At 71.8% G+C, this 50941-nt stretch carries 52 protein-coding genes (1 of these 52 cut by a window edge); 32 read left to right on the forward strand and 20 right to left on the reverse strand.

Annotated features, from left to right (window positions below; translation table 11 throughout):
* Together G3I77_RS34355 and G3I77_RS34360 are read right to left on the reverse strand one after the other, a co-directional pair.
* Positions 1–207 carry the 5' portion of a PH domain-containing protein gene (locus tag G3I77_RS34355; protein WP_248510145.1) on the reverse strand. It extends 1128 nt beyond the left edge of the window, so the window shows 207 of its 1335 coding nt (coding positions 1–207); its start codon is at positions 205–207; the stop codon falls past the left edge of the window.
* On the reverse strand, positions 204–734 hold the full coding sequence (locus tag G3I77_RS34360; protein ID WP_374387914.1) for a PH domain-containing protein: 531 nt from the start codon (positions 732–734) through the stop codon (positions 204–206). The genes G3I77_RS34355 and G3I77_RS34360 overlap by 4 nt, the downstream gene beginning before the upstream one ends.
* 31 nt (positions 735–765) lie before the next feature.
* On the opposite strand from G3I77_RS34360, the gene G3I77_RS34365 reads away from it, so the two are divergent.
* Positions 766–1917, forward strand: coding sequence for an NADH-quinone oxidoreductase subunit D (locus G3I77_RS34365; protein WP_248510146.1), 1152 nt, complete (start codon positions 766–768; stop codon positions 1915–1917).
* Between the two features lie 3 nt (positions 1918–1920).
* Here the strand turns inward: G3I77_RS34365 and G3I77_RS34370 are convergent, their stop codons facing one another.
* The gene (locus G3I77_RS34370) at positions 1921–2928 is read right to left on the reverse strand and encodes an SAM-dependent methyltransferase (protein ID WP_248510152.1); all 1008 of its coding nucleotides are present in this window, start codon (positions 2926–2928) and stop codon (positions 1921–1923) included.
* Positions 2929–3046: 118 nt separating this feature from the next.
* Between G3I77_RS34370 and G3I77_RS34375 the strand changes: the two genes are divergently transcribed.
* Both G3I77_RS34375 and G3I77_RS34380 read left to right on the forward strand, forming a co-directional pair.
* Positions 3047–4240, forward strand: a complete 1194-nt coding sequence (locus tag G3I77_RS34375) for a sensor histidine kinase (RefSeq protein ID WP_248510153.1) — start codon at positions 3047–3049, stop codon at positions 4238–4240.
* A 56-nt stretch (positions 4241–4296) separates the two neighbouring features.
* A complete protein-coding gene (locus G3I77_RS34380; RefSeq protein ID WP_248510155.1) occupies positions 4297–4965 on the forward strand; it encodes a response regulator transcription factor in 669 nt (222 codons plus the stop codon).
* An 18-nt stretch (positions 4966–4983) separates the two neighbouring features.
* Here G3I77_RS34380 and G3I77_RS34385 read toward each other — a convergent pair whose 3' ends face one another.
* The gene (locus G3I77_RS34385) at positions 4984–6090 is read right to left on the reverse strand and encodes a DUF5937 family protein (RefSeq protein ID WP_248510157.1); all 1107 of its coding nucleotides are present in this window, start codon (positions 6088–6090) and stop codon (positions 4984–4986) included.
* Positions 6091–6249: 159 nt separating this feature from the next.
* Here G3I77_RS34385 and G3I77_RS34390 point away from each other — a divergent pair, with 159 nt between their 5' ends.
* Positions 6250–6453, forward strand: a complete 204-nt coding sequence (locus tag G3I77_RS34390; protein ID WP_248510160.1) for a hypothetical protein — start codon at positions 6250–6252, stop codon at positions 6451–6453.
* Here G3I77_RS34390 and G3I77_RS34395 read toward each other — a convergent pair.
* Positions 6446–7627 carry a low specificity L-threonine aldolase gene (locus G3I77_RS34395; protein ID WP_248510162.1) on the reverse strand — a complete coding sequence of 394 codons (1182 nt, stop codon included), beginning with the start codon at positions 7625–7627 and terminating at the stop codon, positions 6446–6448. The genes G3I77_RS34390 and G3I77_RS34395 overlap by 8 nt on opposite strands.
* 181 nt (positions 7628–7808) lie before the next feature.
* Between G3I77_RS34395 and G3I77_RS34400 the strand changes: the two genes are divergently transcribed.
* From G3I77_RS34400 to G3I77_RS34445, 10 genes are all read left to right on the forward strand, one after another.
* On the forward strand, positions 7809–8738 hold the full coding sequence (locus tag G3I77_RS34400; RefSeq protein ID WP_248510164.1) for a Rossmann-like and DUF2520 domain-containing protein: 930 nt from the start codon (positions 7809–7811) through the stop codon (positions 8736–8738).
* Positions 8735–9736 (forward strand): pantoate--beta-alanine ligase, encoded by a 1002-nt coding sequence (gene panC, locus G3I77_RS34405; RefSeq protein ID WP_248510166.1) that lies wholly within the window; start codon positions 8735–8737, stop codon positions 9734–9736. The genes G3I77_RS34400 and panC overlap by 4 nt, the downstream gene beginning before the upstream one ends.
* Entirely contained in the window at positions 9733–11439 is a 1707-nt protein-coding gene (locus G3I77_RS34410) for an L-aspartate oxidase (protein ID WP_248510173.1), read from the forward strand. The genes panC and G3I77_RS34410 overlap by 4 nt, the downstream gene beginning before the upstream one ends.
* A gap of 5 nt (positions 11440–11444) precedes the next feature.
* Complete coding sequence (gene nadC / locus G3I77_RS34415; RefSeq protein WP_248510176.1) at positions 11445–12419, forward strand: carboxylating nicotinate-nucleotide diphosphorylase; 975 nt, start codon at positions 11445–11447, stop codon at positions 12417–12419.
* A gap of 15 nt (positions 12420–12434) precedes the next feature.
* A complete protein-coding gene (locus G3I77_RS34420) occupies positions 12435–13232 on the forward strand; it encodes a type III pantothenate kinase (protein ID WP_248510178.1) in 798 nt (265 codons plus the stop codon).
* A 145-nt stretch (positions 13233–13377) separates the two neighbouring features.
* On the forward strand, positions 13378–14028 hold the full coding sequence (locus tag G3I77_RS34425; RefSeq protein ID WP_248510181.1) for a hypothetical protein: 651 nt from the start codon (positions 13378–13380) through the stop codon (positions 14026–14028).
* An 18-nt stretch (positions 14029–14046) separates the two neighbouring features.
* Positions 14047–14235 (forward strand): hypothetical protein, encoded by a 189-nt coding sequence (locus tag G3I77_RS34430; protein WP_248510188.1) that lies wholly within the window; start codon positions 14047–14049, stop codon positions 14233–14235.
* Positions 14236–14420: 185 nt separating this feature from the next.
* On the forward strand, positions 14421–14858 hold the full coding sequence (locus tag G3I77_RS34435; protein ID WP_248510258.1) for a BlaI/MecI/CopY family transcriptional regulator: 438 nt from the start codon (positions 14421–14423) through the stop codon (positions 14856–14858).
* Positions 14859–14867: 9 nt separating this feature from the next.
* Positions 14868–15401 (forward strand): amino-acid N-acetyltransferase, encoded by a 534-nt coding sequence (locus G3I77_RS34440; protein ID WP_248510190.1) that lies wholly within the window; start codon positions 14868–14870, stop codon positions 15399–15401.
* A gap of 264 nt (positions 15402–15665) precedes the next feature.
* Positions 15666–16001, forward strand: a complete 336-nt coding sequence (locus G3I77_RS34445; protein WP_094057033.1) for an Lsr2 family protein — start codon at positions 15666–15668, stop codon at positions 15999–16001.
* Positions 16002–16010: 9 nt separating this feature from the next.
* Here the strand turns inward: G3I77_RS34445 and G3I77_RS34450 are convergent, their stop codons facing one another.
* The gene (locus G3I77_RS34450; protein WP_248510195.1) at positions 16011–16706 is read right to left on the reverse strand and encodes an SCO3374 family protein; all 696 of its coding nucleotides are present in this window, start codon (positions 16704–16706) and stop codon (positions 16011–16013) included.
* A 430-nt stretch (positions 16707–17136) separates the two neighbouring features.
* Between G3I77_RS34450 and G3I77_RS34455 the strand changes: the two genes are divergently transcribed.
* Complete coding sequence (locus tag G3I77_RS34455) at positions 17137–19662, forward strand: ATP-dependent Clp protease ATP-binding subunit (RefSeq protein WP_031140250.1); 2526 nt, start codon at positions 17137–17139, stop codon at positions 19660–19662.
* Between the two features lie 68 nt (positions 19663–19730).
* On the opposite strand, the gene G3I77_RS34460 is transcribed toward G3I77_RS34455, so the two are convergent.
* The gene (locus tag G3I77_RS34460; RefSeq protein ID WP_248510196.1) at positions 19731–20357 is read right to left on the reverse strand and encodes an HAD family acid phosphatase; all 627 of its coding nucleotides are present in this window, start codon (positions 20355–20357) and stop codon (positions 19731–19733) included.
* A 440-nt stretch (positions 20358–20797) separates the two neighbouring features.
* Here G3I77_RS34460 and G3I77_RS34465 point away from each other — a divergent pair, with 440 nt between their 5' ends.
* A complete protein-coding gene (locus G3I77_RS34465; RefSeq protein WP_248510197.1) occupies positions 20798–21511 on the forward strand; it encodes a M23 family metallopeptidase in 714 nt (237 codons plus the stop codon).
* Positions 21512–21531: 20 nt separating this feature from the next.
* Here the strand turns inward: G3I77_RS34465 and G3I77_RS34470 are convergent, their stop codons facing one another.
* A complete protein-coding gene (locus tag G3I77_RS34470) occupies positions 21532–22131 on the reverse strand; it encodes a TetR/AcrR family transcriptional regulator (RefSeq protein ID WP_248510198.1) in 600 nt (199 codons plus the stop codon).
* Between the two features lie 124 nt (positions 22132–22255).
* On the opposite strand from G3I77_RS34470, the gene G3I77_RS34475 reads away from it, so the two are divergent.
* The 3 genes from G3I77_RS34475 to G3I77_RS34485 all read left to right on the forward strand — a co-directional run bounded on the left by G3I77_RS34475 (position 22256) and on the right by G3I77_RS34485 (position 24945).
* A complete protein-coding gene (locus tag G3I77_RS34475) occupies positions 22256–23845 on the forward strand; it encodes an MDR family MFS transporter (protein WP_248510199.1) in 1590 nt (529 codons plus the stop codon).
* A 153-nt stretch (positions 23846–23998) separates the two neighbouring features.
* Positions 23999–24433 carry a helix-turn-helix transcriptional regulator gene (locus tag G3I77_RS34480; protein ID WP_248510200.1) on the forward strand — a complete coding sequence of 145 codons (435 nt, stop codon included), beginning with the start codon at positions 23999–24001 and terminating at the stop codon, positions 24431–24433.
* A 65-nt stretch (positions 24434–24498) separates the two neighbouring features.
* Positions 24499–24945 (forward strand): VOC family protein, encoded by a 447-nt coding sequence (locus G3I77_RS34485; protein ID WP_248510201.1) that lies wholly within the window; start codon positions 24499–24501, stop codon positions 24943–24945.
* Here G3I77_RS34485 and cseC read toward each other — a convergent pair.
* The 5 genes from cseC to G3I77_RS34510 form a co-directional block, all read right to left on the reverse strand.
* Positions 24893–26317, reverse strand: coding sequence for a two-component system sensor histidine kinase CseC (cseC, locus tag G3I77_RS34490; RefSeq protein WP_248510202.1), 1425 nt, complete (start codon positions 26315–26317; stop codon positions 24893–24895). The two genes, G3I77_RS34485 and cseC, sit on opposite strands and share 53 nt — an antisense overlap.
* A 14-nt stretch (positions 26318–26331) precedes the next feature.
* Positions 26332–27033, reverse strand: coding sequence for a two-component system response regulator CseB (cseB, locus tag G3I77_RS34495; RefSeq protein WP_248510204.1), 702 nt, complete (start codon positions 27031–27033; stop codon positions 26332–26334).
* 164 nt (positions 27034–27197) lie between these two features.
* Positions 27198–27851, reverse strand: coding sequence for a hypothetical protein (locus G3I77_RS34500; protein WP_248510206.1), 654 nt, complete (start codon positions 27849–27851; stop codon positions 27198–27200).
* The gene (locus G3I77_RS34505; RefSeq protein WP_030251439.1) at positions 27839–28378 is read right to left on the reverse strand and encodes a SigE family RNA polymerase sigma factor; all 540 of its coding nucleotides are present in this window, start codon (positions 28376–28378) and stop codon (positions 27839–27841) included. Before G3I77_RS34505 ends, G3I77_RS34500 begins: the two co-directional genes overlap by 13 nt.
* Before the next feature lie 284 nt (positions 28379–28662).
* The gene (locus G3I77_RS34510; RefSeq protein WP_248510208.1) at positions 28663–29604 is read right to left on the reverse strand and encodes an A/G-specific adenine glycosylase; all 942 of its coding nucleotides are present in this window, start codon (positions 29602–29604) and stop codon (positions 28663–28665) included.
* A 518-nt stretch (positions 29605–30122) separates the two neighbouring features.
* On the opposite strand from G3I77_RS34510, the gene G3I77_RS34515 reads away from it, so the two are divergent.
* Positions 30123–30980, forward strand: a complete 858-nt coding sequence (locus tag G3I77_RS34515) for a hypothetical protein (RefSeq protein WP_248510210.1) — start codon at positions 30123–30125, stop codon at positions 30978–30980.
* Between the two features lie 111 nt (positions 30981–31091).
* On the opposite strand, the gene disA is transcribed toward G3I77_RS34515, so the two are convergent.
* Positions 31092–32216, reverse strand: coding sequence for a DNA integrity scanning diadenylate cyclase DisA (gene disA, locus G3I77_RS34520; RefSeq protein WP_248510212.1), 1125 nt, complete (start codon positions 32214–32216; stop codon positions 31092–31094).
* An 80-nt stretch (positions 32217–32296) separates the two neighbouring features.
* The gene (gene radA, locus G3I77_RS34525; RefSeq protein WP_248510217.1) at positions 32297–33706 is read right to left on the reverse strand and encodes a DNA repair protein RadA; all 1410 of its coding nucleotides are present in this window, start codon (positions 33704–33706) and stop codon (positions 32297–32299) included.
* 197 nt (positions 33707–33903) lie between these two features.
* Here radA and G3I77_RS34530 point away from each other — a divergent pair, with 197 nt between their 5' ends.
* Positions 33904–35628 carry a hypothetical protein gene (locus G3I77_RS34530; RefSeq protein ID WP_248510219.1) on the forward strand — a complete coding sequence of 575 codons (1725 nt, stop codon included), beginning with the start codon at positions 33904–33906 and terminating at the stop codon, positions 35626–35628.
* Between the two features lie 7 nt (positions 35629–35635).
* On the opposite strand, the gene G3I77_RS34535 is transcribed toward G3I77_RS34530, so the two are convergent.
* Positions 35636–36436: a hypothetical protein gene (locus G3I77_RS34535; protein WP_248510220.1), complete on the reverse strand. Its 801-nt coding sequence runs from the start codon at positions 36434–36436 to the stop codon at positions 35636–35638.
* A 71-nt stretch (positions 36437–36507) separates the two neighbouring features.
* On the opposite strand from G3I77_RS34535, the gene G3I77_RS34540 reads away from it, so the two are divergent.
* From G3I77_RS34540 to ilvD, 4 genes are all read left to right on the forward strand, one after another.
* Positions 36508–37440, forward strand: coding sequence for a Ppx/GppA phosphatase family protein (locus G3I77_RS34540; protein WP_248510221.1), 933 nt, complete (start codon positions 36508–36510; stop codon positions 37438–37440).
* A 95-nt stretch (positions 37441–37535) separates the two neighbouring features.
* Positions 37536–38360, forward strand: coding sequence for a sugar phosphate isomerase/epimerase (locus G3I77_RS34545; RefSeq protein WP_248510222.1), 825 nt, complete (start codon positions 37536–37538; stop codon positions 38358–38360).
* Positions 38357–38989: a TetR/AcrR family transcriptional regulator gene (locus G3I77_RS34550; protein ID WP_248510223.1), complete on the forward strand. Its 633-nt coding sequence runs from the start codon at positions 38357–38359 to the stop codon at positions 38987–38989. The genes G3I77_RS34545 and G3I77_RS34550 overlap by 4 nt, the downstream gene beginning before the upstream one ends.
* Positions 38990–39128: 139 nt before the next feature.
* Positions 39129–40982 (forward strand): dihydroxy-acid dehydratase, encoded by a 1854-nt coding sequence (ilvD, locus tag G3I77_RS34555; RefSeq protein ID WP_248510224.1) that lies wholly within the window; start codon positions 39129–39131, stop codon positions 40980–40982.
* Between the two features lie 58 nt (positions 40983–41040).
* On the opposite strand, the gene G3I77_RS34560 is transcribed toward ilvD, so the two are convergent.
* Entirely contained in the window at positions 41041–43167 is a 2127-nt protein-coding gene (locus tag G3I77_RS34560; protein WP_248510225.1) for a PQQ-binding-like beta-propeller repeat protein, read from the reverse strand.
* A gap of 180 nt (positions 43168–43347) precedes the next feature.
* Here G3I77_RS34560 and G3I77_RS34565 point away from each other — a divergent pair, with 180 nt between their 5' ends.
* Together G3I77_RS34565 and G3I77_RS34570 are read left to right on the forward strand one after the other, a co-directional pair.
* Positions 43348–43668, forward strand: a complete 321-nt coding sequence (locus G3I77_RS34565; protein ID WP_248510227.1) for an SH3 domain-containing protein — start codon at positions 43348–43350, stop codon at positions 43666–43668.
* Between the two features lie 179 nt (positions 43669–43847).
* The gene (locus G3I77_RS34570; RefSeq protein WP_248510229.1) at positions 43848–44360 is read left to right on the forward strand and encodes an EamA/RhaT family transporter; all 513 of its coding nucleotides are present in this window, start codon (positions 43848–43850) and stop codon (positions 44358–44360) included.
* A gap of 37 nt (positions 44361–44397) precedes the next feature.
* On the opposite strand, the gene G3I77_RS34575 is transcribed toward G3I77_RS34570, so the two are convergent.
* Positions 44398–44976, reverse strand: coding sequence for a TetR/AcrR family transcriptional regulator (locus G3I77_RS34575; RefSeq protein WP_248510231.1), 579 nt, complete (start codon positions 44974–44976; stop codon positions 44398–44400).
* A 72-nt stretch (positions 44977–45048) separates the two neighbouring features.
* Between G3I77_RS34575 and G3I77_RS34580 the strand changes: the two genes are divergently transcribed.
* The 5 genes from G3I77_RS34580 to proC all read left to right on the forward strand — a co-directional run bounded on the left by G3I77_RS34580 (position 45049) and on the right by proC (position 49225).
* Positions 45049–45645 carry a dihydrofolate reductase family protein gene (locus G3I77_RS34580; RefSeq protein WP_248510233.1) on the forward strand — a complete coding sequence of 199 codons (597 nt, stop codon included), beginning with the start codon at positions 45049–45051 and terminating at the stop codon, positions 45643–45645.
* Between the two features lie 148 nt (positions 45646–45793).
* Positions 45794–46618 carry a class I SAM-dependent methyltransferase gene (locus G3I77_RS34585; protein WP_248510241.1) on the forward strand — a complete coding sequence of 275 codons (825 nt, stop codon included), beginning with the start codon at positions 45794–45796 and terminating at the stop codon, positions 46616–46618.
* Between the two features lie 60 nt (positions 46619–46678).
* Entirely contained in the window at positions 46679–47524 is an 846-nt protein-coding gene (locus G3I77_RS34590) for an ABC transporter ATP-binding protein (RefSeq protein ID WP_248510243.1), read from the forward strand.
* The gene (locus tag G3I77_RS34595; protein ID WP_248510245.1) at positions 47521–48300 is read left to right on the forward strand and encodes an ABC transporter permease; all 780 of its coding nucleotides are present in this window, start codon (positions 47521–47523) and stop codon (positions 48298–48300) included. Before G3I77_RS34590 ends, G3I77_RS34595 begins: the two co-directional genes overlap by 4 nt.
* Positions 48301–48412: 112 nt before the next feature.
* Positions 48413–49225, forward strand: a complete 813-nt coding sequence (gene proC / locus G3I77_RS34600) for a pyrroline-5-carboxylate reductase (protein ID WP_248510247.1) — start codon at positions 48413–48415, stop codon at positions 49223–49225.
* 45 nt (positions 49226–49270) lie between these two features.
* On the opposite strand, the gene trpS is transcribed toward proC, so the two are convergent.
* Both trpS and G3I77_RS34610 read right to left on the reverse strand, forming a co-directional pair.
* The gene (gene trpS / locus G3I77_RS34605; protein WP_248510249.1) at positions 49271–50308 is read right to left on the reverse strand and encodes a tryptophan--tRNA ligase; all 1038 of its coding nucleotides are present in this window, start codon (positions 50306–50308) and stop codon (positions 49271–49273) included.
* 430 nt (positions 50309–50738) lie between these two features.
* A partial coding sequence (locus G3I77_RS34610) for a hypothetical protein (protein WP_248510251.1) occupies positions 50739–50941 on the reverse strand: 203 nt, incomplete at its 5' end.

Genomic DNA, 50941 nt, shown 5'->3' on the forward strand with positions numbered 1-50941 from the left:
CGGGACGAGCACGGCGAGGCCGATCAGCAGCGTGGTCGTCGTCAGCCGGGTCAGATGGCGCTGCGCCCCGTCGGGGTCGTGCACGGCCCAGCCGATGAGCACGGCGACCGGTGCCCAGGCGCGGCGCAGCGGTGTGACGGGGTGCAGCCGCCGCTCGGTGACCTCGGCGGCGGCCTTGGAGGCCTCGGCGGCCTCGGGCGCCGTCACAGCCCCGCCGACCGGGCTTCGCCCAGCTCGGTGAGCCGGTCGCGCAGCCGTTCCGCCTCGGCCGGGTCCAGGCCGGGGATGGTCGCGTCGGTGGCCGCGGCGGCCGTGTGCAGCTGCACGCTGGCCAGCCCGAAGTGCCGCTCGACGGGCCCGGAGGTGACCTCGACCAGCTGCATCCGCCCGTACGGCACGACCGTCTCCTCGCGCCACAGCACGCCACGGCTGATCAGCAGGTCGTCGGCGCGCTCGGCGTACCGCCAGGAACGCCAGTTGCGGTCGATCATCACCCAGCCCCAGGCCATCAGCGCCAGCGGCGGCAGCGCGAAGGCGGCCCAGGCGGGCCCGGCCAGCAGCCCCGGCAGCAGCCCGGCGGCCAGGGCGATCAGCCCGAGCCACACGACCAGCAGCAGCCGGCGCATCTTCAGCAGGCCGGGCGGCAGCGCGATCCACACCGGCTCGTTCTCGACGGCCTCGATCATGCCCTGCGGCCCGTCCGGCCCCGCCTCGTGCCCACTCCCCGTATCCATGGGGCCAGCGTACGTAGGAGAGACTGTGTTCATGACTCCTACGACGGAGACCATGGTCGGAATCGGCGGCGCCGCGGAGAGCACCGACATGGTGCTCAACATCGGGCCGCAGCACCCGTCGACCCATGGTGTGCTGCGGCTGAAGCTCGTCCTGGACGGCGAGCGCATCAAGCACGCGGAGCCGGTGATCGGCTATATGCACCGCGGCGCGGAGAAGCTGTTCGAGGCGCGTGACTACCGCCAGATCATCATGCTCGCCAACCGCCACGACTGGCTGTCGGCGTTCTCCAACGAGCTGGGCGTGGTCCTGGCCGTGGAGCGGATGCTCGGCATGGAGGTCCCCGAGCGCGCGGTGTGGCTGCGCACGCTGCTCGCCGAGCTGAACCGGGTGCTCAACCACCTGATGTTCCTCGGCTCGTACCCGCTGGAGCTCGGCGGGATCACCCCGATCTTCTACGCCTTCCGGGAGCGCGAGGAGCTCCAGCACGTCATGGAGGAGGTCTCCGGCGGGCGGATGCACTACATGTTCAACCGCGTGGGCGGCCTCAAGGAGGACCTGCCGGCCGGGTGGGCCACCCGCGCGCGCAGCGCCGTCGCCGACGTGCGCTCCCGGATGGACCGCTTCGACGACCTGGTGCTCGGCAACGAGATCTTCCGCGGCCGCACGAGGAGCGTCGGTGTCCTCACCCCGGAGGCCGTCCACGCGTACGGCGTCAGCGGTCCGGTCGGCCGCGCCTCGGGCGTCGACCTCGACCTGCGCCGGGACGAGCCGTACCTCGCCTACGGCGAGCTGGGCGACGTCCTGAAGGTGGTCACCCGGCAGGAGGGCGACTGCCTCGCCCGCTTCGAGTGCCTCCTGGAGCAGACGCACAACGCGCTGGACCTGGCCGACGCCTGCCTCGACCGGCTCGCCGAGCTGCCGCCCGGGCCGGTCAACCAGCGGCTCCCGAAGGTCCTGAAGGCCCCCGAGGGCCACACCTACGCGTGGACCGAGAACCCCCTCGGCATCAACGGCTACTACCTCGTCAGCAAGGGCGAGAAGACCCCCTACCGGCTGAAGCTGCGCTCGGCGTCGTACAACAACATCCAGGCGCTGACGGAGCTGCTGCCGGGGACGCTGGTCGCCGACATGGTGGCGATCCTGGGGTCGATGTTCTTCGTGGTCGGGGACATCGACAAGTAGGGCCTATGCGGACGGTGCGGCCAGCACGTCCGGAATCCCGACCGGCTGCACCAGCCAGCCGAAATCGCCCAGTCCGCCCGTCGCGGTGAGCTCGGCGGCCTCTCCGGCGCTCGCGAGGGCGCGTACGTAGGCGGCGGGGTCGGTGGAGGCCAGCGTGAGCGGGGGGCGTGCGCCCGTCACGCCCAGGGCGCCCAGCGCCTCGCGCTGGGGGAGCACACGCCCGCCGGGCAGCGCGCACGCGTCCAGGGCGACATGAGCCGTGATGTCGCAGGAGCCGTCCGGGACGGGTGTGGTCTCGCGGCCTTCCCGGAACCCGGCGAGCGTCCCGAACGGCGGCCGGGTCTGCGCGGTGTGCGCGTAGTCCACGGCGACGGCGCACCCTCGCTGAAGCGTCGCGACCGCCGCGGCCCAGGCCTCGTCCCGGGGCAGGCCGATCTCGGCCCGCAGACCCTCCTCGCCGGGCAGCGGCCACCACCGCTCCAGCCACCGCGCCTGCGCTCCCTCCACCGGCTCCCCGAGCCGCTCGGTCCCGTCCTCCCGGACCAGCACCAGCCGGGCGACGCCCGCGGCGTCCACCTCCGCGACCTCCACGGGCACGTTGTCCAGCCATTCGTTGGCGAACAGCAGCCCGGTCGTCCCCTGAGGGGGCGCGGCCAGCCACTCGATCCGGTGATCGAGCCCCGCGGGCCGCTCGGCGATCTCGACGGCGTACGCGCGCGTGCGGGCCGCCACGTCGGCGGGGAGGGCGGCCAGTACCCCGCCGGCCAGCTCGCCCCGCCCGGCCGCCATGTCGACGAAGTCGAGGGCCGCGGGCCGCCCCAGCGCCTCGTCGACCCGGCACAGCAGCCGCGCCACGGCCTCGGCGAACAGCGGCGACGCGTGCACGGACGTCCGGAAGTGCCCGGCCGGCCCCTCGGCCTCGGCCCGCCGGTAGAAGCCACCCGGCGCGTACAGCGCGCCCTGCGCCGCCGCGCGCCACCCGTGCCACTGGTCCCTTGTTCCCGCCGTCACCGGCCCAGGCTAAGGGCACGCAACGTACGCAACTCCACCTTGCGGAGTACGCGCGCCCGGTACGGATCGGCCCTCCGGTTGACCCCTGCACCTATCCCGCTTCCCTACGCTGGGTTACGTGCAGCGCCTCTATGACTTCCTCCGCAGGCACCCGATGTGGGTCGACGGCACCTGGGCCGTCGTCCTCCTCGGGATTTCGGTACTGGGCGGAGCGGCGGGCGAGCAGATCGGCCCGTGGGCCGCCGTCATTCCGGTCACGCTGCTGCTGAGCCTCGTGGTCGCGCTGCGCCGCCGGGTGCCGGAGAAGATGCTGCTGCTCGCGGCCGCGGTCGGCGTGGCGCAGCTGGTCACCGATGTCGCGATCCTGCCCGCCGACTTCGCCATGCTGGTGATCGTCTACACGGTCGCGGCGGAAGGCGCCCGCTGGGCCTCCCGCTTCGCGCTGATCGCCGGCCTGTGCGCGGCCCCGCTGGCGCAGCTGCGCTGGTCGAACGAGCAGACGGGGGTGGCCGGCGACATCGCCCTGGCGGTCCTGCAGACCGTCCCCTTCGCCCTCGCCTGGGTGCTCGGCGACTCCATCCGCACCCGCCGCGCCTACTTCGCGCAGCTGGAGGAGCGGGCCGCCCGCCTGGAGAAGGAGCGCGAGGCACAGTCCAAGGTCGCCGTCGCCGCGGAACGCGCCCGGATCGCCCGCGAGTTGCACGACGTCGTCGCGCACAACGTCTCGGTGATGGTGGTCCAGGCCGACGGCGCCGCCTACGTCCTCGACGCCGCGCCCGACCAGGCGAAGAAGGCCCTGGAGACGATCTCCTCCACCGGCCGCCAGGCCCTCGCCGAGATGCGCCGCCTGCTCGGCGTGCTGCGCACCGGCGAGCACCAGGAGGCCGGCGAGTACGTCCCGCAGCCCGACGTGCGGCAGATCGAGGACCTCGTCGAGCAGTGCCGCGGTTCCGGACTGCCCGTCGACTTCAAGGTCGAGGGCACGCCCCGCCCGCTGCCCAGCGGAGTCGAGCTCACCGCCTACCGCATCGTGCAGGAGGCGCTCACCAACACCCGCAAGCACGGCGGACCCAACGCGGGCGCGAGCGTGCGCCTGGTCTACTTCGACGACGGCCTCGGCCTGCTCGTCGAGGACGACGGCAAGGGCGCCCCGCACGAGCTGTACGAGGAGGGCGGGTTCGACGGCCAGGGCCACGGTCTGATCGGCATGCGCGAGCGAGTCGGTATGGTCGGCGGCACCCTGGACGCGGGCCCGCGCCCGGGCGGAGGATTCCGCATCAGTGCCCTGCTGCCGCTCAAACCCGCGCACTGACGCCGGCGCACGCCCCCTGCTGACACCTGTAACAACCCCGATAGGGAAGAGGCCCGATGACGATCCGCGTGATGCTCGTCGACGACCAGGTGCTGCTGCGCACCGGGTTCCGGATGGTGCTCGCCGCCCAGCCGGACATGGAGGTCGTGGCGGAGGCGGGCGACGGCGTCGAGGCCCTCCAGGAACTGCGGACGACCGAGGTCGACGTGGTGCTGATGGACGTCCGCATGCCGAAGCTCGACGGGGTGGAGACGACCCGCAGGATCTGCGCGGACACCGACCCGCCGAAGGTGCTCATCCTGACCACCTTCGACCTTGACGAGTACGCCTTCTCCGCGCTGAAGGCGGGCGCCTCCGGCTTCATGCTCAAGGACGTGCCGCCGGCTGAGCTCCTGGCCGCGATCAGGGCCGTGCACAGCGGTGACGCGGTCGTCGCGCCGTCCACCACCCGGCGGCTCCTGGACCGCTTCGCGCCGATGCTGCCGGGCACCAAGCAGCCCCAGCACAAGGAGCTGGAACGGCTCACCGACCGCGAGCGCGAGGTCATGGTGCTGGTCGCGCAGGGCCTGTCCAACGGCGAGATCGCGGCCCGGCTGGTGCTGTCGGAGGCGACCGTGAAGACCCACGTGGGCCGCATCCTGACCAAGCTGGGGCTCAGGGACCGGGTGCAGGTCGTGGTGCTGGCCTACGAGACGGGGCTGGTGCGGGCCGGCGGGCACGGCTGACCCGCACCCGCGGGCCGGCTACCTGAGGATCCCCTCCAGGAACTCGCTGCCGAGCCGGGCCACCACCGTCACGTCCAGCTGGTGCAGGACGTAGCGGCCGCGGCGGCGGGTGGTGATCAGGCCGGCCTTCTTCAGCACGGCCAGATGCCGGGATATCTCCGGGGCCGTCATGCCGTGCACCTGCGCCAGCTCGCTGGTGGTGTGCGCGCTGCGGGCCAGATGGCGGCACATGCGCATCCGGACCGGGTGGGACAGCGCGGTCATCCGCATGGCCAGCTGTTCGAGCGTCTGCGGTGCGGCGAGCTCCGGGGAGCCGACCGGATAGTGCAGCACCGGCTGCCATCCGTACCGGTGCAGGACCATCAGATGCGGCCAGCCGAGGCTCGTCGGGACGAGCAGCAGGCCGCCGTCGCCCGTGGCCGTACGGCCGTCGCCCAGCTTGTCGACCGTGATCCGGGTGGCCGCCTCGTCGAGCGTGAGCGCCGGGGACACCGCGGCCAGCGCCTCGGCCAGGCCCTTGCGCCGGAGCAGGTCCGTCTTGTGCCGGGCGTCCGCCGCGAGCTGGTGGCGCAGCCGGGACCAGGCCTCCGCGAAGAACGCCTCGTCGCAGTCCCGGAGGAACTGCCGCAGCCAGGCCCGGATCCTGGGCGGGTCGGCCAGCAGCCGCTCGCCGAAGCGCAGTTGCCGCGGTCCGCGTGCGGCGGCCAGATCCAGCGCGCGGCGGCGCATCTCCGGGTCGGACAGCGCCGTCGGCCCGCATTCGCCGTAGCCCACGGCACAGGTGAACTCCAGTGCCGCGTCCACGAACTGCTCGTCGGACAGCTTGTCGAGCTGGTCCAGCTCCTCGGCGAGGGTGGCGCCCGGGAGCGTGCGGCGGTCCGGCAGGCCGGCCCAGGGCAGGAACAGGTCCGAGAACGTCGTCCGCCACAGGAAGTCCGCCTCGCACATCCGGTCGGCCAGATGCGGGTCGAGCCGGGCCGTCACGCCCGTGACCCAGCCCTGCAGGCCCGGGTGGTGCGCCGGTTCGGACAGCGCGTGCAGCGCCATGCCGAGCTCGGCCAGGGGCGAGGGCACGACGGCGACCTCCTCCGGCCGCAGCCCCGCGATGTCGATCTGCACGCTCATGCCCTCATGGTGCACCCGGCCACTGACAACGCCCCCGTCGATTGACGGGCCTCGTCAATCGACGCGACGCCGCCCTCGGCGCAGGCGCACGGTGGGACCACCGGGGCAGCCGCGGAGCCTTCGGACCTCCATCACCCCGTCCCGCAGAGGCGATTCACCATGAGCGTCACGCAGCAGTACCTCCTCGACACCTGCCGCGCCCGGTCCCTCGGCGAGCCCGCCCCGCCCGCGCCGGGCACGCACGACCGGCAGGCCGTACGGGAGTGGCGCGACGAACGGCGGTTCCGCGCGGTCCTCGCCGGCCGCCCGGCCCGCCCCCGGCTCCGGGACGCCCTGAACCGGTGGCGGCGGCGCCCTACCTGAGCTGCTCCGGCAGCCGGGCCACGAACTCCGCCACCGCCGCCTTCACGTCCTCGGCGGTCCACTCCAGCCCGGCGGCCCGCACATGCACCTCCGCCAGCGCCAGCCCGGGCCCGCCCCGGTCCCAGCCGCTGCCGAAGAGCATGACCCCCGTCTCCTCGGCCGTCCGCACCGCCGCCTCCGCGAGGACGTCCGGCTCGTACGGCAGCCACACCTGGAAGTCGTGGGTGTGCGGCACCTCCGGGTGCACGCGCGCCCACGGCACCCCGGCCGCCGCGAACCCCTCACGCAGGGCGGCGGCCACCACGCGCGCGTGGGCCACGTATTCGGGCAGCCGGGGCAGCTGCCGCTCCAGCCCGACCAGCGCCGACAGCACCGTCGGGAACTGCTGGAAGACCATCCCGCCGTACCGGTGCCGCCAGGCCTTCGCCTCCTCGACGAGCTCCTTCGGACCGGCGAGGGCCGCGCCGCCGAACCCCTCCAGGGACTTGTAGAACGACACGTAGACGCTGTCGGCCAGGCCCGCGATCTCCTCAAGGGGGCGGCCGAAGTGGACGGTGGACTCCCACAGGCGGGCCCCGTCGAAGTGCACCACCGCGTCCCGTTCCCGCGCGGCCTGAACGACCGCGGTGAGCTCCTCCCAGGCGGGCAGCACGAAACCGGCGTCCCTGAGGGGCAGTTCCAGCATCAGCGCCCCGAAGGGCTCCTCGAAGTCGCGCACCTCGGCGGCGGTCGGCAGCCGCGGCTCGCCGGTCAGCCGCACCGGGCGCAGACCACCGACCTCGCTGAACGCGTTCCGCTCGTGCACCTCGGGATGGCTGAGCGCGTGCAGGGCGACGGCCCGGTTCCCGGTGCGGCCCGCCCAGCAGCGCAGGGCCACCTGCTGGGCCATCGTGCCCGTCGGGAAGAACGCGGCGGCCTCGGTGCCGAGCAGCCCGGCGACCTTCGTCTCCAGCGCCTCGACGACACCGTCGCCGTACACGTCGGACAGCTCCTCCAGGTCGTGGACGTCCGCCGCCTCGTCCAGCACGGCCAGGCGTTCCCGGAGGGTCAGGTGGAAGCCGAAGCGCGCGAACACCCGCCGGGCCGTGCGATGGGCGGCCAGCCGCCGCTCACGCAGCCGTGCGCCCCGGTCCTCCTCCGTCACCTGATCGTCGCGTTCCGCCGAATCGGTCATGCCCCGGATCCTCCCTCGCACACGTGCGGCCGGGCATCCGCATTTCCGTACGCCGCTTCGGGAACGCCGCACGGGCATGCACAGCCTGTGGACGACCGAACGCCCCTCGAACCGATCGCGTTAACATGACGAGAAATCGTCCGGTACCCGGAGCGGACTGGAACGGGAAGGCCGCCGTCGAGTGAACACAACCCCACAGCCAGATCCCAAGGACCGCCCCGCGCGGCTCACCGTCGGCGTCGTCGGCGCCGGCCGCGTGGGTCCCGCGCTGGCGGCGGCGCTGCAACTCGCCGGGCACCGCCCGGTCGCCGTCTCCGCGGTCTCGGACGCCTCCCGGCGCCGCGCCGGGCAACTGCTGCCCGACGTGCCGGTGATGCCGCCCGCCGAGGTCCTCCAGCGGTCCGACCTGGTGCTGCTGACCGTTCCCGACGACGCCCTGCCCGACCTGGTCACCGGCCTCGCCGACACCGGATCCGTACGGCCGGGGCAGCTCCTGGTCCACACCTCCGGGCGGTACGGCGCGCGGGTCCTCGACCCCGCCCTGCGCGCGGGCGCCCTGCCACTCGCCCTGCACCCGGCGATGACCTTCACGGGCACGCCCGTGGACGTCCAGCGGCTGGCCGGCTGCTCCTTCGGCGTCACCGCCCCCGAGGAGCTGCGCCTGGCCGCCGAGGCCCTCGTCATCGAGATGGGCGGCGAGCCGGAGTGGATCGCCGAGGAGAACCGGCCGCTCTACCACGCGGCGCTCGCCCTGGGAGCCAACCACCTGGTCACGCTGGTCGCCCAGTCCATGGAGCTGCTGAGCGCGGCCGGCGTCGCCGCCCCCGACCGGATGCTCGGACCGCTGCTCGGCGCGGCCCTGGACAACGCCCTGCGCTCCGGCGACGCGGCCCTCACCGGCCCGGTCGCGCGCGGGGACGCGGGCACCGTCGCCGCGCACGTCACCGAGCTGCGCCGGCACGCCCCGCAGACCGTCGCCGGCTATCTGGCGATGGCCCGGGCGACCGCCGACCGGGCCCTGGCCCACGGCCTGCTGAAGCCGGAACTCGCCGAGGACCTCCTCGGGGTACTCGCCCACGGGACCGACGGCACCGAAGGGGACGCCCGATGACCACCACGCTGCTGCGCACCGCCGGCGAACTGCACGCACGCGCGCGTGCGGGCAGCCGCGCCGTGGTGATGACCATGGGCGCGCTGCACGAGGGCCACGCCACGCTGATCCGCACCGCGCGCGGCATCGCCGGGCCGGACGGCGAGGTCGTCGTCACCGTCTTCGTCAACCCGCTCCAGTTCGGCCAGGGCGAGGACCTCGACCGCTACCCCCGCACCCTGGACGCCGACCTCGCGCTCGCCGGACAGTCGGGCGCGGATGTCGTGTTCGCGCCCTCCGTGGACGAGGTCTACCCGGGCGGCGAGCCCCAGGTCCGCATCACCGCGGGCCCCATGGGCGAGCGCCTGGAGGGCTCCTCCCGCCCCGGCCACTTCGACGGCATGCTCACCGTCGTCGCCAAGCTGCTGCACCTCACCCGCCCCGACGTCGCCCTGTACGGCCAGAAGGACGCCCAGCAGCTCGCCCTGATCCGCCGCATGGTGCGGGACCTGAACTTCGGCGTGGAGATCGTCGGCGTGCCCACCGTCCGCGAGGAGGACGGCCTGGCCCTGTCCAGCCGCAACCGCTACCTGTCGGCCGCGGAGCGGCGCACCGCCCTCGCCCTGTCCGGGGCCCTGTTCGCGGGCCAGGACCGGCATGCCGCGCAGGAGGCGCTGCGTGCCCGGGCCCGCGAAGTGCCCGCCACACGCGCGCGTGCCGAGGCGCTCAGCGCCATAGGGGAGTCCCGCGCGGCGGCCGACGCGCACGCCGTGGCGACAGCCGTCCCGGGCGGCCCGGCGGCCGTCCGCGCGGCCGCCCGCCAGGTCCTCGACGAGGCCGCCCGCCTCGACCCGCCGCTCGCGCTGGACTACCTCGCCCTGGTCGACCCGTCCGACTTCACCGAGATCGGGGACGACTTCACCGGCGACGCGGTCCTCGCCGTCGCCGCCCGGGTCGGGGCGACCCGGCTGATCGACAACGTCCCCCTCACCTTCGGAAGCTTCGGAGCCGCCTCGTGACCACCACAGGCATACGACTGCACGCCCCCGCCGCCGGGTGGTCCATCGCCGCGGACGTGGTCGTCGTCGGCTCCGGCGTCGCCGGGCTGACCGCGGCCCTGCGCTGCGAGGCCGCGGGCCTGCGGACGGTCGTCGTCACCAAGGCCCGTCTCGACGACGGCTCCACCCGCTGGGCCCAGGGCGGCATCGCCGCGGCCCTCGGCGACGGCGACACCCCCGAGCAGCACCTCGACGACACCCTGGTCGCGGGCGCCGGACTGTGCGACGAGGACGCGGTCCGCCTCCTGGTCACAGAGGGCCCCGACGCCGTACGCCGCCTCATCGAGACCGGCGCCCGGTTCGACGAGTCCGAGGGCGAGCTGGCACTGACCCGCGAGGGCGGCCACCACCGCCGCCGCATCGCGCACGCCGGCGGCGACGCCACCGGCGCCGAGATTTCCCGCGCCCTGGTCGAGGCCGTCCGCGCGCGGGGCATGCGCACCGTCGAGAACGCGCTCGTCCTGGACCTCCTCACGGACGCCGAGGGCCGCACTGCCGGCGTCACCCTGCACGTCATGGGGGAGGGCCAGCACGACGGCGTCGGGGCCGTCCACGCCCCCGCGGTGGTCCTCGCGACCGGCGGCATGGGCCAGGTCTTCTCCGCCACCACCAACCCGTCGGTGTCGACGGGCGACGGCGTGGCGCTCGCGCTCCGGGCGGGCGCGGAGGTCAGCGACCTGGAGTTCGTCCAGTTCCACCCGACCGTGCTGTTCCTGGGCCCGGACGCGGAGGGCCAGCAGCCCCTGGTCTCCGAGGCCGTGCGCGGCGAGGGCGCCCACCTGGTCGACGCCGACGGCGTGCGCTTCATGGTCGGGCAGCACGAACTGGCCGAACTCGCCCCCCGCGACATCGTCGCCAAGGGCATCACGCGCCGCATGCAGGAGCAGGACGCCGAGCACATGTTCCTCGACGCCCGGCACTTCGGCGCCGAGATGTGGGAGCACCGCTTCCCGACGATCCTCGCCGCCTGCCGCGCCCACGGCATCGACCCGGTCACCACCCCCGTGCCGGTCGCCCCGGCGGCCCACTACGCCTCCGGCGGTGTCCGCACCGACTCCCACGGTCGTACGACCGTCCCCGGCCTGTACGCGTGCGGCGAGGTCGCCTGCACCGGCGTGCACGGGGCCAACCGCCTGGCGTCCAACTCCCTGCTCGAAGGCCTCGTCTACGCCGAGCGCATCGCGGCCGACATCGCGGCGAACGGCCTCCCCGCGCGCGTGCCCCAGCCGGTCCCGCACCCGGAGATCCCCGAGCACCCGCTGCAGACCGCTCAGGCCCGTTTCACGATCCAGCGGATCATGACGGGCGGGGCAGGCGTCCTGCGCTCGGCCGGCTCCCTCACCAAGGCCGCCGACCAGCTCCAGCGCCTGCACACCGACGCCCGGGAGGCCCTCGCCGAGCACGGCAAGACGGCCGAGGCCGGCGTCGACACCTGGGAGGCCACCAACCTCCTGTGCGTGGCCCGCGTCCTGGTCGCCGCCGCCCTGCTGCGCGAGGAGACCCGGGGCTGCCACTGGCGCGAGGACCGCCCCGAGCGCGACGACACCACCTGGCGCCGCCACATCGTCGTGACCCTGAACCCGGATCGCACGCTGGCCGTGCAGACCACGGACACCACACACTTCCCTACGACTTTCCCGCCCCAGGCCCCCCAGGAGCAGTGACCGACGTGAGCACCCCCGACCTTCCCCTCGCCTCCTCCGGAGGCTGCGGAGACGGCTGCGCCTGCGGCGCGGACGCCGAGGCATACCTGGAGTGCGGCCTGGACCCCGCACTCGCCCAGCTCCTGGCCGACGCCGGCCTCGACCCCGTCGAGGTCGAGGACATCGCCAACGTGGCCCTCCAGGAGGACCTGGCCCACGGCGTGGACGTGACGACGGTGGCGACCATCCCCGAGGACGCGGTGGCCACGGCCGACTTCACCGCACGCGAGGCGGGCACGGTGGCCGGCCTGCGCGTCGCCGAGGCGGTCATCTCGGTGGTCTGCGAGGAGGAGCTCGAGATCGAGCGCCACGCGGAGGACGGCGACCGCGTCGAAGCGGGCCAGAAGCTCCTCTCCGTCACCACCCGCACCCGTGACCTCCTCACGGCCGAGCGCAGCGCGCTGAACATCCTGTGCCGCCTGTCGGGCATCGCGACGGCCACGCGCGCGTGGGCGGACGTCCTGGACGGCACGAAGGCCAGGGTCCGCGACACCCGCAAGACCACCCCTGGCCTGCGCTCGCTGGAGAAGTACGCGGTCCGCTGCGGCGGCGGCGTCAACCACCGCATGTCCCTCTCGGACGCGGCCCTCGTCAAGGACAACCACGTGGTCGCCGCGGGCGGCGTCGCCCAGGCCTTCCAGGCGGTCCGCGAACGCTTCCCCGACGTCCCGATCGAGGTCGAGGTCGACACCCTGCACCAGCTCCGCGAGGTCCTGGACGCCGGCGCCGACCTGATCCTGCTGGACAACTTCACGCCGGGCGAGTGCGAGGAGGCGGTCGCCCTCGTCCAGGGCCGCGCCGTCCTGGAGGCCTCGGGCCGCCTCACCCTCGACAACGCCAAGGCGTACGCGGACACCGGCGTCGACTACCTGGCCGTCGGGGCCCTCACCCACTCCTCGCCGATCCTGGACATCGGCCTGGACCTGCGGCCGGCGGAGTAGGGGCGGGTACGGGTCATGCTGCTGACGATCGACGTAGGAAACACCCACACCGTCCTCGGCCTGTTCGACGGCGACGAGATCGTCGAACACTGGCGGATCTCCACGGACGCGCGCCGCACCGCCGACGAACTGGCGGTGCTGCTCCAGGGCCTGATGGGCATGCACCCGCTCCTCGGCGACGAACTGGGCGACGGCATCGACGGCATCGCCATCTGCGCCACCGTCCCCTCGGTCCTGCACGAGCTCCGCGAGGTGACGCGCCGCTACTACGGCGACGTGCCCGCCATCCTCGTCGAACCGGGGGTCAAGACGGGCGTGCCGATCCTCATGGACAACCCCAAGGAGGTCGGCGCCGACCGCATCATCAACGCGGTCGCGGCGGTCGAGCTCTACGGCGGCCCGGCCATCGTCGTCGACTTCGGCACGGCGACGACGTTCGACGCGGTCAGCGCGCGTGGGGAGTACGTCGGCGGGGTCATCTCGCCCGGCATCGAGATCTCCGTGGAGGCCCTGGGCGTCCGCGGCGCCCAGCTCCGCAAGATCGAGGTGGCCCGGCCGCGCAGCGTCATCGGCAAGAACACGGTCGAGGCGATGCAGTCCGGCGTCATCTACGGCTTCGCCGGCCAGGTCGACGGCGTGGTCGGCCGCATGGCCCGCGAGCTGTCGGAGGACCCCGACGACGTCACCGTCATCGCGACGGGCGGCCTCGCGCCGATGGTTCTGGGCGAGTCTTCGGTGATCGACGAGCACGAGCCCTGGCTGACGCTGATCGGGCTGCGGCTGGTGTACGAGCGGAACGTGTCGCGCATGTGAGGGGCCGAGGGCGGGTGGGCGCGCAGCCCGGCGAAGCCGGTGCCGCTGCGCCCGCCCGTTGCCGCCGACCCACCACCCGAGTGGTCCCCCACGCCACACCCGCCCCCTATGCGAGATTTGTCTGATTAGCGCGTATCGTCGCCGCATGCCCACGCCATACGGATCCCGCGGCGGCATGGCGTTCGGCGCGGAGGAGCTGCGTGTGCTCCGCCGCGCTCTCGCCCTCGCCCTTCACCCCACCCCCGCCTCGGCCGACGACGTCCAGGACTGTCTCCGTCTCGCAGAGTCGCTCGACGAGGCGCTGCGGGAGGGGGCCAGGCTGCGTGCCTTCCTCGTGGCCGACCTGGGCCGGTACCGCGCCGCCCTCCCCGGCACCGCCGCCGGCTACCTCGCACTCCTGGACGAGGCACTGGGCGCCGGCTACAGCCCCCTGCCCGACGACCTCGCCGCCCTCCGCGCCCTGCGCGGAAACCCCGCCGCAGCGGCCCTCCTGGACCGCTGCGCGGCCACCCCCGTCACCGCCGCCGCTCTCCCCACGGCCGCCGTTCCCGGCTCCCGCACCCGCCTCCTGGCCCTCCGCGGAGGGCGCTGCGCCCTGGCCGAGGGCGGCCCGGAGAAGCAGCCCGAGAAGAAGCCCGCACGCAAGCCGGCGGCCCCCAAGCCCGCCCCGGCTCCGGCACCCGCCCCGGGCACCCCGAAGCCCTCCCGTCCGATCCCCACCCCGGGCGAGGTCTTCCCGCGTCGCAAGCCGGCACCGCCACCCCCGGCGAACCCCCAGCAGCTCGCCGCGGGCTGACGTGGCTACCCTGGATCCATGGACTACGTCTCCGCGCTCCTGCCCCCGGCCGTCATGGCCGTCTTCTTCATCGGCGTGATCCGGGTGATCGTGAAGACACAGGGCGGCGCCAACAAGGCCAAGGAGGACGCGGCCGTCGACGCCGCCCTCGCGCGCGTGGAGGGCGCCCGCCAGTCCACCGCGACGTCCCCGAAGGCCGACGCCTGACCCCACCCCCCTCAGAGGGCGTACGACTCGGCGAGCCCGCACCCCGCGGCGCCCGCACTTTCGAGCCGTACGCCCTTTTTGTTCCTGTTCGCCGGTCAAGCGCACGTCCGCCACGCCATAACCGGTTTCTCCCACTATTGTTCTGAGCTGTGCCTCGCCCATTGGGAGAACTCGAAGACGCGGTCATGTCGCGGGTGTGGAAGTGGAACCGTCCGGTGACCGTTCGAGAAGTCCTGGAAGATCTTCAGAAGGAGCGGTCCATCGCGTACACCACCGTGATGACCGTTTTGGACAATCTCCATCAGAAGGGCTGGGTGCGCCGCGAGGCGGAAGGCCGCGCCTATCGATATGAGGCGGTCTCCACCCGTGCCGCCTACGCAGCCGCCCTGATGAACGACGCCTGGTCGCAGAGCGACAACCCCGCCGCCGCTCTCGTCGCCTTCTTCGGCATGATGAGCGAGGAACAGCGGCGGTCTCTCAGCGATGCCGTACGGATCGTCCAGGGCCCGGAAACCCAGGAACCGACCGAACCGTCGGAATCCGCGGAACCGGCCGAACGAGCGGAACCCGCGGAAGGCCCTCCGGAGAACCCCGCCTCCGCTCAGGACCAGGGCGGGCGATAGCGTCCCGTCATGTCCGCGAAGAGCCCTGAAGTCACCGCAAAAGCCATCACCGTCCGACGGGCCCGCACCAGCGATGTCCCGGCGGTGCGCCGTCTCCTCGACGCCTACGTCCGCGGCGGCATCCTGCTCGACAAAGCAACGGTGACGCTTTACGAGGACATCCAGGAGTTCTGGGTCGCGGAACGGGACGACAACGCCGAGGTCGTCGGCTGCGGTGCGCTGCACGTGATGTGGGAAGACCTCGCGGAAGTCCGCACTCTCGCGGTGAAGCCCGGCCTGAAGGGCGCGGGCGTGGGACACCGTGTGCTGGAGAAGTTGCTGCAGACCGCCCGCTGGCTCGGCGTTCGCCGTGTTTTCTGCCTGACCTTCGAAGTCGACTTCTTCACCAAGTACGGCTTCGTGGAGATCGGCGAGACGCCCGTCGACACGGATGTCTACGCGGAGCTGCTGCGTTCCTATGACGAGGGCGTCGCGGAGTTCCTCGGACTCGAACGAGTGAAACCGAACACCTTGGGCAACAGCCGGATGCTTCTGCATCTGTGATCGCCGGGTGCTAGTCGGTCGCAAGAGGGCCCGGCCGGTTCGGCAAGGCATATTCCACGGCGCCCGCCCCTGCCCCGGTGCCCTATGTCCGAAACGCGCACGTTTCCGGACCGAGCCCGGGCTGCCGGTCTCTGCCGGGGGTTTGTGTTTTTCCGGCAAAAGCGGTTTGCTTTCCGACGTACTGCAGTACTGCATATAACAGGGGACGGCGATACGGCGGACGCCGGCACACCCGCCCTGAAGATATCGATGAAAGGAAATCCGGTGGCACAGAAGGTTCAGGTCCTTCTTGTCGACGACCTCGACGGTGGCGAGGCGGACGAGACCGTGACGTTCGCGCTGGACGGCAAGACGTACGAGATCGATCTCACCACTGCCAATGCGGACAAGCTCCGCGGCCTTCTCGAGCCTTACGTGAAGGGCGGTCGTCGTACCGGAGGCCGTGCTTCGGGCGGGCGCGGAAAGACGCGCGCTGCTTCGAGCGGCAGCCAGGACACCGCGGCGATCCGCGCCTGGGCGAAGGAGAACGGCTACGAGGTCAACGACCGCGGCCGTGTTCCCGCGACCATCCGCGAGGCTTACGAGAAGGCCAACGGCTGAACAGCGGCACTACCGACCCTGCGTACGCATGGCCGGAGGCTGGGCGCACGCGCGCCGCAGCCGGACGCGGTGGCACTGTGTGGCCACCGTGTTCACCAGCCGCACGAGATCGGGGGCGCCCCCACCGCTCCCCAGCGCCGACAGCGTCGGCAGCGAGGCCTCGACCTCGCATCCCGGCTCGGGGGGCCGCAGCCACACGGCGGCCCCCTGGGAACCGAACCGGCCCGGGGGAGCAGGCGGAACAGCCGCCTCGCGGCTCACCGCGGCGTTCGACTCGCGCGTCGGCGGCACTGCCCTCTCCGCGTGAGGCACCGGCGGCGACGGCGCCTCCATGAGGCCGCCCGCACCGATCGCCACCAGGCCCAGCGGCAGGGACCCCCAGTCGAGCCACTCCAGCAGCCCGGGAAGCTCCTCCGCGCTGCCCGCGGCCACCAGGAGCAGCATCCGGTCGCCGTGCAAGGCGACGGGAGAGCCCGGCGCCGAGCGCCGCAGCGCCGTGTGCCCCGCCTCCGCCGGCACGTCCAGGACGTCGTAGCGCACGCCCACCACCAGCCGCAGCGGATCGCCGGGCACGGTCGGCCACTCCAGTTCGTTCTCGTACCACCGCCGGACCTGACCGCTCGCGTCGGCCGGGTCGAGCGGCCGGCGGGGGAGCGGGACGAGCGGGGCCGAGGATGCGATCACGGGCTGAGGGGCGCCGAACATGCCAAGTGCAACAGCCGGAAGGCCGTGCGAGTTACGCTGGGTGCTGTAACGAGCGCACACAGTGGCGAATCGGGGGCGCGTGGGGGGTGCGGCGAGGCGCAAGGTTGTTCGCCCGTAGCGGAGGGAACGGGGGCGCTCGGCATGGACTTCCGGTCCGTACGGGTAAGACATCCCTAGTGGGAGGGGGCGACACGCAGGAAAGGCCGTCTCACGTTCGCCATCGGCGTACTGGCGAGTGGGGTATCTGCCTGGCCTGCGGGAACATCGTCTCGCACCATCGGGTTGGAGCAGATGTCGGCGTTCGGGGTCAGGAGGCCAAGGACGGTGTCGGCAGTTGGAATGAGCGGTCCCCGCTTGCGGGACTAAGCTGCGGAAGGACAGGGAGGGGAAGTTCCCCCCACTGCCTGACCGCTCTGAGGAGCGATTAACGATGTTCGAGAGGTTCACCGACCGCGCGCGGCGGGTTGTCGTCCTGGCTCAGGAAGAAGCCCGGATGCTCAACCACAACTACATCGGCACTGAGCACATCCTCCTGGGCCTGATCCACGAGGGTGAAGGTGTCGCCGCCAAGGCCCTTGAGAGCCTCGGGATTTCGCTCGAGGCGGTCCGCCAGCAGGTGGAGGAGATCATCGGCCAGGGCCAGCAGGCCCCGTCCGGCCACATCCCCTTCACCCCCCGTGCCAAGAAGGTCCTGGAGCTGTCGCTCCGCGAGGCCCTTCAGCTGGGCCACAACTACATCGGCACGGAGCACATCCTGCTCGGCCTGATCCGCGAGGGCGAGGGCGTCGCCGCCCAGGTCCTCGTCAAGCTGGGCGCAGATCTGAACCGGGTGCGGCAGCAGGTCATCCAGCTGCTCTCCGGTTACCAGGGCAAGGAGACCGCCACCGCCGGCGGGCCTGCCGAGGGCACCCCCTCGACGTCCCTGGTCCTCGACCAGTTCGGCCGGAACCTCACCCAGGCCGCTCGTGAGTCCAAGCTCGACCCGGTCATCGGGCGCGAGAAGGAGATCGAGCGGGTCATGCAGGTGCTGTCCCGCCGTACGAAGAACAACCCGGTGCTGATCGGTGAGCCCGGCGTCGGCAAGACCGCCGTCGTCGAGGGCCTCGCTCAGGCCATCGTCAAGGGCGAGGTGCCCGAGACCCTCAAGGACAAGCACCTCTACACCCTGGACCTCGGCGCCCTGGTCGCCGGCTCCCGCTACCGCGGTGACTTCGAGGAGCGCCTGAAGAAGGTCCTCAAGGAGATCCGCACCCGCGGCGACATCATCCTGTTCATCGACGAGCTGCACACGCTGGTCGGTGCGGGTGCCGCCGAGGGCGCCATCGACGCGGCTTCCATCCTGAAGCCCATGCTGGCCCGCGGTGAGCTGCAGACCATCGGTGCCACCACGCTGGACGAGTACCGCAAGCACCTGGAGAAGGACGCCGCCCTCGAGCGCCGCTTCCAGCCCATCCAGGTCGCGGAGCCGTCCCTGCCGCACACGATCGAGATCCTCAAGGGTCTCCGTGACCGGTACGAGGCCCACCACCGCGTCTCCATCACGGACGAGGCGCTGGTCCAGGCCGCCACCCTGGCCGACCGGTACATCTCGGACCGCTTCCTGCCGGACAAGGCGATCGACCTGATCGACGAGGCCGGTTCCCGGATGCGCATCCGCCGGATGACCGCGCCGCCGGACCTGCGCGAGTTCGACGAGAAGATCGCCGGTGTCCGCCGGGACAAGGAGTCCGCGATCGACTCGCAGGACTTCGAGAAGGCCGCCTCCCTGCGCGACAAGGAGAAGCAGCTCCTGGCCGCCAAGGCCAAGCGGGAGAAGGAGTGGAAGGCCGGCGACATGGACGTCGTCGCCGAGGTCGACGGCGAGCTGATCGCCGAGGTCCTCGCCACGGCCACGGGCATCCCGGTCTTCAAGCTGACCGAGGAGGAGTCCTCGCGTCTGCTGCGCATGGAGGACGAGCTCCACAAGCGGGTCATCGGCCAGGTCGACGCCGTCAAGGCGCTGTCGAAGGCGATCCGCCGTACGCGTGCCGGTCTGAAGGACCCGAAGCGCCCCGGTGGCTCGTTCATCTTCGCCGGCCCGTCCGGTGTCGGTAAGACCGAGCTGTCCAAGGCGCTCGCCGAGTTCCTCTTCGGCGACGAGGACGCGCTGATCTCCCTCGACATGTCGGAGTTCAGCGAGAAGCACACGGTCTCGCGTCTCTTCGGTTCGCCCCCCGGCTACGTGGGCTACGAGGAGGGCGGCCAGTTGACCGAGAAGGTCCGCCGCAAGCCGTTCTCGGTTGTCCTGTTCGACGAGGTCGAGAAGGCCCACCCGGACATTTTCAACTCGCTGCTGCAGATCCTGGAGGACGGTCGCCTGACCGACTCCCAGGGCCGGGTCGTGGACTTCAAGAACACGGTCATCATCATGACGACCAACCTCGGCACCCGGGACATCTCCAAGGGCTTCAACCTGGGCTTCGCGGCCCAGGGCGACACGAAGTCCAACTACGAGCGCATGAAGAACAAGGTCTCGGACGAGCTCAAGCAGCACTTCCGGCCCGAGTTCCTCAACCGCGTCGACGACGTGGTCGTCTTCCCGCAGCTCAGCCAGGACGACATCCTCAAGATCGTCGACCTGATGATCGACAAGGTCGACGAGCGCCTCAAGGACCGGGACATGGGCATCGAGCTCTCCCAGTCCGCCAAGGAGCTGCTGTCCAGGAAGGGCTACGACCCGGTGCTGGGTGCGCGTCCGCTGCGTCGCACCATCCAGCGCGAGATCGAGGACTCGCTGTCGGAGAAGATCCTCTTCGGCGAGCTGCGCCCCGGTCACATCGTGGTCGTCGACACGGAGGGCGAGGGCGAGACCAAGACCTTCACCTTCCGCGGCGAGGAGAAGGCGGCTCTCCCGGACGTCCCGCCGATCGAGCAGGCGGCCGGTGGCTCGGGTCCGAACCTGAGCAAGGACGCCTGAGCGTAACGACCCAGTATGAGGGGCCGGTGCTGAACAGCACCGGCCCCTCATCCATGCCCGGACAGTCCCTAGGACAGCTGCCCGTCGTAGTCCGGCAGCTTGTAGGTCTTCTCGGCGTGGCCGCCCGAGAGGTCGGTGCTGCTGTTGCCGATGTTCGCGATGATCGTGTAGCCCTTGCGCTCGACGTCGACGCGCTGAGCCGTCTTGTACTCGGCGACGTTCTTGAACAGGTCGATGAAGTTGCGGACGTAGAGCCCCGAGACCTGGTAGCCGGCCTGCTTCAGGTTGTACTGGGTGAACGAGGCGATGATGTCCGGCCGGGCGGTCACGAAGAACAGGGCGACGCCGCGCTCCTGCGCGTATCTGGCGGCCTCCAGGACCGGCTTGTTGGCCGGTTGCGGGTAGCTGAAGCCGAAGTCCGTCTCCAGCGTCGTGTTGTCGATGTCGAAGACGATGGCCTGCTTCTCGCCCGGCTTGGCGGCCGCGATCCGCTGCTTCAGATAGGGCAGCGCCTGGTCCATCACGGCCTGGCAGTCCTTCTGCCAGGTGCCGTAGTCGACGGCCGCGGCCGCGGTGGCGGTCATGGAGGTCTGGGCGGCGGTCGTGGCGTCGGCCGGTGCGGCCATCGCCACGAGGGCTGCCGCCGAGACGGCGGTCACTGATGCGCGGCGCAACCAGGGGCGTCGGGTCTGCATGTCGTGGGGGTCCTCTCACGTCCGTGACGCTGCCAACATGTCGTGTGCATGCTTGTGCGCGAGGGTGGCGCGAGGGGAACCGTAGGGTTACCGGGCGGTAAGTGCCTAGAGGCGTGCGCCACATTTCCGGAATGGCCGAAGAGGGCCCCCGGTGACATGCGGCACAGGCGATATGTCCGTTACTAGCTGGAATAGTGGATAACGGGCCGGGAGGAAAGGGACTCTCGCCCCAGGCTGGGGGTGGAAGTGCGGGCTAGTACCCTGATTCGTCCCGAATGACTGCTGTGTCAAGAGACGTAGAACACTGAACCAATTTACTAACTAGCGTCGTAGATCACGCTTTTGGGAGTTTGTCGGACTTCGGGTTACCAAGGGATGGCCATTCGGCGAGCGTCTGTGCGCCGGGTGGTTTTCTCCGTCCCCTTCCATACGAGGTTTCGATGTCCCAGCGCGTCACGTCCCGTTCTTCCCGTACGTCCCAGCTCCGCACCCGTGCGACCGTGCTGGCCGCCGGCCTTGGTGTCTCGGTCGCACTGGGAGCCGGGGTCGCGTCCGCCGCCGACACCACGGCCGCGTCCGGTACCGCCGGCGCCGTCCAGGCGCAGGCCGCCGCTCAGGCCAAGGCCGCCAAGGCCGCGGCCGTGAAGGCCGAGAAGGCCACCAAGGCCGCCGCCGCGAAGAAGGCGGCCGAGAAGAAGGCCGCCGCGAAGAAGGCGGCCGCCAAGAAGGCCAAGCCGTCCTGGGTCGACCCGGTGAAGACCTACAAGCTCTCCGCGTCCTTCGCCCAGAACGGCGGCATGTGGCAGTCCACCCACAGCGGCCAGGACTTCGCCGTGCCGAGCGGCACCCAGGTCGTCGCCGCCCACGGCGGCACCGTGGTCAAGGCCGGCGGCAACGGCGCCGGTGACGGTCCCGCGTACGGCAACGCCGTCGTGATCAAGCACGGCAACGGCACGTACTCCCAGTACGCCCACCTGTCGAAGGTCACCGTGAAGATCGGCCAGATCGTCAAGACCGGCCAGGAGATCGCCAAGTCCGGCAACACCGGCAACTCGAGCGGTCCGCACCTGCACTTCGAGATCCGTACGACCCCGAACTACGGCTCGGCGGTCGACCCGGTGAAGTTCCTGCGCGCCAAGGGCGTGAAGGTCTGATCCACCTGTCGGCGCAGGCCCTAGGAGGAGCCGCCGGCTCCCCGGTGGGCCTGGGTCACCAGGTCTGTGGCGACCTCGAGGACGGCTTTGTTCTTCTCCTCGGGGTCGCCTTCCATGTCCTGGAGCAGGAACATCCCGGCGTGCAGCGTGAACAGCGCGCTGACGCAGCGGACCTGGTCGGTCATGTCCGCGTCGGGGTCGATGATGATGTCGCGCAGGCTGCGGATGCGCTCCTTGAAGGAGTCGCCGATGCGCAGCTCCCGCACCGTCGCCTGGTTCTCGTGCATGAAGCGGAACAGCGGGGCCGCCTGGGCGAGCGTGTCGGCGTAGCGGCGGATGATCTCCTGCTTGGTCGCGAGGGTGGGCGGCTGCTGCCGGCCCCACTCGATCAAGTCCTCGATCGGCTGGGTGAGGTCCTCGAAGATGCTGACGAGGATCTCTTCCTTCGTCTTGAAGTGGTAGTAGAGCGCCGCTTTGGTGACCTCCAGGTGCTCGGCGATCTCGCGCAGGGAGGTCTTCTCGTAGCCGTGCTCCGCGAAGAGTTCGAGGGCCACGTCCTGGATGCGCCGGCGGGTGTTCCCGCGGCGCCGCTGCCTGGTGCCGTCCATGGTGCCGCCCATCCTCCTACGCCGCCCCGCTTTCCATAAAACTTACTTGACGCCCGGCTAGTTCCGCCGCTAGCTTCCGAGTGTATTCACTAGCCGGTCGGCAAGTAAGTAGCGGTAGCTGGGGGAGTGGGAAGCGATGACGGACACGACGGACTCGCCGGTGGCCGACGCCGGGGGGAAACAGCCCAAGAGCGTGCGGGTCGTGCTGCTCGCGCTGATGATCGCGATGATGCTCGCGATGCTCGACAACATGATCATCGGTACGGCGATGCCGACGATCGTCGGTGAGCTGGGCGGGCTCGAACACCTCTCCTGGGTCGTCACCGCCTACACGCTCGCGACCGCGGCCTCCACCCCGCTGTGGGGCAAGCTCGGCGACATGTACGGCCGCAAAGGCACGTTCCTGTCGTCCATCGTCCTCTTCCTGATCGGCTCCGCGCTCAGCGGCATGGCCCAGAACATGGGCGAGCTGATCGGCTTCCGTGCCGTGCAGGGCCTCGGTGCCGGCGGTCTGATGGTCGGCGTCATGGCGATCATCGGTGACCTGATCCCGCCCCGGGAGCGAGGCAAGTACCAGGGCATGATGGCCGGTGTCATGGCGCTGGCGATGATCGGCGGTCCGCTGGTCGGCGGCACGATCACCGACAACTGGGGCTGGCGCTGGGCGTTCTACATCAACCTCCCCCTCGGTGCGGTCGCGCTGGTCGCCGTCAGTGCCGTGCTGCACCTGCCGAAGAAGCGGGCGCAGGCGCGGATCGACTACCTGGGCGCCGCGCTGCTGACCGTCGGCATCACCGCGATCGTGCTCGTCACCACCTGGGGCGGCACGGAGTACGCCTGGTCCTCCGCGCGGATCATGGAGCTGATCGGCATCGGGGTAGCCGCGCTGGTCGGGTTCGTGTTCTGGCAGACCAGGGCCGCCGAGCCGGTGGTGCCGCTGCACATCTTCCGCAGCCTGAACTTCACGCTGATGTCGGTCATCGGCTTCATCACCGGCTTCGTGATGTTCGGCGCCACGCTCTTCCTGCCGCTGTACCAGCAGTCCGTGCAGGGTGCTTCCGCGACGAACTCCGGGCTGCTGCTCCTGCCGATGCTGGGTGCGATGCTCGTGACCTCGATGGTCGCCGGGCGGGTGACCACGCACTCCGGCAGGTACAAGGTCTTCCCGATCGTCGGCAGCGCGCTGATGATCGTCGGGCTGTACCTGCTGTCCACGATGGACACCGGGACGTCCCGTCTGACGTCCGGGATCTTCATGGCCGTGGTCGGGCTCGGCATGGGCTGTCTGATGCAGATCACCATGCTGGTCGCGCAGAACAGTGTGGAGATGAAGGACATGGGCGTCGCGTCCTCGTCCACCACGCTCTTCCGCACCCTGGGCTCCTCGTTCGGCGTCGCGATCATGGGTGCGCTGTTCAACAACCGCGTCCAGGACGTCATGACCGAGCGGGCCGGGGCGCTGGGCTCCAAGGTGACCGAGCAGTCGGCGCAGCTCGACGCGAAGAGCCTGGAGAAGTTGCCGGTGCTGGCCCGGGAGGCGTACCAGCACGCGGTGTCCGCCGGCACGCACTCGGCGTTCCTGCTCGGGGCCGTGGTGGCGGTGGTCGCACTCGCGGCGGCCGTGTTCGTGAAGGAGGTGCCGCTGAAGGGAGCGGGACCGAAGGCCTCGGACGACGACGAGACGTCCGGCCCGACGGCGCAGACGCCGGTGGTGGAGGCGGTCTGACCAGGTGGTGACGATGGCCCCGGGCGCGGTTGCCGCCCGGGGCCATCGCGTTGTCCTGGCCTCCGCCCTGCCCGCTCAGCCGTCCGCCCGGCCCCGGCCTGCTCGGCTGCGAGGGCGGGGGCATTGTCAGACCCCCGTGTCACCATCGGTCGCATGGACAAGGCGCGGCAGGTCCGGCTGGCCAAGGACGCGATGGATCGGGACTGGGCCGATCCGGGGCTCGACCTGGACACCGTGGCCGCGCACGCCGGGTACTCGCGCTATCACTTCATCCGCGCCTTCAAGGAGGCGTACGGCGAGACCCCCGGCCAGTACCTCACCCACCGCCGCATAGAACGCGCCGAGGACCTGCTGCGCACGGCGAACCTGTCGGTGACGGAGATCTGCCACGTGGTCGGCTTCAGCAGCGTCGGCACGTTCTCGGCCCGGTTCAAGGCGTGGACCGGCCTGACGCCGAGCGAGTACCGGACGAAGCATGTGGGCCGCGGAGCCGCCCTCATACCCGGCTGCTACGCCATGCTCTGGGCCGGCGGCTTCCGCTCCGCGCCCGGCGCCCGCAAGCAGCGCAATTCCGGAGAAGCGGGCTGACACCCCCGCTGCCTACCGTGGCAGGGCAGGCACAACCGGCCGCAGAGTCAGAGCAGGAGCACGCCATGATCAAGGGTCTCGCCATCTCGACCGTCTGGGTCCTCGACCAGGACCGGGCCAAGGAGTTCTACACGCAGAAGCTGGGCCTGGAGGTCCGTACGGACATGACCATGGGCGAGGGCGGCATGCGCTGGCTCACGGTCGGCTCGCCGAACCAGCCCGACGTCGAGCTGACGCTGATGGTGCCCGGCGGGCCCGCGATGGACCCCGAGTCCGCCGAGATGCTCCGCAAGCTGGTGACGAAGGGCGCGCTCGGCGCGGGCGTCCTGACCACCGACGACATCCACGGCGACTACAAGAAGCTCAAGGACCGGGGCGTGGAGTTCCTCCAGGAGCCGCAGGAGCGCCCGTACGGCACGGAGGCGCTGTTCCGCGACGACTCCGGCAACTGGTTCTCCTTCACCCAGCCCCGCGAGGGCGGCCTCGACATGGACCAGGACTGGTCCTGCTGACCCGCGGCCCCCGGCCCTGCGTCCCCGACCCCGGCAGCATCGGGTAGCTCCCCGTGTTCGTCGGCGCGTGCTCCGGCAGCCACAGCACGGCGACCGCGCCCTCGGCCGGCAGATGCTCAGGTGTCCCGGGGGTGCGGACGTTGCGGAAGGTCAGCCGGGCACCCAGCACCCGGGCCTGCCCGGCCGCGATGGTCAGGCCGAGTCCGTGGCCGTGCCCGGCCCGGTCCTTGCTGCCGGTGCGGAAGCGGCTCGGCCCCTCGGCCAGCAGGTCCTCGGGGAAGCCCGGGCCGTGGTCGCGCACCCGGATGACCCGGCCCTCGACGCTGACCTCGATGGGCGGCTTGCCGTGCCGGGCCGCGTTGGCCAGGAGGTTGAACAGCACGCGCTCCAGGCGCCGCGGGTCGGTGGTGACCTCCGACTCGTGCACGATGCGCACCTCGATGGCCGGATCCTTCGCCGCGACCCGCCGGGCGACGAACTCGCCCAGCATGATGTCCTGCAGCTCCGCCCGCTCGGAGGCCCCGTCCAGCCGGGCCACCTCCAGCACGTCCTCGACCAGCGTGCGCATGGCCTTCGCCCGGTCCAGCACCAGCTCGGTCGGGCGCCCGGGCGGCAGCAGTTCCGCGGCGGTGAGCAGTCCGGTCACCGGCGTGCGCAGCTCGTGCGCGATGTCGGCGGTGACCCGCCGCTCGGCCTCGATCCGCTGCCGCAACGTGTCGGCCATGGCGTCCACCGCGCTCGCCAGGTCGTCCGTCTCGTCCCGCACGACCCCGCCCATGGCGTCCCGCACGCGCACGTCCGTCTCGCCGCCCGCGAGCTGGCCCGCCGCGATGGCCGCCTTGCGCAGTCGCCGCGAGAGATGCCCGCCGATGAGCACCCCGAGCGCGCTGCCGCCGAGGACGACCGCGATGGACCCGATGAGCAGGGCCTGGTCGAGGTCCTGCAGGATGTCCGAGCTGCGGTCGGTGAAGCCCGAGTGCAGCGACATCACCTGCCCGTTCTTCAGCGGCACGGCGGCCCATATGTCGGGCACGTCACCCGGCCGGTCCGCCACGTACGTCGCCCGCTGGCCCGCTTCGACCCGGTCCCGCAGCTCATCCGGCAGATTCGGGTCGTTGATCTTGGTGTTGGGGAAGTTCAACCGCCCGGACAGCTCGAAGTTGCGCTGGGCGATCATGATCCGCTCGTCGGCGAGGTCGCGCGCGTTGTCCAGCATCGAGACCCGGGCGGCGTTGTGCACGACGAGGCTCAGCGCGATCGCCACCAGCGCGCCCACCAGCGCGATGGCCGCGCTCAGCTTCCATCTGAGGCCCGTGCGGATGCCTGCACGCTCCAAGCCCGCGGCGACCAGGCGCCGGAAGTGCCCCCTCATACCCCTGCCCCTGCTCAGGCCTTCAACTTGTAGCCGAAGCCACGGACCGTCTCGATCCGGTCCTGGCCGATCTTCTGCCGCAGCCGCTGCACATGCACGTCGACGACGCGGGTGTCCCCGCCCCAGCCGTAGTCCCACACCCGCTCCAGCAGCTTGTCGCGGGAGAGCACCGTGCCCGGCGCGGAGGAGAACTCCAGCAGCAGCCGCATCTCGGTCGGCGTCAGCGCCACCGGCTGCCCGGCGCGGCGGACCTCCATGCCCTCGGTGTCGACCTCCAGGTCCCCGAAGGCCAGCATCCCGCCGCTCGCCGGGGCGGCCGGCTCCTCGCCCCGGCCGCCGCCCGCGTGCCCGAAGCGGCGCAGCACCGCGCGGATCCGGGCGACCAGGACGGCACCGTCGAACGGCTTGGTCACATAGTCGTCGGCGCCCGCCTCCAGGCCCAGCACGACGTCGATGGAGTCGGCCCGCGCCGACAGCATGATCACCGGCACGGTCGACTCGTCGCGGATCCGGCGGCACAGGCTGACACCGTCGAGGCCGGGAACCATGACGTCCAGCAGCGCGATGTCGGGGCGGTCCGCCCGGAACGCCTCCAGGCCCGACAGCCCGTCGGGCATGGCGGTGACCACGAAGCCGTCCCGTTCCAGGGCGAGCTGCGTGGCCTCGCGGATGACGTCGTCGTCCTCGACGAACAGGACGTGGGTCTGGTCTGCCATCCCGGTGCTCTCAGTCCTCTGTGGTCCGTGGGGGTGCGTTCTACTGCTGGGACGCACGGTCCCGGCGATGCGTTCACCGAGGGATCGGTCCGAGCGGCCCGATCGGTTCACGCGGGCCGATCGGCTCAGGCGGGCCGATCGGTTCGCGCGGCCCCCCGCCCGCGTCAGCTCGCGGGCGCCGGCGTCGCGCTGTCGACGGCGACCTTCCCGTAGTCGTTGTGCGTGCGGTACTTCTCAGCGAAGTGGCCGGAGGTCCATCTGTACGTGATCACGTTCTCCCCGGAGGGACTCGACACCGGGTCGCCCCGGTCGTACACCTGCTTGGTCACCACCAGGTCACCGCGGTCGATCTCCGCGTAGACCGGCGGCTCCTCGGCCTTGAACACATTCTCGTACGAGCCGTCCCGCTCGCGATACACGTAGCTGCCGACGCCCACCGCGTCACCGCAGGTCAGCACGTTGACGACGACGTCGTCCGCCGAGCCTGCGGTCAGCTTGCCGTAGGAGACGTCGACCGGGTACTCGTCGGCCGCGCACGGCTTCAGATCGCGCTTCACCTCGGGTGCGACCTTCGGGTCGTCCTTGACGAGCTTGACCGCGTCGACGGTGTCGGGCGACTTCGACGGCGCGGCGGACGGGGTGGCGGCGGCGCCCGCCACCGAGTCGGCGTGCGCCGGGCCCTCGTCACGGGCGCCGGTCCCGCCGGCACCGCACCCGGACACCAAAAGGGCGAGGGCGGTGGGCACGGCCAGTGCCGCGCTCACCGCCTGGATACTGCCCCGGGTCCGCGCAGAACCCTCGCCGGTCAGGCCGCGCACCGCTCCCGCTCCTCACGCTCCAGCGCGCGTGCGTCCAGATCGCGGGACTCCAGCTCCTCGCGGAGCCGGGCGAGCGCCCGGTGCAGCGTGCTCTTGACCGTTCCGGCCGACATGCCGAGGGCGGCGGCCGTCTCCTCCGTGGACATCTGCTCCCAGTGTCGCAGCACCACGACACTGCGCTGCTTCGGGGCGAGGACCTTCAGGATGTCCATCAGCAGGGCGCGGTCCGCGTGCTGCTCGGTGGCGTCGTCGACCGAGGCGTCCGGGAGCTGCTCGGTCGGGACCTCCTCCAGCTTCCGCGCCCGCCACCACTCCGTGCGGGTGTTGATCATCACCCGGCGCAGGTAGGCGTCCGCCAGCCGCTTGTCCTCGATGGTCTCCCAGCGGCCGTACGTCCGTACCAGCGCCGTCTGCAGCAGGTCCTGCGCATCCGTCGGGTCCGGGACCAGGCGGCGGGCACTGCGCAGCAGCGCGTCCTGCCGGGTGCGGACGTACTCCTCGAACTCGAGCACCTCGCCCTGCGCCATGGTGAACCGCCTCCCGTTTCCCCGTTCGGGCCGGCTCCCCGCCGCCCGTGTACTGCCTGTGGTCTTCAGTCGCCCCGTGTCTTCCGGGAACGCATCTGAAGGTACGGAGGCCTTGTCACGGCGCTGTCCGAAGCAGCCTGCGGCTAGCGCTCGGCTGTCCGTCGGTTGTGTAACGGAAGCCCGAACGGGGCAGAGAGGTGGGGGCGTTGAGGCGGTTTCGGGGCGATTTGTCCACCCCGAGTGCTGTGACGGAAGGCGGCTCGCGGCTGTGATCTGCCTGTACGTCAGGTCAGCGGCAGCCGGTACGCACCGCCCGCCAGCGGCTCCACGAGGCCGTCGGCGACGAGACCGTCCAGGGCACGGGCCCGCTGCACCGGCTCGTGCCACACCCTGTCCAGGGCGGCCTGCGGAACGGGCCCGTGGGCTTCCCGCAGCACGGCGAGCAGCCGCCCGCGCACCTGCCGGTCGGTGCCCGCGTACGTCTGGCCGCGGCGCGGCGGCCCGTCGTGCTCCGGCTTGCCCGCCAGCCGCCACGCGCACTGCGCGGCGATCGGGCAGCGGTGGCACGACTCGCTCTTCGCCGTGCACACCAGCGCGCCCAGCTCCATGGAGGCGGCGGCCCAGCGGGCGGCGGTCGGCTCGTCCTCGGGCAGCAGCGCGCGGGCCAGCTTGCGTTCGGCGGCGGTGGTGGCGTTCGGCGGGTACCGCACTCCGGTGACCGCGCGGGCGAACACCCGGCGCACATTGGTGTCCAGCACCGGGTGCCGCTGCCCGTAGGCGAACGAGGCGACGGCGGCGGCCGTGTACTCGCCGATGCCGGGCAGCGCCAGCAGCTGGGCGTGGTCGGCCGGTACGTCACCGCCGTGCCGTTCCGTTATGGCGACGGCGGCGCCGTGCAGCCGCAGCGCGCGGCGCGGGTAGCCGAGCCGGCCCCAGGCGCGGACGGCCTCGCCGGGCGCCTCCTTGGCCAGATCGGCGGGGCGCGGCCAGCGCTCCAGCCACTGCTCGTAGACGGGCAGGACGCGGCTCACCGGCGTCTGCTGGAGCATGAACTCACTGACCATCACCCCCCACGCCCCGGCCTCGGGGCGCCGCCACGGCAGGTCACGGGCGTTTTCGCCGAACCAGTCGATGACGGGGGAGTGCAGGTTCTCTCCGAGGGGCGGGCCGGAGGGGGTGTCGGCGGCGGCGGGGGTGGGGTGCGGGGGCTTCGCGGGAGCAGTCATGGCCTATCGATGGTGCCACGCGAGGGCGCCCGTGCGGGCGCATTGCCACCCCGAGAACGCTCTCGAAGAGGCGCTCGCGCAGCGCGTGGCGTGGTGGAGGCGGCGGGTCCGCCTTGCGGTACTCGGCCACGACCCGGTCCGTGATCCGCTCGGATCCGGCTCGCTCAGCCGGTCGATCCGGAGCACCTCGTCGTCACCGAGCGAGGGGGAGAGGGCACCCGGGACCAGGTGCGGGGAGGGAAGGGAAGGGGAGGAGCGGGAAATGGGTGAGGTGAGGATGTATCCGGTCATCAATTAGGAAATTATGATCCGTGCAGAGGTGACTTATGCGTGTGTGATCGATTTTGTCCCGTCTTGGCCGTCCATACGTCAACTGTTGTTTCTGTTCCGCGAATTGAGGCTCGGCCCGTCAAGGGGCAGAGGTGCGGGACGGGTTGCGAAATGATGATCCGGAAAAGTTGTCCGCTGAACGGCGGGTGGGACCGGCGAACGCGCCGATCTCTCGTAAGGTTTGCGCCGTGGGATCTCTGCGCAATCCGGTCGGGCCGCTTCCCTCCTCCATCTACTGGCGTCGGAGGGTCGTACTGGTGTCTGTGGTCGCCCTGTTGGCGCTGCTGACCACCTGGATCGTGACCATGGGCGGCGGAGGCGGCAAGGACGGCGACAACGGCGCCAACGGCAAGAATCCCGCACCCTCCATCACGCCCGGCCCGTCGAGTTCGGGCCCGGCCATGAGCCAAGCGCCCGGCGGACGCGACGAGTCGGGCGACGAGGGCTCCGGCGGCTCGGGAGGCGGCTCCGGGAACGGCTCGGGAGACGGCTCCGGGGACGGTTCCGGCTCGGGCTCCGGCGACGGCTCCGGGGCCGGCGGCTCGGGCGGTTCCGAGGGGGCGGGCGGCGCCGGCGGCTCGGGGAACGGTACGACCGCGGGCGGCGTCGGCGCGGGCGACACCCTGCCGGCCGGTTCCACCCTGCCCAACTGCACCGCGAGCGCGGTCAAGTTCAGCCTGCGCAGCCGGCACAACACCTACGATCCCGAGCAGACGCCCACGTTCCTGCTGACCGCGCGGAACGTCTCCGGCAGCGACTGCAAGATCGATCTCGGGCCGAAGAACGCGGTGTTCACGATCGCCCCGGCGAGCAGCGACGACGACTACTGGTCCTCCAAGGACTGCCCCAAGGCCGCCGCGCGTCAGCTGTACCGGGTCGCCGCCGGCAGCGGCATCACCTACACCGTGAAGTGGGACCGCAAGCCGAGCGCCCCCGAGTGCGCCACGCCTCCGGCGGGCTCGGCCGGTGCGGACACGTACCTGGTGGAAGCCAAGGCTCCGGGCTTCGCGAAGGTGCAGACGTCGTTCGTGCTCTCGGCCGACTAGCGCACGGGCGGCAGAGACGGAGGCGGCAACAGAGACGGCGGCGGAAACGCCCGAGGGCGGTACCCCTTGCCGGGTACCGCCCTCAGCCGTGCCGGCCGGGTGTCTCGCGCGTCAGACGTACCGCTCCAGGATCGACGACTCCGCGAGCCGCGACAGCCCCTCGCGGACGCTGCGCGCCCGGGCCTCGCCCACGCCGTCCACCGCTTGGAGGTCGTCGACGCTCGCGGCGAGCAGCTTCTGCAGCCCGCCGAAGTGCTCGACCAGACGGTCGATGATCGCGCCGGGAAGCCGGGGCACCTTCGCCAGGAGGCGGAAGCCGCGCGGGGACACCGCCGAGTCCAGCGTCTCGGGCGCGCCGGTGTAGCCCAGCGCCCGGGCCACCGTGGACAGTTCCAGCAGCTCGGCGTGGGTGAGGGCGTCGAGTTCGGCGAGGGCCTCGTCGACCGTGCGGGAGCGTTTGGCCGTGGGTTCGGGGACGTAGTCCCGCACGACCAGCTCGCGCTCGGGCTCCACGCCCGCGATCAGCTCGTCGAGCTGGAGGGCCAGCAACCGGCCGTCGGTGCCGAGCTCCACCACGTACTCGGCGATCTCCGTGGCGATGCGGCGCACCATCTCCAGGCGCTGGGCGACCGCCGAGACGTCCCGGACGGTCACCAGGTCCTCGATCTCCAGCGCCGACAGTGTGCCCGCGACCTCGTCGAGGCGGAGCTTGTAGCGCTCCAGGGTGGCGAGCGCCTGGTTGGCGCGGGACAGGATCGCCGCCGAGTCCTCCAGGACGCGGCGCTGGCCGTCGACGTACAGGGCGATGAGCCGCATCGACTGGGAGACCGAGACCACCGGGAAACCGACCTGCTTGCTGACGCGGTCCGCGGTGCGGTGCCGGGTGCCGGTCTCCTCCGTCGGGATCGTCGGGTCCGGGACCAGCTGCACGCCCGCGCGCAGGATCTTCGACAGGTCCGAGGACAGCACGATGCCGCCGTCCAGCTTGCACAGCTCGCGCAGGCGCGTCGCGGTGAACTCGACGTCCAGCACGAAACCGCCGCTGCACAGCGCCTCGACCGTCTTGTCGGAGCCGAGCACGATGAGCCCGCCTGTGTTGCCGCGGAGCACGCGCTCCAGGCCGTCACGCAGGGCGGTGCCGGGTGCCACGGCGCTCAGGGAGGCGCGCATCAGGCCATCGGTACCGGCACTCCCGCCGGACTTTCCGGGAGCTGATGCCCGGTCGTTGGCTGCCACTGCACTCCTCCGGTCGCAGGTTCTGGGCGCCCCCGTGTCGCGCGCTCGGTTCGCACGGACGGGCGAGACCAGGGCAAAGTCTACCGGCGACCCTCCTCGTCCCGTGGGGCCTCTCTGCGACGGGAGCGGGGAAGGACCCGCAGGGCGTCCCCTATGTCCGCGACTTCCAGGACCTTCATGCCCGAGGGGATCTTGCCGGGGTCGCTCGGTACGAGCGCGTGCGTGAAGCCCAGACGGTGGGCTTCGGCCAGCCTGCGCTGCACGCCGGTGACCCGCCGCACCTCGCCGGCGAGGCCCACTTCGCCGATCGCGACGAGGTTCTTCGGGAGAGGTGTGTCACTCGCCGCGCTCGCCAGGGCGAGGGCGACGGCCAGGTCCGCGGCCGGCTCGGAGAGCTTCACCCCGCCGACCGTCGCGGAGTAGATGTCCCTTTTGCCCAAGGCGCTGATCCGCCCGCGCTGTTCCAGCACCGCGAGCATCATCGAGACGCGGGAGGTCTCCAGGCCCGAGGTGGTGCGGCGCGGGGAGGGGATCTGCGAGTCGACCGTGAGCGCCTGGACCTCGGCGACCAGCGGGCGGCGGCCCTCCAGGGTGACGGTCAGGCAGGTGCCCGGGACCGGTTCGGCCCGGCGGGTCAGGAAGAGTCCGCTCGGGTCGGCGAGGCCCGTGATGCCCTCGTCGTGCAGCTCGAAGCAGCCGACCTCGTCGGTGGTGCCGTAGCGGTTCTTGACGCCTCGCACGAGCCGCAGGCGGGCGTGCCGGTCGCCCTCGAAGCTCAGGACGACGTCCACGAGGTGCTCCAGCAGGCGCGGGCCCGCGATGGCGCCGTCCTTGGTGACATGGCCCACCAGCAGGGTGGCCATGCCGCGCTCCTTGGAGGCCCGGATGAGGGCTCCCGCGACCTCCCGCACCTGGGCCATGCCGCCGGGCGCGCCGTCGATCTCGGGGGAGGCCACCGTCTGCACCGAGTCCATGATCAGCAGCGACGGCTTCACCGCGTCCAAGTGGCCCAGCACCGCGGCCAGATCCGTCTCGGCCGCCAGATACAGGTGGTCGTCGATGGCGCCGATGCGGTCGGCGCGCAGGCGGACCTGGCTCGCCGACTCCTCGCCCGTGACGTACAGCGTGCGGTGCTCGTCGCTCGCGGACTTGGCCGCCACGTCGAGCAGGAGCGTCGACTTGCCGACGCCCGGTTCGCCCGCGACCAGCACCACCGCGCCGGGGACCAGTCCGCCGCCGAGCACGCGGTCCAGCTCGGGAACGCCGGTGGGGCGGGCGGTGGCCTGACGGCCGTCCACCTGGCCGATGGGCAGGGCGGAGGCGGTGACCCGGCCCGGTGCCGTCGTCCGCACCGCGGGTGCGCCGTACTCCTCGACCGTCCCCCAGGCCTGGCACTCGGGGCAGCGGCCGAGCCACTTCGCCGTCTGCCAGCCGCACTCCGTGCAGCGGTAGGACGGGCGGTCCTTGGTGGTCTTCGTACGGGCAGCCATGGACGAAACCGTAGCCGCAGGCACTGACATCGCGGGGACGGGCCGACGGCGGCCACCTGTGCGCCAAGGCCCCGCCACCCCGCGCCAGCGGCGGAGCCACCGGTTCATGTCCCCGATTGAGGGATCGTTTCACCCGTACGGATTAAATGTGCTCAAGCCGCCTGAAGGTGCCACTCCCGGCCCCCTACGGTCGCCGAATGATGAGCAGTACTCCGGAGATCTCGACCCGCTCGACCCGTACGGCCGGCGCACATCGGGCGCACCGGGAAGCGCGTGACCGCGGGGCGGCGCGCACGCTGGCGCAGCGGCCCCCCGCGCGCTACGAGCCGTACCTGGACGGCCTGTTCACCTACTGCCTGTCCGTGCTGTGCGACCACGAGGCCGCGACCGCCGCCCTGGGCGACGTCCTCGCACTCGCCGAACGCCGCGGCCGGCACGTCCCCGAGGCACCCGCGGACCGCAGGGCCTGGCTGTACGCGCTGGCCCGCTGGGCGTGCCTGCGCAAGCTCGCCGAGGCCAAGCAGAAACGTCTGAGCAGCCATGCCGCGGGCCGCGGCGACCGGCAGCGCGCGGACCGTCCGGCCGCCCCGGCCCCCTCCGAGGAGGTCCAGGAGCGGCGCCGTCGCGAACTGGCCCTCCTGGCCTGGCCGGAGGCCGCCGGCACCACCCCGGAGCAGCGGGAGGCGCTCGAACTGGCCGTGCGCCACCACCTGGCCGTCCAGGAGGTCGCAGCCGTCCTCGGCATGGACCCGGCCGCCGCCCGCGATCTGCTCGCCTCCGCCGCCTGCGAGGTGGAACGCACGCGTGCGGCCCTCGCCGTGGTCGAGACCGGGGCGTGTCCGAGCGTCGCGCACCTCGCCGGCGACGACCGGCTCGTGCTCGGCACGGCCCTGCGCCGCGAACTCGTCCGGCACGTCGACGACTGCCCGCGCTGCCGCCGCACCGCCGAGCGCGCCATCCCCGGCCGCTGGCCCGGCACCAGCGTCACGCCCGCCGAACTGCCCGTCCTGCCGGCGCCGCGCGCGGCCCTGCACGTCGCCATGGCCCACCACCCCCGCGCGCGCAACGCCGCACCCCGTTTCGACCGGCGCGGCTTCCCGATGGACCCCAAGGACCACGCCGCCCGAAGAGACCGCCTGCGCGCCCGTGCCGTCACCACGACCGTCGTCGCCACCGTCGTGGCCGCTCCCGTGCTCGCCCTGTGGGCCGCCTACCGGGGCACCCCGATCGGCGAGGGCCAGGACGGCCGCTCGGCCTCCGCGCGCGAGGCGGACGACCCGTTCGGCCTGGACGGCGAGATGGCGGGCGGCGGCTACGAGAACACCGGCAACGCGAGCACGCGCCCCGGACCCCGCTTCCGCAAAGACGGCAAGGCCGACGTCTCCGTGGAGGTCATCGGCGTCGCCGGTGCCGGCCGCAAGAGCGCCCTGGAGGTCACGGCCGACCACAGCGGCGACACCACCCTCGTCACCCTGACCGCCACCGGCCCGGCCCCCGTCCGCTGGTCCGCGTCGACGGGAGCCCACTGGCTCTACCTCAGCCAGTCCTCGGGAACGCTCCGGCCCGGCGAGTCGTTGACGATCAAGGTGTACGTCGACCACCTGCGAGAGCCCGCCGGCCCCTGGCACGCGCGGGTGGCCCTCGCCCCGGTGGGCGCCGTCGTCCACATCGAGGGCTACGGCACCGCGCCCAGCCCCGCCGGTCCCGGCCCCCGGCCCAGCGGCCCCGGCGAGCCGACCCCGACACAGCCCGACCCGACGCCCACGACCTCCGCCCCGGACCCGGACCCGACACCGACCACCCCGCCGCCGTCGACCGGCCCGGACCCCACACCCACGCCGACGGACCCGGCCCCGACCGACCCGACGGGCTCGACGCCACCGCCCTCGGACAGCGGTGACCCGAGCCCGGTCACGTCGTAGCGGCCCCTCAGGTCACCGGATCCGCCGGATGCGGTGCCAGCAGCGGCAACTGCGAGGCCAGCCGCTCCTCGCACAGCTCGGCCAGCCGGTCGTAGCCGGCCTTGCCCATCAGCTCGATCAGCTCCGGCCGGTAGGAGACGTACACGGGATCGCCCGCGCCGTGCGCCGAGGTCGCCGACGTGCACCACCAGTGCAGGTCGTGACCGCCCGGGCCCCAGCCCCGGCGGTCGTACTCACCGATCGACACCTGCAGGACGCGCGTGTCGTCGGGCCGGTCGATCCACTCGTACGTCCGCCGCACCGGAAGCTGCCAGCACACGTCCGGCTTGGTCTCCAGCGGCTCGCGGCCCTCCTTCAGGGCGAGGATGTGCAGCGAGCAGCCCGCGCCGCCCGCGAAGCCGGGCCGGTTCTGGAAGATGCACGAGCCCTGGTAGGGCCGCGTCTGCCGCTCGCCGTCCTCGTCCTCGGAGACCCAGCCGTCCCGCGTGCCCTCGGCGTGGTGCTGCCAGATGTCCGGAGTGAGCCTGGCCACATGCCCGGCGACGCGCTTCTCGTCGTCCTCGTCGGAGAAGTGGGCGCCCAGCGTGCAGCACCCGTCGTCCGCGCGGCCTGCCTGGATGCCCTGGCAGCCGCTGCCGAAGATGCAGTTCCAGCGAGAGGTCAGCCATGTCAGATCGCAGCGGAAGAGCTGCTCGTCGTCCGCCGGATCAGGAAACTCCACCCACGCGCGAGCGAAGTCGAGGCCCTTCTCGTCGGGTTCCACGACGTCCGGTGATTTGTCGCGCTTCGCCTTTTTCGTCTTTGGCACGTCTCCAGGGTACGGGCCTCATACCCCCACCGAGGACGGCGGACGGCCCGGCGGGCAGTAGCGTTCCGTGCATGAGACTCGGTGTCCTCGACGTGGGATCGAACACGGTGCATCTGCTCGTGGTGGACGCGCATCCCGGCGCGTGCCCGTTGCCCGCGCACTCGCACAAGGCGGAACTGCGCCTCGCCCAGCTCCTCGACGACGACGGCGCGATCGGCCCGCACGGCGTCGACCGGCTGGTCTCGGTGATCAAGGAGGCGCTCCAGGCCGCCGAGGACAAGGGTGTCGAGGAGGTCCTCCCGTTCGCGACCTCCGCCGTGCGCGAGGCCCGCAACGCCGACGACGTCCTGGCGCGCGTGCGCACCGAGACCGGGGTCGAGCTCCAGGTCCTCACCGGCGCCGAGGAGGCGCGGCTGACCTTCCTCGCCGCCCGCCGCTGGTTCGGCTGGTCGGCCGGGAAGCTGCTGGTCCTGGACATCGGCGGCGGTTCCCTGGAGATCGCCTACGGCATGGACGAGGAGCCCGACGCGGCCGCCTCGCTGCCGCTGGGCGCCGGCCGCCTCACCGCCGGCTGGCTGCCCGGCGATCCGCCCGACCAGGACGCCGTCCGCGCCCTGCGCCGCCATGTGCGAACCGAGATCGCCCGCACGGTCGGCGAGTTCAGCCGCCTCGGCACCCCCGACCACGTCGTCGCCACGTCGAAGACCTTCAAGCAGCTGGCCCGCATCGCCGGCGCGGCCCGCTCCGCCGAGGGCCTCTACGTCCAGCGCGAGCTCAAGCGGGAGTCGCTGGAGGGCTGGGTCCCGCGCCTGGCCGCCATGACGGAGCGGGAGCGCGCGGAACTGCCGGGCGTCTCGGAGGGCAGGGCCGGCCAGCTCCTGGCGGGCGCCCTGGTGGCCGAGGCCGCGCTGGACCTCTTCGGCGTGGAGCGCGTGGAGATATGCCCCTGGGCGCTGCGGGAGGGCGTGATCCTTCGTCGCCTGGATCACATGGAGTCCGTGTAGCGGAGTCCGGGGTGGGGCCCCTCCCCTATGGCAAACACCACAACGGCCAAGAGGCCCCCCACCCCACCCCGACCACACCCCGTAATCTGTCCTGCATGGCAGAGCCAGCCGTGAAGATCCCGGACGCGAAGGTCGCCCTGTCGACGGCCTCGGTCTACCCGGAGTCGACGGCCACGGCCTTCGAGATCGCCGCGCGCCTCGGCTACGACGGAGTCGAGGTCATGGTCTGGACCGACCCGGTCAGCCAGGACATCGAGGCCCTGCGCAGACTCAGCGATTACCACCGGATCCCGATCCTCGCCGTCCACGCCCCCTGCCTGCTCATCACGCAGCGGGTGTGGTCCACCGACCCGTGGACCAAGCTCCAGCGGGCCCGCGCCGCGGCGGAGAAGCTCGACGCGAGCACGGTCGTCGTCCACCCTCCGTTCCGCTGGCAGCGCCAGTACGCCCGGGACTTCGTCGCCGGCATCTGGCGCATGGCGAACGAGACGGACGTACGGTTCGCCGTCGAGAACATGTACCCCTGGCGCTACCGGGACCGCGAGATGCTCGCGTACGCCCCCGACTGGGACGTGACGAAGGACGACTACCGGCACTTCACGATCGACCTCAGCCACACCGCGACGGCCCGCTCGGACGCGCTGGACATGGTCGACCGCATGGGGGACCGCCTCGGCCACGTCCACCTCGCCGACGGCCGGGGCTCGGCCAAGGACGAGCACCTGGTGCCCGGCCGCGGCACGCAGCCCTGCGCCGAGGTGCTGGAGCGGCTCGCCCTGACCGGCTTCGACGGGCATGTCGTCATCGAGGTCAACACCCGCCGCGCCATGTCGAGCGCGGAGCGCGAGGCCGACCTGGCGGAGGCGCTGGCCTTCACGCGCCTGCACCTGGCCTCGGCCGCGAAGGTGCCGCGGCGATGACCGGCCGGCCCTCGGCCGGCAGCGGCTCCGGCACCGCCGCCCGGCGCCGTGGCCGCCCCCCGCGCACGGAGGCGGCGGACACCCGCGACCGCATCCTGACCGCCGCCCGCGACGAGTTCTCCGAGCGCGGCTACGAGAAGACGTCCGTCCGCGGCATCGCCAAGTCCGCCGGGGTCGACCCGGCCCTCGTGCACCACTACTTCGGCACGAAGGAGCAGGTCTTCGAGGCGGCGATCACCATGGCCTTCGGACCCGCCCTGCAAGCACCGACGGCCGTCGAGGAGGGCCCGCTCGACGGGGTGGGGGAGCGCCTGGCCCGCTTCTTCTTCGGCGTCTGGGAGAACCCGGCGACCCGTGCGCCCCTGCTCGCCATCGTCCGGTCCGCCGTCACCAACGAGACCGCGGCCGCCGTCTTCCGGCGGATCATCGCCACCCAGGTGCTGCACCGCATCGCCGTACGGCTGGAGCTGCCGGACGCCGAGCTGCGGGCCGAGCTCGCCGCCGCACAGCTCGTGGGTACCGCCGTCCTGCGGTACGTCATCAAGGTCGAGCCGCTGGCCTCGGCGGACCCGGAGCAGATCATCGCGCGGCTCGCACCCGTCGTACAGGGACATTTGACCGATCCGTAAGGCGTGCGGGTGCCGTCGTCCGAGACAGTCATCCCGCATTTCGGACACACCGTCCCGCCCACTGGATGACGGGCGTACGCTCGACAGAGTCAGAAATCTCCGAATCCTCTGACGCCGTCTGTCGAAGGAGCGAGCGACGATGCCCGAGCTGAGGTCCCGCACAGTCACCCACGGCCGCAACATGGCGGGCGCCCGCGCCCTGATGCGAGCCTCCGGTGTACCGGGTGCGGACATCGGCCGCAAGCCGATCATCGCGATCGCCAACAGCTTCACCGAGTTCGTGCCGGGGCACACGCACCTCGCGCCGGTCGGCCGGATCGTCAGCGAGGCGGTCGTCGAGGCCGGCGGCATCCCGCGCGAGTTCAACACGATCGCCGTCGACGACGGCATCGCCATGGGCCACGGCGGCATGCTGTACTCCCTGCCCTCCCGCGACCTGATCGCGGACAGCGTGGAGTACATGGTCGAGGCGCACTGCGCCGATGCCCTGATCTGCATCTCCAACTGCGACAAGATCACCCCGGGCATGCTGAACGCCGCCCTGCGGCTGAACATCCCCACGGTCTTCGTCTCCGGCGGCCCCATGGAGTCTGGCCGCGCCACCCTGGTCGACGGCACGGTCCGCACGCTCGACCTGGTCGACGCGATCTCCGACGCCGTGAACGACAAGATCTCGGACGAGGACATCCTCCGCATCGAGGAGAACGCCTGTCCGACCTGCGGTTCCTGTTCCGGCATGTTCACCGCCAACTCGATGAACTGCCTGACCGAGGCCATCGGCCTCTCCCTCCCGGGCAACGGCTCGGTCCTCGCCACGCACACGGCCCGCAAGCAGCTGTACGTCGACGCGGCGAACACGGTCATGGACATCACCCGCCGCTACTACGAGCAGGACGACGACACGGTCCTGCCGCGCAGCGTGGCGTCCTTCGCGGCCTTCGAGAACGCCATGGCCCTCGACATCGCCATGGGCGGCTCCACCAACACGATCCTGCACCTGCTGGCCGCCGCCCAGGAGGCGGGCGTCCCCTTCGGCCTCGACGAGATCAACGCGGTCTCGCGCCGCGTGCCCTGCCTCGCCAAGGTCGCCCCGAACGTCGCCAAGGACCGCACGTACTACATGGAGGACGTGCACCGCGCCGGCGGCATCCCCGCCCTGCTCGGCGAGCTGCACCGGGCCGGCCTGCTCAACGAGGACGTGCACTCCGTGCACAGCCCGTCCCTGGCCGACTGGCTGAAGACCTGGGACGTGCGCGGCGGCTCCCCGTCCGCCAAGGCCGTCGAGCTGTGGCACGCGGCCCCCGGCTGCGTCCGCTCCGCCGAGGCCTTCTCCCAGTCCGAGCGCTGGGAGGCCTTGGACGAGGACGCCGAGGGCGGCTGCATCCGCTCCGCCGAGCACGCCTACTCCAAGGACGGCGGCCTCGCGGTCCTCAAGGGCAACCTGGCCGTGGACGGCTGCGTCGTGAAGACGGCCGGCGTCGACGAGTCCATCTGGACCTTCGAGGGCCCGGCGGTCGTCTGCGAGTCGCAGGAGGAGGCCGTCCAGAAGATCCTCACCCAGCAGGTCAAGGACGGCGACGTGGTCGTCATCCGCTACGAGGGCCCCAAGGGCGGCCCCGGCATGCAGGAGATGCTCTACCCGACCTCGTACCTGAAGGGCCGCGGCCTCGGGAAGACCTGCGCGCTGGTCACGGACGGCCGCTTCTCCGGCGGCACCTCCGGCCTCTCCATCGGCCACGCCTCGCCCGAGGCGGCCGCGGGCGGCACCATCGCCCTGGTCGAGGACGGCGACCGGATCCGCATCGACATCCCGAACCGTTCCATCGAACTGCTGGTGGACGACGCCGAGCTGGCCCTCCGGGAGCAGGCGCTGAACGGCGTGTACGCCCCGAAGAACCGCGACCGCAAGGTCTCGGCGGCGCTGCGGGCCTATGCGGCGATGGCGACCAGCGCGGACAAGGGCGCCGTGCGGGACGTGTCGAAGCTGGGCTGATCCTTCGCCGAGGGCCGTCTCCCGCTGCCGGGGGGCGGCCCTCGCGCATGCCTGCCGGCTACCAGGCCGCCGGATCACGCCCGTTCACGGCGAAGACGGTCCCGTCCGGCGCGCTGCCGTAGACCCGGTCGCCCACGACCACGGGCTCGGGCAGCGCGGCCGGGATCCGGTCCGACCGGTCGCCCAGCCGGGGGGACGTCTGCCCGGCGAGCTTCCCGCGCCGCGCGTCGACGGCGAGCAGCCGCCCGTCGGACGTGGTCACGTACACATGCCGGTCATCGGCGACCGGCGTGGACCCCCGCAACGTTCCCGTCTCCAGATTCCAGAGCTGTTCACGGGCCTGGAGATCGACTGCCACCAACGATCCCCCGGTCCCCATGAGATAGGCCAGGTTCCCCCGCACGGCGCCATGGGCCTGCTGGAGAGGGACGGCGAGGGGCACCCGCCGGGTCTCACCCGTCCCCGGGGTGTAGCGGACGACGGCCCGTGCATCGCCGTACACCGGGTCCTCGGAGAGGAGGAACACCGATCCGTCCGTCGCGCCGAAGGGCTTCAGCGTCCCGTCGAGCCGGGCGTCCGACCGCACGTCGCCCGTCTGTGGATCCACCACGGTGAGCCGGGTGCTCTTCCCGTCACCCGACGCGCTGGTGGCGTACGCCAGCGGGTCACCGCTGAACGTGGCGAAGTACGGCACCTCATGGCCGGGGATCCGGTGGCTCCACCGCGGGTCACCGGAGGCGCCGTCCACGCCGGTGACCTTCCCGTCGGCACCCGTGACCAGGAGCATGCCGCCGGCGGACACCGCGCTGCCGGCCTCTGCGACGTCCCGCTGCCAGCGCGCTCTGCCCGAGGCCGGATCGAGTGCCTCCAGGAGACGCCCCTGGCCCGCCGAGGGCTGCACGAGTCCACCCGCCAGCACCGGCGGTTCCTTCCGGGGGCCTTTGCGGACGGGGTGCCGCCACAGCAGGTGCCCGTCGGACGGATCCAGGGCGAAGAGCAGTCCGGACGTCGCACAGAGCAGCCGTCCGGCCCCGTGGGAGCACAGGGGTGCGCTGCCCCCGGTCGCCGGTGTCGTCCGCCACCCGCTGAACGCGGCGGACGTGGTCCGCGGGGAGGCGGGCCGCGGTGAGCCGCCGGCACCGTCGAGCAACGGGAGCGAAGCCAGAGCACCGACGACGGCCAGGCCGAACGCCCCGGCTCCGAGGGCCGCCCGCCTGCCGAGCCACCGTCCCCCGCCACGGACGGCTTTCATCGCACGACCGGATTCCACCGCGCGGGCGGGTCTCCCGGCGGGCGGCCACGAAGGTTCGGCGTCCCCGGTCCGCTGAGCCGGCATGAACGTCTGCGTGTCGTACGAAGCCGCGACGGATCGCAGCTCCCGCATCAACTCGTCGGGCGTCGGCCGGTCCTCCGGCTCCTTCGCCAGACACCGCAGCACCAGCGGCGCGACCTCGTCCGGCACACCGGTCAGGTCGGGCTCGTCGTGCACCACCTGGTAGGCGACGATGTACGGGCTGTCGGAGTCGAACGGCCCCTGCCCGGTGGCCGCGTGCACCATCACCGACCCGAGCGCGAAGATGTCGGCGGCCGGTCCCACCTCGCGCGGGCGCCGGAACTGCTCGGGCGCCATGAAGGGCGGCGTGCCGATCAACCTCCCGGTCTCGGTGCGCAGTTCGCTGTCCAGCGGCCGGGAGATACCGAAGTCGATGACCTTCGGCCCGTCGTCGGCGAGCAGGACGTTGCTCGGTTTCAGATCCCGGTGGACGACGCCGGCCCGATGGATGTCACGCAGCGCCTCGGCCAAGCCCGCCATCAGGCGCCGCAACTGGGCCGAATCCATCGGGCCGTTCCGCTTGACCTGCTCGGACAAGGTCGGCCCCGGAATGAACAGCGTGGCCATCCACGGCCGTTCGCCGTCCGGGTCGGCGTCGACGACGGGGGCCGTGAAGGCGCCGCTCACCCTCCGCGCCGCCGCCACCTCCTGCCGGAAACGCCCCCTGAAGTCGGGGTCCTTGGCGAACTGGGCGTGCACGACCTTCACCGCGAGCTTCATCCCGGAGGTGCTCCGGGCCAGATGCACGACACCCATGCCGCCCGAGCCCAGACAGGACTCGAGACGGTAGTGACCGGCGTATTCGGGAAGTTCCGCTTCCGCGCCCGCTCCGGCGTTCCGCTGTGGCGCCATGGGACCACCCCCGTGCTGTTCCTCCGCGCGCGCGACGCACGGAGCCTAGTCGAAGACTCGTACGGGACGGAGGCGGCACTAGCCTCCCCCACACGAGTTGCGCACATGTGTTTCATGGTGTGATTCGGGGGAATCAACGGGACCCCATGGCAGTCATGGGGCTCAACGGGGGAGAATTTCATGTCTGTCGACCATGTCGAGGAACTCGAAGGCAGAGGCGAGGAAGAGGCCGTCACCATGGCGGCGTCGGCCCTGCGCTCGTACGCCGTCGCCCCGGGCGTCCGCCTGAACGTCCGCAGCGGCCCCGGCACCGGATACGCCATCGTCCGCGTCCTGCCCGAGGGAGCCAGGGTCACCATCTTCTGCCAGCGGCCCGGCACCACGGTGGCGGGCCCGTACGGCAGCTCGAACATCTGGGACAACATCGACGACGGCGAGTACGTCTCGGACGCCTATGTGAACACCGGCAGCGACGGCTACGTCCGCCCGCGCTGCTCCTGACCGCCCTCACCACCCGCAACGTCCGTAGCGGCCCCGGCACCGACTGCACCGTCGTCCGGGTCCTGCCCGAGAGGGCGAAGGTCCCGATCCACTGCCAGTCGCCGGCCGCTGCGGCCGGGGGCGTCCGACGGACCCGGCCCGCCCGGAGCCCGCGCCCCGGCAAGGGTCATAATCGACCCGTGAGTGCAGACGACAGCACCCCTGCCGCCCCCGCGGGCTCCAAGGCCGAGGCCCTCGGCCCCCGCCCCGAGCCCCTGCGCTTCTTCGGCACGACCTGGCTGAACCACGACAACGGCTACACCGGGCGCCGCATCGCCGTGGCCGTCGGATCCCTGGCCGCCGCCGTCGTCTCCTGCCTCGTGCTCCGCCTCGCCTACCAGGGCCTCCAGATCGCCGCGATCGGCGACTTCGTCACGGTCCTCATGGTCGCGATGTTCGCGATCTGCAGCGCCCTCGCCTTCCGCCACACCTGGGACGGCTACACCCGCCGCCCCGACCCCGACCGCCAGGCATCCCTGCGCGGCCTCCTGACCGTCGGGTTCGTCGGTTCCCTGCTCGCCTACTTCTTCCGCTCCCTTACCGAGGCCCCCGGCGAGAAGCTCCACCGCGAGGAGTACGAGGAGGCCCGCAAGCAGTACGAGAAGCGCACGACCCGCCGCTCGGGCAACCCGAAGAACCGCCGCCGCGCGTAGCCCTCCGGGGTATCACGCGCCCCGCTGCCCCGGCCGCCTACCGCGCCGCCACGATGCGCTCGACCGCCGCCGTCACCAGTTGTTCGCGCTCCGCCTCGGTGAAGACGTCCGGCAGGGTGAGCTGTTCGACGATCAGCCAGTTCAGGGTCAGCATGAGCAGCTTGACGGCCATGGCGTCGCCGGGGAGCCCGGACGCTTCGTGGTAGGCGACGTTGGCGTCGACATCGGCGCGGACCCGCTCGGTGAGGACCTTGCGCAGTTCGGGGCGGCGGGTGGCCTCCAGGCGCAGTTCGAGCAGGGCGAGGTAGCCGGTGCGGAACGCGGCGACGCGGCCGACCAGTTCCCGCATCAGTACCGCGTAGGTCTCCCGGTCGCGGCCGGCCGCCTGCTGGCGCGCGATCGTCGCGTCGTCGGGCTGGAGCCGCTCATACACACGGGCGCCGGCCTGGGTGAGCAGGTCGTCCCGGCTGGCGAAGTAGTTGGACGCGGTCCCGGTCGGCACGGCGGCCTCGACATCCACCGCCCGGAACGTCAGACCCCGTGCACCCTCCCTGGCCAGCACCTCGATCGCCGCATCGACGAGGGCGGCGCGCCGCTGGTTGTTCCGTCGCACCATTGACACCACTCCAGTCGTAGTACTAACTTCCGGACCACTTCAAGGAGAGTACTACGAATGGAGTTATCGAGGATGCGAAAGCTCGTCTACTACATCGCCGTCACGCTCGACGGCCGCATCGCGGGCCCCGGCGGCGAGTACGACTTATTCCCCGCCGGTGACGAAGAGCAGGGCGCCGCCTACAGCACCTGGGTCAACTCCCTGTACCCCGAGACCGCCCCGACCGCCTACCGCGCCGCCGCCGGCCTCACCGACGCACCCCACCGGTATTTCGACACCGTCGTCATGGGCCACGGCACCTACCGCGACCCCCTCGGCAGCGGGATCACCAGCCCCTACGCGCACCTGCGCCAGTACGTGGTCTCCAGCACGCTCGAGCCCGACGTCGACCCGGCCGTCACCGTCGTTCCGGGCGACCCGTTCGCCCTCGTCCGCGCACTCAAGCGGGAGGAGAACGCCGGCTTGAACGTCTGGCTCTGCGGCGGCGGCAAGCTCGCCGGTGCCCTCCTGCCCGAGATCGACGAACTGGTCGTCAAGCACTACCCGGTGGTCGCCGGCGCCGGCATCCCGGCCTTCGACGGCGCCTTCGACCCCACCGTCTTCGACGTCGCCGAGCGCACCGCCTTCCCCCACGGCGTCACCCTCACGCGCCTCACCGCCCGCCGCTAGGTCACGTGAACAACCTCCGCTGCCCGCACGAAGAGCGCCGACGGCAGACGACCGAAACGGCCCGGCCGCCCGCCGAGCCGCCGCCGCGCCAACTCCCGCCGCTCTCACCGAAATCTCACCGCACCCCACCCACGGCCACCATGACCGTATGACCCCACCTCCCTCCGCCCGCCACCCCCTCGGAGCCGACCGCACCCCCGAACCAACTGCCGAGCCCACCCGATCCGCCCGAGCCCACTCCTTCAACGCCGCCGCAGCCCAGTACGCGGCCAACCGCCCCTCCTACCCCCCGGCCCTCTTCGACGCGATAGAAGACCTGACCGTCCGGCCCCTCTCCGGCGCCCGCGTCGCCGACATCGGCGCCGGCACGGGCATCGCCACCGCCCTCCTCCACGCACGAGGAGCGAACGTCATCGCCGTGGAACCCGGTGACGGCATGGCGGCCCAGTTCCGCCGCGCCCTCCCCGGCATCCCGGTCATCCGCGGCACCGGAGACGACCTCCCCCTCACCGACGCCTCCGTCGACCTCGTCACCTACGCCCAGGCCTGGCACTGGACCGACCCCGCCCGCGCCGTCCCGGAGGCCCTGCGCGTCCTGCGTCCCGGCGGCGCCCTCGCCCTCTGGTGGAACACCGACGCCCTCGACGTCCCCTGGATCGCCGAGGCCGCAGCCCGCACCGAACGCCATTTCGGCATCGACGTCTCCGCGGAGAAGCGCAACGTCAACGCCCGCGCCGCCGACCCCACCGGCCTGCTCGACTTCACCCGCCGCACCGTCCGCTGGAGCCGCTGCGTCCCGGTCGACACCCACCTGGCCAACATCGGCAGCCACTCGGTCTTCCTCGTGCACGGCGCGGAACACGCCGCACCGTTCCTGGCCGAGGAACGCGAGCACCTCCTCCGGACCTTCCCGGACGGCGTCGTGGAGGAGGTCTACGAGGTCGTCCTCCTCCTTGCCGAGGCCCCGGCCTGACGCACACCCGCTCGGCGAAGCCGCTTGACGCGTCCCGCCCCCGGGAGCATTATTCATCACATGATGAATAATGCTCCCGGCTCGCCACGCCCCGGCCCGGCACCCACCCCCGGCCCGTCCCCGGACACCACAGCCGTCCACGCCGAGAACCTCACCGTCGTCCGCGGCCCCCGCACGGTCCTGCGCAACCTCGCCTTCACCGTCCCCCGAGGCCAGATCACCGGCCTCCTCGGCCCCTCCGGCTGCGGCAAGTCGACCCTCATGCGCGCCCTCGTCGGCACCCAGGCCAAAGTCACCGGCACCCTCGACGTCCTCGGCCACCCCGCCGGCCACCCCACCCTGCGCACCCGCATCGGCTACGTCACCCAGGCCCCGTCCGTCTACGACGACCTGACCGTCCGCCAGAACCTCGACTACTTCGCCGCGATCCTCGACCCCGGCCGCTCCGCAGCCGACCGCCGCGACGACAACGTCACCCGCGCCATCGCCGACGTAGACCTCACCACCCACGCCGACGCCCTCGCCGGCAACCTCTCCGGGGGCCAGCGCAGCCGCGTCTCCCTGGCCGTCGCCCTCCTCGGCGCCCCCGAGCTCCTGGTCCTCGACGAACCGACCGTCGGCCTCGACCCGGTCCTGCGCCGCGACCTGTGGAACCTCTTCCACGACATCGCGACCGGCCGCGGCGCCACCCTCCTCGTCTCCTCCCACGTCATGGACGAGGCCGAGCGCTGCCACCGCCTCCTCCTCATGCGCGAGGGCGAACTCCTCGCCGACGACACCCCCGACGCCCTGCGCACCCGCACCGGCGCCGACACGGTCGAGGAGGCCTTCCTGCACCTCGTGGACGAGGCAAAAGCAGCAGCCCGCACGAAGGACACGACGGACACGACGGAGACGACCCGATGACCAGCACCCCGACCAGGACGGTCACCCCACCGAGGGCCCTGAACGCCTCCCGCACCACCGCCACCGCGGCCCGGGTCCTGCGCCAGCTCACCCACGACCCCCGCACCATCGCGCTGATGATCCTCGTCCCCTGCGTGATGCTGTTCCTGCTGCGCTACGTCTTCGACGGCAGCCCGCGCACCTTCGACAACATCGGCGCGTCCCTCCTGGGGATCTTCCCGCTGATCACGATGTTCCTGGTGACGTCCATCGCCACCCTGCGCGAACGCACCTCGGGCACCCTCGAACGCCTCCTCGCCATGCCCCTCGGCAAAGGCGACCTGATCGCCGGCTACGCCCTCGCCTTCGGCACCCTCGCGATCATCCAGTCCGCCCTGGCCACGGGCCTCGCGCTCTGGTTCCTCGGCCTCGACGTCACCGGCAGCCCCTGGCTCCTCCTCCTGGTGGCCCTCCTCGACGCCCTCCTCGGCACGGCCCTCGGCCTCTTCGTCTCGGCCTTCGCGGCCTCGGAGTTCCAGGCGGTCCAGTTCATGCCGGCGGTGATCTTCCCCCAGCTCCTCCTGTGCGGCCTGTTCACCCCGCGCGACAACATGCACCCCGCCTTGGAGGCCATCTCCGACGTCCTCCCCATGTCCTACGCCGTCGACGGCATGAACGAGGTCCTCCGCCACACGGACATGACCGCCGCGTTCGTCCGCGACGTCCTGATCGTCGCGGGCTGCGCACTCCTGGTCCTGGCCCTGGGCGCAGCGACCCTCAGGCGCCGGACGGCCTAGACCGCCCGGCCAAGGCGCCCACATTCCGCCCACCGGACATCACCCCCGCCCGCCACCCCCGGGTGCGAGGATGAACACGGACGACGCGCAACCCTCGGAGGGCACCTCAGCCATGACCCAGAAAGTCGCAGTCCTCGGCACCGGCAAGATCGGCGAAGCCCTGCTCAGCGGAATGATCCGCGCCGGCTGGACCCCGTCCGACCTCCTGGTCACGGCCCGCCGCCAGGAACGAGCCGAGGAACTCCGCGCCCGCTACGGCGTCACCCCGGTCACCAACCCCGAGGCCGCCAAGACCGCCGACACCCTGATCCTCACGGTCAAACCGCAGGACATGGGCACCCTCCTCGACGAGCTGGCCCCCCACGTCCCCGCCGACCGCCTGGTCATCAGCGGCGCCGCCGGCATCCCCACGGCCTACTTCGAGGAGCGTCTCGCCCCCAACACGCCGGTAGTCCGCGTCATGACGAACACCCCCGCCCTGGTCGACGAGGCAATGTCCGTCATCTCCGCCGGCACCCACGCCACCGCCGCCCACCTCGCCCACACCGAGGAGATCTTCGGCGCCGTCGGCAAGACGCTCCGCGTCCCCGAGTCCCAGCAGGACGCCTGCACCGCCCTCTCCGGCTCCGGCCCGGCCTACTTCTTCTACCTGGTCGAAGCCATGACCGACGCCGGCATCCTCCTCGGCCTGCCCCGCGACAAGGCCCACGACCTGATCGTCCAGTCCGCCATCGGCGCCGCGACGATGCTCCGCGACAGCGGCGAACACCCGGTCAAGCTCCGCGAGAACGTCACGTCTCCGGCCGGCACGACGATCAACGCCATCCGCGAACTCGAGAACCACGGTGTACGGGCCGCCCTCATCGCCGCCCTGGAAGCCGCCCGCGACCGCAGCCGCGCCCTGGCCTCCGGCAACAACGGCTGACCCACCGGGGGCGGGTCCGTCACCCGCCCCCGCGGCCGCGTCACCTCACACCGCCGCCACGGCCCCGGCACCGTCCGCCGCCTCCGCCACGGCCGGCAGCAGCCCGATCGCCCGATACGCGGCATCCACCGTCGGCCGGGCCATCCCCCGGGCCCGCTCCGCTCCGGCCCGCAGCACCCCCTCCACATAGCCGGGATCCGCGCACAACTCCTTGTGCCTCTCCTGCAGCGGCCGGAGCACCTCGACCACCGCCTCGGCCGTGTCCTTCTTCAAGGCGCCGTACGACGCATACGCGGCACTCAACCCCTCGGGTTCGCCACCCGTGCACGCCGAGAGGATCTCCAGCAGGTTGGCGAGCCCCGGCCGGGCCTCCCGGTCGTACACGACCTCCCGCCCGCTGTCGGTCACGGCCCGCATGACCTTCTTGCGCACCACGTCCGGCTCGTCCAGCAGATAGACGATCCCCGGCCCGACGTCGTCGCTCTTGCCCATCTTCGACGCCGGATCCTGCAGGTTCATCACCCGCGCCGCCACCCCCGGCCGCGTGGCCCGCGGCACCACGAACGTATGCCCGTACCGCTGGTTGAACCGCACGGCCAGATCCCGCGTCAGCTCCACGTGCTGCACCTGGTCGTCCCCCACCGGCACCTCGTCGGCCCCGTACGCCAGGATGTCCGCCGCCATGAGCACCGGATACGTCAGCAGCGACAGCCGCACACTCCCGCCCCGCCGCTGCTCCCGCGCGGCCTTCTCCTTGTACTGGATCATCCGCCGCATCTCACCGTCGGTGGCCACGCACTCCAGCACGTAGGACAGCCGGGCGTGCTCGTCCACATGGCTCTGCACGAACACCGTGCAGAGCTCCGGATCCAGCCCGGCCGCCAGCAGCAACGTCGCCGACTGCCGGCTCAGCCTGCGCACCCGCGCGGGATCGTGGTCCACGGTCAGGGCATGGAGATCGACGACGCAGAACAAGGCGTCCGCCTCGTGCTGGTCGACCGCGGCCCACCGCCGCATGGCCCCCAGGTAGTTCCCCAGCGTCAGATGCCCCGTCGGCTTGACCCCGCTGAAGACCCGTGTCATCTCTCCTCCACCTCCTGGTCGGGACCGCCGCTCCGGGCGGCCGTCCCTCCGTGGTTCCGGGAGGGAGAAACGAAAACGGCCGCCGAAGCGGCGGCCGTTGAGTGCATACGTGAGGACGGCCGCCGTCAGGCGGCCCACCACAGCTGGGTGCACGTACGCGTCGTCATGCGGGCCACAGTACGCCCCCGTAGTGCCGTCCACCTCTGAGTTGACACGCCCAGACCCCGATCCGTAGTGTGCTCCGAGTTGCCCGACGTGAGCGCCGACCCCGGTCGGTCCCCGGGCAGCCAATCCGCAGGTACCCACCACTATTCGACGTGCAGTACATCTGTCGTCGCTTCGTTGGCATGTGTATTTACGGAATGAGGAATCCCCGTTCGAAAGGACGCGGCCCCCGATTGGCTCGGGAGCCGGGGAATCCGCTAAAGTCTCACTCGTCGGAACGGCCCAACAGCCGCGAAGACAAACCCCGCTGACCGGGGATCAGGCCCGAAAGGATCTGATAGAGTCGGAACCGCCGGAAAGGGAAACGCGGAAGCGGGAACCTGGAAAGCACCGAGGAAATCGGATCGGAAAGATCTGATAGAGTCGGAAACGCAAGACCGAAGGGAAGCGCCCGGAGGAAAGCCCGAG

This window comes from Streptomyces sp. D2-8 (assembly GCF_023184515.1).
GTDB lineage: Bacteria > Actinomycetota > Actinomycetes > Streptomycetales > Streptomycetaceae > Streptomyces.

Excerpts from the sequence above, each read along its gene's own strand:
- proC (WP_248510247.1), top strand. The coding sequence starts at position 48,413 with ATGACCCAGAAAGTCGCAGTCCTCGGCACCGGCAAGATCGGCGAAGCC.
- G3I77_RS34580 (WP_248510233.1), top strand. The coding sequence starts at position 45,049 with ATGCGAAAGCTCGTCTACTACATCGCCGTCACGCTCGACGGCCGCATC.
- G3I77_RS34590 (WP_248510243.1), top strand. The coding sequence starts at position 46,679 with ATGATGAATAATGCTCCCGGCTCGCCACGCCCCGGCCCGGCACCCACC.
- panC (WP_248510166.1), top strand. The coding sequence starts at position 8,735 with ATGACCACCACGCTGCTGCGCACCGCCGGCGAACTGCACGCACGCGCG.
- G3I77_RS34540 (WP_248510221.1), top strand. The coding sequence starts at position 36,508 with ATGAGACTCGGTGTCCTCGACGTGGGATCGAACACGGTGCATCTGCTC.
- G3I77_RS34455 (WP_031140250.1), top strand. The coding sequence starts at position 17,137 with ATGTTCGAGAGGTTCACCGACCGCGCGCGGCGGGTTGTCGTCCTGGCT.
- cseC (WP_248510202.1), bottom strand. The coding sequence starts at position 26,317 with ATGAGGGGGCACTTCCGGCGCCTGGTCGCCGCGGGCTTGGAGCGTGCA.
- G3I77_RS34425 (WP_248510181.1), top strand. The coding sequence starts at position 13,378 with ATGCCCACGCCATACGGATCCCGCGGCGGCATGGCGTTCGGCGCGGAG.
- G3I77_RS34475 (WP_248510199.1), top strand. The coding sequence starts at position 22,256 with ATGACGGACACGACGGACTCGCCGGTGGCCGACGCCGGGGGGAAACAG.
- G3I77_RS34505 (WP_030251439.1), bottom strand. The coding sequence starts at position 28,378 with ATGGCGCAGGGCGAGGTGCTCGAGTTCGAGGAGTACGTCCGCACCCGG.
- G3I77_RS34585 (WP_248510241.1), top strand. The coding sequence starts at position 45,794 with ATGACCCCACCTCCCTCCGCCCGCCACCCCCTCGGAGCCGACCGCACC.
- G3I77_RS34385 (WP_248510157.1), bottom strand. The coding sequence starts at position 6,090 with ATGAGCGTGCAGATCGACATCGCGGGGCTGCGGCCGGAGGAGGTCGCC.
- cseB (WP_248510204.1), bottom strand. The coding sequence starts at position 27,033 with ATGGCAGACCAGACCCACGTCCTGTTCGTCGAGGACGACGACGTCATC.
- G3I77_RS34470 (WP_248510198.1), bottom strand. The coding sequence starts at position 22,131 with ATGGGCGGCACCATGGACGGCACCAGGCAGCGGCGCCGCGGGAACACC.
- G3I77_RS34435 (WP_248510258.1), top strand. The coding sequence starts at position 14,421 with ATGTCGCGGGTGTGGAAGTGGAACCGTCCGGTGACCGTTCGAGAAGTC.
- G3I77_RS34565 (WP_248510227.1), top strand. The coding sequence starts at position 43,348 with ATGTCTGTCGACCATGTCGAGGAACTCGAAGGCAGAGGCGAGGAAGAG.
- G3I77_RS34390 (WP_248510160.1), top strand. The coding sequence starts at position 6,250 with ATGAGCGTCACGCAGCAGTACCTCCTCGACACCTGCCGCGCCCGGTCC.
- G3I77_RS34465 (WP_248510197.1), top strand. The coding sequence starts at position 20,798 with ATGTCCCAGCGCGTCACGTCCCGTTCTTCCCGTACGTCCCAGCTCCGC.
- radA (WP_248510217.1), bottom strand. The coding sequence starts at position 33,706 with ATGGCTGCCCGTACGAAGACCACCAAGGACCGCCCGTCCTACCGCTGC.
- G3I77_RS34420 (WP_248510178.1), top strand. The coding sequence starts at position 12,435 with ATGCTGCTGACGATCGACGTAGGAAACACCCACACCGTCCTCGGCCTG.
- G3I77_RS34510 (WP_248510208.1), bottom strand. The coding sequence starts at position 29,604 with ATGACTGCTCCCGCGAAGCCCCCGCACCCCACCCCCGCCGCCGCCGAC.
- G3I77_RS34360 (WP_374387914.1), bottom strand. The coding sequence starts at position 734 with ATGGATACGGGGAGTGGGCACGAGGCGGGGCCGGACGGGCCGCAGGGC.
- G3I77_RS34365 (WP_248510146.1), top strand. The coding sequence starts at position 766 with ATGACTCCTACGACGGAGACCATGGTCGGAATCGGCGGCGCCGCGGAG.
- G3I77_RS34380 (WP_248510155.1), top strand. The coding sequence starts at position 4,297 with ATGACGATCCGCGTGATGCTCGTCGACGACCAGGTGCTGCTGCGCACC.
- G3I77_RS34395 (WP_248510162.1), bottom strand. The coding sequence starts at position 7,627 with ATGACCGATTCGGCGGAACGCGACGATCAGGTGACGGAGGAGGACCGG.
- G3I77_RS34595 (WP_248510245.1), top strand. The coding sequence starts at position 47,521 with ATGACCAGCACCCCGACCAGGACGGTCACCCCACCGAGGGCCCTGAAC.
- G3I77_RS34480 (WP_248510200.1), top strand. The coding sequence starts at position 23,999 with ATGGACAAGGCGCGGCAGGTCCGGCTGGCCAAGGACGCGATGGATCGG.
- G3I77_RS34440 (WP_248510190.1), top strand. The coding sequence starts at position 14,868 with ATGTCCGCGAAGAGCCCTGAAGTCACCGCAAAAGCCATCACCGTCCGA.
- G3I77_RS34545 (WP_248510222.1), top strand. The coding sequence starts at position 37,536 with ATGGCAGAGCCAGCCGTGAAGATCCCGGACGCGAAGGTCGCCCTGTCG.
- trpS (WP_248510249.1), bottom strand. The coding sequence starts at position 50,308 with ATGACACGGGTCTTCAGCGGGGTCAAGCCGACGGGGCATCTGACGCTG.
- G3I77_RS34560 (WP_248510225.1), bottom strand. The coding sequence starts at position 43,167 with ATGGCGCCACAGCGGAACGCCGGAGCGGGCGCGGAAGCGGAACTTCCC.
- G3I77_RS34450 (WP_248510195.1), bottom strand. The coding sequence starts at position 16,706 with ATGTTCGGCGCCCCTCAGCCCGTGATCGCATCCTCGGCCCCGCTCGTC.
- G3I77_RS34575 (WP_248510231.1), bottom strand. The coding sequence starts at position 44,976 with ATGGTGCGACGGAACAACCAGCGGCGCGCCGCCCTCGTCGATGCGGCG.
- ilvD (WP_248510224.1), top strand. The coding sequence starts at position 39,129 with ATGCCCGAGCTGAGGTCCCGCACAGTCACCCACGGCCGCAACATGGCG.
- G3I77_RS34430 (WP_248510188.1), top strand. The coding sequence starts at position 14,047 with ATGGACTACGTCTCCGCGCTCCTGCCCCCGGCCGTCATGGCCGTCTTC.
- G3I77_RS34460 (WP_248510196.1), bottom strand. The coding sequence starts at position 20,357 with ATGCAGACCCGACGCCCCTGGTTGCGCCGCGCATCAGTGACCGCCGTC.
- G3I77_RS34550 (WP_248510223.1), top strand. The coding sequence starts at position 38,357 with ATGACCGGCCGGCCCTCGGCCGGCAGCGGCTCCGGCACCGCCGCCCGG.
- G3I77_RS34485 (WP_248510201.1), top strand. The coding sequence starts at position 24,499 with ATGATCAAGGGTCTCGCCATCTCGACCGTCTGGGTCCTCGACCAGGAC.
- G3I77_RS34530 (WP_248510219.1), top strand. The coding sequence starts at position 33,904 with ATGATGAGCAGTACTCCGGAGATCTCGACCCGCTCGACCCGTACGGCC.